The organism is Enterobacter sp. CRENT-193, assembly GCF_002787395.1.
Lineage (GTDB): Bacteria > Pseudomonadota > Gammaproteobacteria > Enterobacterales > Enterobacteriaceae > Enterobacter > Enterobacter hormaechei_C.
In genome coordinates this window covers 3,255,981-3,313,651 of the sequence record NZ_CP024812.1, presented here as the reverse complement: position 1 = coordinate 3,313,651, position 57,671 = coordinate 3,255,981, and the positions used below count along the sequence as shown (strand labels likewise).

The 57,671-nt window shown below is 50.5% G+C and carries 49 protein-coding genes and 2 pseudogenes (1 of these 51 only partly in view); 23 read left to right on the top strand and 28 right to left on the bottom strand.

Translation table 11 applies throughout. The features are described 5' to 3' along the window. Positions 1–80: 80 nt before the first annotated feature. The 3 genes from CU081_RS16515 (at position 81) to CU081_RS16505 (ending at position 3,292) form a co-directional block, all read left to right on the top strand. The gene (locus CU081_RS16515; protein ID WP_022651190.1) at positions 81–608 is read left to right on the top strand and encodes a GNAT family N-acetyltransferase; all 528 of its coding nucleotides are present in this window, start codon (positions 81–83) and stop codon (positions 606–608) included. 116 nt (positions 609–724) lie between these two features. Next, the gene (locus CU081_RS16510; RefSeq protein WP_022651191.1) at positions 725–2,176 is read left to right on the top strand and encodes a tagaturonate reductase; all 1,452 of its coding nucleotides are present in this window, start codon (positions 725–727) and stop codon (positions 2,174–2,176) included. A 201-nt stretch (positions 2,177–2,377) separates the two neighbouring features. After that, a complete protein-coding gene (locus CU081_RS16505; RefSeq protein WP_003857155.1) occupies positions 2,378–3,292 on the top strand; it encodes a bestrophin family protein in 915 nt (304 codons plus the stop codon). Here the strand turns inward: CU081_RS16505 and CU081_RS16500 are convergent. Continuing rightward, positions 3,280–3,828, bottom strand: coding sequence for a GNAT family N-acetyltransferase (locus CU081_RS16500; protein ID WP_022651192.1), 549 nt, complete (start codon positions 3,826–3,828; stop codon positions 3,280–3,282). The two genes, CU081_RS16505 and CU081_RS16500, sit on opposite strands and share 13 nt — an antisense overlap. Positions 3,829–4,131: 303 nt before the next feature. On the opposite strand from CU081_RS16500, the gene CU081_RS16490 reads away from it, so the two are divergent. From CU081_RS16490 to CU081_RS16470, 5 genes are all read left to right on the top strand, one after another. Continuing rightward, entirely contained in the window at positions 4,132–4,572 is a 441-nt protein-coding gene (locus CU081_RS16490) for a GNAT family N-acetyltransferase (RefSeq protein ID WP_003857152.1), read from the top strand. 145 nt (positions 4,573–4,717) lie between these two features. Then, positions 4,718–5,713, top strand: coding sequence for an alpha/beta fold hydrolase (locus tag CU081_RS16485; RefSeq protein WP_022651193.1), 996 nt, complete (start codon positions 4,718–4,720; stop codon positions 5,711–5,713). Positions 5,714–5,757: 44 nt separating this feature from the next. Beyond that, positions 5,758–6,498, top strand: coding sequence for a response regulator (locus CU081_RS16480; protein ID WP_022651194.1), 741 nt, complete (start codon positions 5,758–5,760; stop codon positions 6,496–6,498). Beyond that, positions 6,495–7,790: an ATP-binding protein gene (locus tag CU081_RS16475; protein WP_022651195.1), complete on the top strand. Its 1,296-nt coding sequence runs from the start codon at positions 6,495–6,497 to the stop codon at positions 7,788–7,790. Before CU081_RS16480 ends, CU081_RS16475 begins: the two co-directional genes overlap by 4 nt. A gap of 135 nt (positions 7,791–7,925) precedes the next feature. Next, positions 7,926–9,116, top strand: a complete 1,191-nt coding sequence (locus CU081_RS16470) for a cytochrome c biogenesis protein/redoxin (protein ID WP_022651196.1) — start codon at positions 7,926–7,928, stop codon at positions 9,114–9,116. Between the two features lie 6 nt (positions 9,117–9,122). Here the strand turns inward: CU081_RS16470 and tam are convergent, their stop codons facing one another. Both tam and CU081_RS16460 read right to left on the bottom strand, forming a co-directional pair. Beyond that, positions 9,123–9,881, bottom strand: coding sequence for a trans-aconitate 2-methyltransferase (tam, locus tag CU081_RS16465; protein WP_022651197.1), 759 nt, complete (start codon positions 9,879–9,881; stop codon positions 9,123–9,125). Between the two features lie 84 nt (positions 9,882–9,965). Beyond that, entirely contained in the window at positions 9,966–10,550 is a 585-nt protein-coding gene (locus CU081_RS16460) for an NUDIX hydrolase (protein WP_022651198.1), read from the bottom strand. A gap of 86 nt (positions 10,551–10,636) precedes the next feature. Here CU081_RS16460 and CU081_RS16455 point away from each other — a divergent pair, with 86 nt between their 5' ends. Then, positions 10,637–11,395: a DeoR/GlpR family DNA-binding transcription regulator gene (locus CU081_RS16455; RefSeq protein WP_003857136.1), complete on the top strand. Its 759-nt coding sequence runs from the start codon at positions 10,637–10,639 to the stop codon at positions 11,393–11,395. Positions 11,396–11,499: 104 nt separating this feature from the next. Next, the gene (locus CU081_RS16450; protein ID WP_022651199.1) at positions 11,500–12,792 is read left to right on the top strand and encodes a glycoside hydrolase family 28 protein; all 1,293 of its coding nucleotides are present in this window, start codon (positions 11,500–11,502) and stop codon (positions 12,790–12,792) included. A 299-nt stretch (positions 12,793–13,091) separates the two neighbouring features. Here the strand turns inward: CU081_RS16450 and CU081_RS16445 are convergent, their stop codons facing one another. The 5 genes from CU081_RS16445 to CU081_RS16425 form a co-directional block, all read right to left on the bottom strand. Next, positions 13,092–13,898, bottom strand: a complete 807-nt coding sequence (locus tag CU081_RS16445; RefSeq protein WP_016239971.1) for a hypothetical protein — start codon at positions 13,896–13,898, stop codon at positions 13,092–13,094. A gap of 17 nt (positions 13,899–13,915) precedes the next feature. Then, entirely contained in the window at positions 13,916–14,356 is a 441-nt protein-coding gene (locus tag CU081_RS16440; protein ID WP_016239970.1) for a hypothetical protein, read from the bottom strand. A 152-nt stretch (positions 14,357–14,508) separates the two neighbouring features. Next, positions 14,509–15,870 carry an FRG domain-containing protein gene (locus CU081_RS16435; RefSeq protein WP_000482601.1) on the bottom strand — a complete coding sequence of 454 codons (1,362 nt, stop codon included), beginning with the start codon at positions 15,868–15,870 and terminating at the stop codon, positions 14,509–14,511. A gap of 13 nt (positions 15,871–15,883) precedes the next feature. Beyond that, complete coding sequence (locus CU081_RS16430; RefSeq protein ID WP_000589340.1) at positions 15,884–16,687, bottom strand: hypothetical protein; 804 nt, start codon at positions 16,685–16,687, stop codon at positions 15,884–15,886. A gap of 58 nt (positions 16,688–16,745) precedes the next feature. Continuing rightward, complete coding sequence (locus CU081_RS16425) at positions 16,746–18,092, bottom strand: ISNCY-like element ISLad2 family transposase (protein WP_076611902.1); 1,347 nt, start codon at positions 18,090–18,092, stop codon at positions 16,746–16,748. Between the two features lie 272 nt (positions 18,093–18,364). On the opposite strand from CU081_RS16425, the gene CU081_RS16420 reads away from it, so the two are divergent. From CU081_RS16420 to CU081_RS16410, 4 genes are read left to right on the top strand one after another with little or no spacing between them, the layout of a single operon-like run. Beyond that, complete coding sequence (locus CU081_RS16420; RefSeq protein WP_080396122.1) at positions 18,365–19,801, top strand: site-specific integrase; 1,437 nt, start codon at positions 18,365–18,367, stop codon at positions 19,799–19,801. Beyond that, positions 19,798–20,781 carry a hypothetical protein gene (locus CU081_RS26620; RefSeq protein ID WP_225990546.1) on the top strand — a complete coding sequence of 328 codons (984 nt, stop codon included), beginning with the start codon at positions 19,798–19,800 and terminating at the stop codon, positions 20,779–20,781. The genes CU081_RS16420 and CU081_RS26620 overlap by 4 nt, the downstream gene beginning before the upstream one ends. Then, complete coding sequence (locus CU081_RS26615; RefSeq protein WP_225990547.1) at positions 20,762–22,333, top strand: hypothetical protein; 1,572 nt, start codon at positions 20,762–20,764, stop codon at positions 22,331–22,333. Before CU081_RS26620 ends, CU081_RS26615 begins: the two co-directional genes overlap by 20 nt. Next, on the top strand, positions 22,326–22,829 hold the full coding sequence (locus CU081_RS16410; RefSeq protein WP_001140767.1) for a hypothetical protein: 504 nt from the start codon (positions 22,326–22,328) through the stop codon (positions 22,827–22,829). Before CU081_RS26615 ends, CU081_RS16410 begins: the two co-directional genes overlap by 8 nt. Positions 22,830–23,002: 173 nt before the next feature. Here the strand turns inward: CU081_RS16410 and CU081_RS16405 are convergent, their stop codons facing one another. Then, positions 23,003–23,335 (bottom strand): helix-turn-helix domain-containing protein, encoded by a 333-nt coding sequence (locus CU081_RS16405; protein ID WP_071598204.1) that lies wholly within the window; start codon positions 23,333–23,335, stop codon positions 23,003–23,005. Positions 23,336–23,432: 97 nt separating this feature from the next. On the opposite strand from CU081_RS16405, the gene CU081_RS16400 reads away from it, so the two are divergent. Then, on the top strand, positions 23,433–23,993 hold the full coding sequence (locus tag CU081_RS16400) for a hypothetical protein (RefSeq protein ID WP_004016094.1): 561 nt from the start codon (positions 23,433–23,435) through the stop codon (positions 23,991–23,993). A gap of 306 nt (positions 23,994–24,299) precedes the next feature. Beyond that, positions 24,300–24,596, top strand: a complete 297-nt coding sequence (locus CU081_RS16390; protein WP_001542733.1) for a helix-turn-helix domain-containing protein — start codon at positions 24,300–24,302, stop codon at positions 24,594–24,596. Positions 24,597–24,857: 261 nt separating this feature from the next. Here the strand turns inward: CU081_RS16390 and CU081_RS16380 are convergent. The 12 genes and pseudogenes from CU081_RS16380 to CU081_RS16325 all read right to left on the bottom strand — a co-directional run. Further along, positions 24,858–25,046 (bottom strand): annotated as a pseudogene (locus CU081_RS16380) (IS3 family transposase); the annotation flags it as partial. 129 nt (positions 25,047–25,175) lie between these two features. Then, positions 25,176–28,709, bottom strand: a complete 3,534-nt coding sequence (locus CU081_RS16375) for a DEAD/DEAH box helicase (protein WP_032677266.1) — start codon at positions 28,707–28,709, stop codon at positions 25,176–25,178. Further along, the gene (locus CU081_RS16370) at positions 28,693–29,472 is read right to left on the bottom strand and encodes a Hachiman antiphage defense system protein HamA (RefSeq protein WP_000248889.1); all 780 of its coding nucleotides are present in this window, start codon (positions 29,470–29,472) and stop codon (positions 28,693–28,695) included. The genes CU081_RS16375 and CU081_RS16370 overlap by 17 nt, the downstream gene beginning before the upstream one ends. Before the next feature lie 655 nt (positions 29,473–30,127). Next, positions 30,128–30,964, bottom strand: coding sequence for an HAD family hydrolase (locus CU081_RS16365; protein WP_000770925.1), 837 nt, complete (start codon positions 30,962–30,964; stop codon positions 30,128–30,130). Continuing rightward, positions 30,961–32,611: pseudogene (locus tag CU081_RS16360) on the bottom strand (metallophosphoesterase family protein). The gene CU081_RS16365 and the pseudogene CU081_RS16360 overlap by 4 nt, the downstream one beginning before the upstream one ends. 177 nt (positions 32,612–32,788) lie before the next feature. After that, positions 32,789–35,911, bottom strand: coding sequence for a hypothetical protein (locus CU081_RS16355; RefSeq protein WP_023300121.1), 3,123 nt, complete (start codon positions 35,909–35,911; stop codon positions 32,789–32,791). 100 nt (positions 35,912–36,011) lie between these two features. Beyond that, positions 36,012–37,445 carry a restriction endonuclease gene (locus tag CU081_RS16350; protein WP_004016055.1) on the bottom strand — a complete coding sequence of 478 codons (1,434 nt, stop codon included), beginning with the start codon at positions 37,443–37,445 and terminating at the stop codon, positions 36,012–36,014. A 20-nt stretch (positions 37,446–37,465) separates the two neighbouring features. Continuing rightward, positions 37,466–38,269 (bottom strand): TIGR02391 family protein, encoded by an 804-nt coding sequence (locus tag CU081_RS16345; protein WP_039268887.1) that lies wholly within the window; start codon positions 38,267–38,269, stop codon positions 37,466–37,468. A gap of 21 nt (positions 38,270–38,290) precedes the next feature. Continuing rightward, positions 38,291–38,770: a hypothetical protein gene (locus CU081_RS16340; RefSeq protein ID WP_001542736.1), complete on the bottom strand. Its 480-nt coding sequence runs from the start codon at positions 38,768–38,770 to the stop codon at positions 38,291–38,293. 374 nt (positions 38,771–39,144) lie between these two features. Next, positions 39,145–39,630, bottom strand: coding sequence for a GNAT family N-acetyltransferase (locus tag CU081_RS16335; protein WP_003857133.1), 486 nt, complete (start codon positions 39,628–39,630; stop codon positions 39,145–39,147). Beyond that, positions 39,618–39,884 (bottom strand): type II toxin-antitoxin system TacA family antitoxin, encoded by a 267-nt coding sequence (locus CU081_RS16330; RefSeq protein ID WP_003857131.1) that lies wholly within the window; start codon positions 39,882–39,884, stop codon positions 39,618–39,620. The genes CU081_RS16335 and CU081_RS16330 overlap by 13 nt, the downstream gene beginning before the upstream one ends. Positions 39,885–39,947: 63 nt before the next feature. After that, positions 39,948–40,877 carry a LysR family transcriptional regulator gene (locus tag CU081_RS16325; protein ID WP_022651200.1) on the bottom strand — a complete coding sequence of 310 codons (930 nt, stop codon included), beginning with the start codon at positions 40,875–40,877 and terminating at the stop codon, positions 39,948–39,950. A 129-nt stretch (positions 40,878–41,006) separates the two neighbouring features. Between CU081_RS16325 and CU081_RS16320 the strand changes: the two genes are divergently transcribed. Further along, positions 41,007–42,395, top strand: a complete 1,389-nt coding sequence (locus tag CU081_RS16320) for an MFS transporter (RefSeq protein WP_032645625.1) — start codon at positions 41,007–41,009, stop codon at positions 42,393–42,395. Between the two features lie 21 nt (positions 42,396–42,416). Here the strand turns inward: CU081_RS16320 and CU081_RS16315 are convergent, their stop codons facing one another. The 3 genes from CU081_RS16315 to CU081_RS16305 are packed head-to-tail and all read right to left on the bottom strand — an operon-like array spanning position 42,417 to position 45,127. Next, entirely contained in the window at positions 42,417–43,412 is a 996-nt protein-coding gene (locus tag CU081_RS16315; RefSeq protein WP_003857125.1) for a DUF2891 domain-containing protein, read from the bottom strand. 9 nt (positions 43,413–43,421) lie between these two features. After that, positions 43,422–44,408 (bottom strand): DUF979 domain-containing protein, encoded by a 987-nt coding sequence (locus CU081_RS16310; protein WP_022651202.1) that lies wholly within the window; start codon positions 44,406–44,408, stop codon positions 43,422–43,424. Beyond that, positions 44,405–45,127 carry a DUF969 domain-containing protein gene (locus tag CU081_RS16305; RefSeq protein WP_003857121.1) on the bottom strand — a complete coding sequence of 241 codons (723 nt, stop codon included), beginning with the start codon at positions 45,125–45,127 and terminating at the stop codon, positions 44,405–44,407. Before CU081_RS16305 ends, CU081_RS16310 begins: the two co-directional genes overlap by 4 nt. 224 nt (positions 45,128–45,351) lie before the next feature. On the opposite strand from CU081_RS16305, the gene CU081_RS16300 reads away from it, so the two are divergent. Next, positions 45,352–45,900: a winged helix DNA-binding protein gene (locus CU081_RS16300; protein WP_022651203.1), complete on the top strand. Its 549-nt coding sequence runs from the start codon at positions 45,352–45,354 to the stop codon at positions 45,898–45,900. On the opposite strand, the gene glgX is transcribed toward CU081_RS16300, so the two are convergent. Genes glgX through treZ form a run of 3 tightly spaced genes read right to left on the bottom strand, consistent with a single transcriptional unit; the run spans position 45,897 to position 52,240 of the window. Further along, positions 45,897–47,972: a glycogen debranching protein GlgX gene (gene glgX, locus CU081_RS16295; protein ID WP_023324662.1), complete on the bottom strand. Its 2,076-nt coding sequence runs from the start codon at positions 47,970–47,972 to the stop codon at positions 45,897–45,899. The two genes, CU081_RS16300 and glgX, sit on opposite strands and share 4 nt — an antisense overlap. A 15-nt stretch (positions 47,973–47,987) precedes the next feature. Continuing rightward, positions 47,988–50,456, bottom strand: coding sequence for a malto-oligosyltrehalose synthase (gene treY, locus CU081_RS16290; protein WP_022651205.1), 2,469 nt, complete (start codon positions 50,454–50,456; stop codon positions 47,988–47,990). Next, positions 50,453–52,240: a malto-oligosyltrehalose trehalohydrolase gene (gene treZ / locus CU081_RS16285; protein ID WP_022651206.1), complete on the bottom strand. Its 1,788-nt coding sequence runs from the start codon at positions 52,238–52,240 to the stop codon at positions 50,453–50,455. The genes treY and treZ overlap by 4 nt, the downstream gene beginning before the upstream one ends. Positions 52,241–52,371: 131 nt before the next feature. On the opposite strand from treZ, the gene CU081_RS16280 reads away from it, so the two are divergent. The 4 genes from CU081_RS16280 (at position 52,372) to CU081_RS16265 (ending at position 55,890) form a co-directional block, all read left to right on the top strand. Beyond that, complete coding sequence (locus CU081_RS16280) at positions 52,372–52,899, top strand: GNAT family N-acetyltransferase (RefSeq protein ID WP_003857109.1); 528 nt, start codon at positions 52,372–52,374, stop codon at positions 52,897–52,899. 111 nt (positions 52,900–53,010) lie between these two features. After that, the gene (locus CU081_RS16275; protein ID WP_022651207.1) at positions 53,011–53,895 is read left to right on the top strand and encodes an SDR family oxidoreductase; all 885 of its coding nucleotides are present in this window, start codon (positions 53,011–53,013) and stop codon (positions 53,893–53,895) included. Between the two features lie 107 nt (positions 53,896–54,002). Continuing rightward, positions 54,003–54,980: an MBL fold metallo-hydrolase gene (locus CU081_RS16270; protein ID WP_022651208.1), complete on the top strand. Its 978-nt coding sequence runs from the start codon at positions 54,003–54,005 to the stop codon at positions 54,978–54,980. A 1-nt stretch (position 54,981) separates the two neighbouring features. Continuing rightward, the gene (locus tag CU081_RS16265) at positions 54,982–55,890 is read left to right on the top strand and encodes a LysR family transcriptional regulator (protein ID WP_022651209.1); all 909 of its coding nucleotides are present in this window, start codon (positions 54,982–54,984) and stop codon (positions 55,888–55,890) included. Here the strand turns inward: CU081_RS16265 and CU081_RS16260 are convergent. Then, positions 55,881–56,765, bottom strand: coding sequence for a LysR substrate-binding domain-containing protein (locus tag CU081_RS16260; RefSeq protein ID WP_003857101.1), 885 nt, complete (start codon positions 56,763–56,765; stop codon positions 55,881–55,883). The genes CU081_RS16265 and CU081_RS16260 overlap by 10 nt on opposite strands. A gap of 113 nt (positions 56,766–56,878) precedes the next feature. On the opposite strand from CU081_RS16260, the gene CU081_RS16255 reads away from it, so the two are divergent. Then, positions 56,879–57,671 carry the 5' portion of a UbiD family decarboxylase gene (locus CU081_RS16255; RefSeq protein ID WP_039268892.1) on the top strand. It continues 689 nt past the right edge of the window, so the window shows 793 of its 1,482 coding nt (coding positions 1–793); its start codon is at positions 56,879–56,881; the stop codon falls past the right edge of the window.

The following is a 57,671-nucleotide window of genomic DNA, read 5'->3' as shown; positions in this document are numbered from 1 at the left end:
TAACGAAATCCTATGTCATCGCTTATTGCGTTACAAAAATGTTAATAGCAAAGTGGAGAGATTCAACCTAAGGACGCGCAATGAACTCTCCCATGCTGATTAAACCTCTCTCCCGACAGGACATCCTCACCCACATTGATGCCCTGAACGATATTCTCGTCAACTGTGTCAACGGCGGCGCCTCCGTCAGCTTTATGCTGCCTTTTTCTGCCGCGAAAGCCCAAACCTTCTGGCTCGGCGTCGCAGACAGCGTCGGGCGCGACGAGCGTACCGTCCTGGGCTGTTTTGATGCGGAGCAGGGGCTGGCTGGCACGGTCCAGCTGATCACCGATCAGCCTGAAAACCAGCCGCACCGTGCTGATGTCGCGAAACTGCTGGTTCATGAGAAAGCGCGCCGTAAAGGGGCGGCAATGGCGCTGATGGAATCCCTGGAGGCGGTTGCGCGTGAAAAAGCGCTTACGGTGCTGGTGCTTGATACCTCGACCGGCAGCGGCGCGGAGACGTTTTATCAGAGAGCGGGCTGGCAAAAGGCGGGGGAGATCCCACGCTACGCCCTGATGCCGAACGGGGACATGACGGCGACCTCGATGTTCTATAAATTTCTTTGATATTTTTCACCATCGCGTCCTGAGTTGATCCAGACAGGGGTTCTGGTCCTGAAGTTTTGATAAGTTATCACACCAATCTTATCAGGCTGTATGACTAATCATAAAGGACCTCCATTGTGAACACTCTCAACCGTCGTGATTTTCCCGGTGCGTGCTACCCTGAACGTATCATCCAGTTTGGCGAAGGTAACTTCCTGCGCGCGTTCGTTGACTGGCAAATCGACCTCTTAAACGAGCATACCGATCTCAATGCCGGTGTGGTGATTGTGCGGCCGATCCAGAGCGATTTTCCGCCGTCGCTGAGCACCCAGGATGGTCTGTATACCACAATTATTCGTGGTCTGAATGAGCAGGGAGAAGCGGTAAGCGATGCGCGTCTTATTCGTTCCGTAAATCGTGAAATCAGCGTCTACAGCCAGTACGATGAATTTCTGGCGCTCGCCCATAACCCGGACATGCGGTTTGTCTTCTCCAATACCACGGAGGCGGGCATCAGCTATCATGCGGGGGATAAGTTTGACGATGCGCCTGCTGCCAGCTATCCGGCCAAACTGACGCGTCTGCTGTTCGAACGCTTTACCTACTTTAACGGGGCTGCGGATAAAGGCTGGATCATTATTCCTTGTGAGCTTATCGACTACAACGGCGATGCCCTGCGTGAACTGGTGCTACGTTATGCACAGGAGTGGGCACTGCCGGCGGCATTCATTGCGTGGCTGAATGATGCTAACACTTTCTGTTCGACGCTGGTTGACCGCATTGTTACCGGCTATCCGCGTGATGAGGTGGCAGAGCTGGAAGCTGGTCTGGGCTATCAAGACAGCTTCCTCGACACGGCAGAACATTTCTATCTGTTTGTTATTCAGGGGCCAAAATCACTTGCAGCAGAACTGCGCCTGGATAAATACTCGCTTAACGTCCTGATTGTTGACGATATTAAACCGTATAAAGAGCGTAAGGTGGCGATCCTCAACGGTGCGCACACGGCGCTGGTTCCGGTCGCTTTTCAGGCCGGCCTGGATACGGTAGGGGAAGCCATGAACGACGCGGAAATTTGCGCGTTCGTAGAGAAGGCTATTTATGAGGAAATTATTCCCGTCCTGGATCTGCCGCGCGACGAGCTGCACTCCTTCGCCAGTGCCGTAACGGGGCGTTTCCGTAATCCGTACATTAAGCATCAGCTGCTGTCGATTGCACTGAACGGGATGACCAAGTACCGCACCCGCATTCTGCCGCAACTGCTGGCAGGGCAGAAGGCGACCGGCAAACTGCCAGCACGTCTGACCTTTGCTCTGGCGGCGCTGATTGCATTTTACCGTGCCGAGCGCAACGGTGAGCGCTATCCGGTGCAGGACGATGCGCACTGGCTTGAACGTTACCAGCAGCTGTGGACGCAACATCACGACAAACAGGTCACTACCCGTGAACTGGTATCGTCGGTGTTAAGCGTGAGCGAGCACTGGGAACAGGATCTCACTCTGGTGAACGGACTGGTAGAACAGGTTGCGCTGGATCTGGATGCAATTTTAAGCAAAGGCATGCGCGATGCGGTAAAACCGCTCTGCTAATCATAATGCCCGGCGTTTGCCGGGTTTTTTAAAGACCCTATTTAGTTACAACATACTATCCGTTCTTTTTTTAGAAAGCACTTGCGGCACCGCGCGGTTCAGGCTTAACAGGTCAGAAAATGCAATGAGCTATTAACATGCTTGCAACCGTGAGGGGGATCACGTTTAATAGCCGCGCTCTTTACTTTTCTGAAGCTGATTATGATTGTTCGTCCTCAACAGCACTGGCTGCAACTGATTTTTGTCTGGCATGGTTCGGTACTTCCCAAAATTTATACCCGACTGCTGCTTAACTTCCTGCTTTCCATCGCCGTGATTGTCATGCTGCCGTGGTACACCTCGCTGGGTATCCGGTTTACCGTCGCGCCGTTCAGCATTCTGGGTGTGGCTATCGCCATCTTCCTGGGGTTTCGCAATAACGCCTGTTATTCGCGCTACGTTGAGGCGCGTCTGCTTTGGGGGCAGTTGATGATAGCGGCGCGCTCGCTGTTTCGCGAGGTAAAAAACACCTTGCCGGATGATAAACATCTTGGTGAGTTTGTCCGCCTGCAAATCGCGTTTGCTAACTGTCTGCGAATGACTCTACGCAGAGAAACCAATGCCGATCAGCTGTCCCGCTATCTGGCTCCAGACGATTTACGCAAAGTGATGGACGCCAACTCGCCGGCGAACCGTATCCTGCTGATCATGGGGGAGTGGCTGGCCGTGCGGCGGCGTAGCGGGCACCTTTCAGACATTCTGTTTCACAGCCTCAACAACCGCCTGAATGATATGTCCATCGTGCTGGCTGGCTGTGAGCGTATCGCCAATACGCCAGTCCCGTTTGCCTATACGCTGATCCTGCACCGGACGGTGTATCTGTTCTGCATCATGCTGCCGTTTGCGCTGGTCGTTGATCTGCATTACATGACGCCCTTTGTCTCTGCACTGATTTCCTACACCTTTATCTCGCTGGACACGCTGGCGGAAGAGCTGGAAGATCCGTTTGGAACGGAAGATAACGATCTGCCGCTGGACGCCATCTGCAACATGATGGAGCGCGATCTGTTGCAGATGAACGATGAAGAGAACATCCCTGAAAGACTGATGCCGGATAAGCATTATCAGCTGACCTGACGGGCATTCCACTCGTCGCGGGTGATTTCCCACAGCTCCGAATCCAGCAGACCGCTGACATAGGCTTTCTTCTCCGTCCTGATGAGCCGCATGCCGCTGCTGTCTGAAATACGTCGGGAGCGGCTGTTTGCAGCCGCTTTCGGCGCGCGCAACACCGGTTTGTTAAGCGTATTGAACCAGTAATCCGTGGCCGCAATGCTCGCCTCGCGCATATATCCCTGGCCCTGAAATTCCGGCGCGAGCCAGAAGCCCCGGTTGTTGTCCTCCACGTCATACAGGCAAATCAACCCCATCAGTTCGTCAGGCGCTTCGCGACGGCGAATCGTCCAGAACCACGCAATCCCTTTGGCCATATCGGGCAGTGCAACGTTGTTGACATAATTTTCTGCACCGTTTTCCGGGTAGGGCCAGGGGACTGAAGCCACCATATAGCGGACAATCTCCCAGCGCGGATAGCGTTGCTGGATCTGGACGGCATCTTCTGCAATCAGGGGGCGTAATATCAGGCGCTCGGTGGTAAGCGTGGGTATGGTCATCCGCTGATCTCCATAATTAAGCGTTATGCTTTTGTTTGGGTTCTGGTATTTTCATCAATATCACATTCTATTTGGTCGTGCTTTTGTTATTCAGGTTTATCCATAAAAGGGGTTATATGATGCTGAGAAAAGCCAGGCCCGAAGAAGCCGAAACACTCTGGCACGTCCGTAACGAAGCGATTCGCCATGGCTGCAAAATCTAGTGGGTTTTGCCATGCTGGGTGAAAATACGCATTACTCGCGTATGGCCGACGCGCATTTACGCTGTATTGAAATGGCAATTGATTTGTAAGGTCAGAACAGTTGACGCTAACCGTACGTCCTTTATGCACAGATGATTACCCACAATGGCGACCGCTGTGGGATGGCTATACCCATTTTTATGAGTGCTACCTTGACGAGTCCGTTACCGCGGCCACCTGGGACAGGGCGCTCGCAGATTCATCATCTCTGTTTTGCCGTGTCGTGGAGAAGGACGGCCGCGTCATCGGCTTCGCCATGTGCGTCCTGCATGAAGGGACCTGGTCAACCGCGCCCGTTTGCTATCTGGAAGATCTGTTTGTTGACGCTGCCGAACGTGGCGCAGGGGCGGGTAAAGCGCTTATCGACGCCCTGATCGATGAAGGCAAGCGGGAAGGGTGGTCAAAACTCTACTGGGTAACCCGCATGAACAATCCGGCGCGTAAGCTGTATGATCACTATGGTGAAGCCGACGATTACGTCCGGTACCGAATCTCGCTTTAGTCGTTTAATACCTGGGTTTGTATCACACTGTATCTGCCTCTGTGATACATACACAGGTATGCAATAAAACCGCATCCGCACACATCTCCTATACAAACGCATGGTGTTATATCTCCGTCAACTGAACTTACCCGGAGATAACATCATGTTTAATAAACTCGCATACTCAGCCGTCGCCCTGACCGTATCACTTGGCACCGTGATGTCCTGCCAGGCAGAAGCGACGGGGAAGGATTACGCGTCGGCCTTTAACCAGGTTAAACAGATTAACGCTGGCGATTTGAACGTCGGTTACATCGATATCGGGCCAAAAGAGGGGCAACCGGTGATCCTGCTACATGGCTGGCCGTACGACATTCACAGTTATGAAGAAGTGGCCCCCGCGCTGGCCGCGAAGGGGTATCGTGTCATTGTGCCGTCCCTGCGCGGGTACGGCACCACACGCTTTATTTCTGATAAAACGCCGCGAAACGGCCAGCCTTCGGCAATGGCAAAAGACATCGTCAACCTGATGGACGCCCTGAATATCAAACAGGCTGTGTTTGCCGGTTATGACTGGGGGGCGCGTACGGCAGATATCGTTGCAGCGCTCTGGCCGGAACGGGTGAAATCGCTGGTCTCGGTAAGTGGCTACCTGATCAGCAGCCAGGCGATTGGCAAACAGCCTTTACCGCCGAAGGCAGAGGTTCAGTGGTGGTATCAGTTCTATTTCGCCACGCCGCGCGGGGCGGAGGGCTATGCTAAAAATACGCACGATTTTGCCCGGTTGATTTGGTCCCAGGCTTCGCCTGTCTGGAAATTCAGCGATGCCACCTTCAATGCCAGCGCCAAATCCCTCGATAACCCGGACCACGTTGCCGTCACGCTCAGTAATTACCGCTGGCGTCTGGGGCTGGAGAAGGGTGAGCAGAAATATGACGCCTACGAACAAAAGCTGGCTACGCTGCCGAATATTACGGTGCCGACCATCACCATCGAGGGCGGTAACAACGGAGCACCACATCCTGTACCCGCAGCCTATGCAGGGAAATTCACCGGAAAATATGAGCACCGTACTTTCGGCGCAACGGTTGGCCACAACCCGCCGCAGGAAGATCCGCAGGACTTTGTTAAAGCCGTTGTCGACGCGGATAAGCTCTGATATGTGCTATTTTCAATCCGTTACCTCTTAATCAGGAGCCTGCGGTGGAGCATATTGATCACATCCTTGTCGTCGATGACGACAGGGATATTCGTGAACTGATTGTCGATTACCTCGTGAAATCCGGTTACCACGCCTCTGGCGCGGCGAACGGGAAAGAGATGCGCGTAGTGCTCGACAAACAGCATATCGACCTGGTGGTGCTGGACGTGATGATGCCCGGCGATGATGGCCTGACGCTGTGTCGACAGCTGCGCAGCAGCAGGCATAAGGATCTGCCGATCCTGATGCTCACCGCGCGCAACGAGGACACGGACCGGATCCTGGGACTGGAGATGGGCGCCGACGATTATGTGGTGAAACCGTTTGTGGCCCGCGAACTGCTGGCGCGTATCAAAGCTATCCTGCGTCGTTTTCGTACTATGCCGCCTAATCTTCAGGTGACCGAGGCAGGGCGCCTGGTGGTGTTCGGTGAATGGCAACTGGATACCGTGGCGCGTCATCTGATTGATAACGAGGGGATGGTTGTGGCGCTCAGCGGGGCGGAATATCGCCTTTTGCGCGTATTCCTCGATCATCCTCAACGGGTGCTGACCCGCGATCAGCTGCTGAACCTGACGCAGGGACGTGATGCCGAGCTGTTTGAGCGTTCGATTGATCTCCTGGTGAGCCGCGTGCGACAGCGCCTGAATGAAGATGCCCGCACGCCGGCCTACATTAAAACCGTTCGCAGCGAAGGCTACGTTTTTACCATGCCGGTGACCATCGTCGAGGCCAATGAATGACGCTGTGGCCCCGCACCTTACTGGCCCGGCTGCTGATCATTGTGCTGCTTGGACTTTTACTGGCTAACGCGCTCAGCCTGACGCTGGTCATGGTTGAGCGAATGCACAGCGCGCGCACGGTTATGCTGGGCAATCTTGAGAATGACGTGGCGACCAGCGTGGCCATTCTCGACCGGCTTCCGGGCAAAGAGCGGCCAGAGTGGCTGGAACGGCTCAGTCGCGGTAATTATCGTTATATCCTTGGCCCCGGCGAGGCAGGCGCCGCACCAACGGACAAGCGCTCGCGGGATGCAATTCGCACCCTGAAAGAGACGCTTTCAGCCCAATATCCGCTCCAGTTTACGGCGGTGCCAGGGCCGATCTCCCATATTCAGGCCCATCTGACGCTCCGCGACGGCGCACCGCTCACTATCGATCTGATCCCGCGCATGCCGCCTGTCGCCAGCTGGTTACCCGTGGTGCTAGTTCTTCAGCTGTTACTTGTCGCGCTCTGCTCCTGGATTGCCGTACGCCAGGTTGTCCGGCCTTTCCTGCAATTCACGCGTGCGGTTGATTCCCTCGATCCTGCGGCCCATTCACCGATGACTGAAAAAGGACCGGTTGAAGTGCGCCAGGCTGCACACGCTTTTAATGAGATGCAGTCGCGGATACAAACGTATCTGCGTGAACGCGCGCAGATTCTGGCGTCCATTTCTCACGATCTCCAGACGCCCATCACGCGCATGAAGCTGCGGATCGAAATGGCAGATCAGCCCGAACTCCGCGATAAGCTGCTGAGCGACCTGGATAATATGTCGCGCCTGGTACGGGAGGGGATTGCCTATGCCCGGTCATCAGAATCACTGGAAGAGACCACGCTGAAGCTGGAGCTGAACGCGTGGGTTAACAGCATCGCCAGTGATTATCAGGACATTGGTAAAAACGTGCAGTTTCATGCACGTAATGCGCGTCTGCCGATCGTTACTCGTCCACAGGCATTGCGCAGGGTAATGACCAATCTGCTGGATAATGCGCTCAAGTTTGGCGATAGCGCGGTTATAGAGATTGATGAAGATGAAAGGCAGGTAGCGATCCGTATTATGGATAACGGCCCCGGCATCCCGGAGGCAGAACTGGAGGCGGTGTTACAGCCGTTCTACCGGGTTGAAACGTCGCGCAACCGCGAAACGGGCGGCACCGGGTTAGGCCTCGCCATTGCCGCGCAGCTCACCGCCCAGCTTGACGGGAAATTGCATATTGCAAACCGGGCAGAGGGCGGGTTGGCCGTAAGCGTGACTCTTCCGCGCGGTTAATTGTACGCCTGTGTATCTGCACCCCGTGCCGATACGCAGGCAGACAAAATTCAGCTTTTCGCACACGGCCTGAACACATTCGTACGGTCAAATAACCTCACTGCACCTTCGCAGCAACCGTATCGTGAGGTCGTTATGTTTCTGATAATCGCTTTTTTGGGCGGCATGATTAGCCTGCTCAGTCCGTGCACGCTTCCCGTCATTCCTCTGCTGTTCGCTGGCTTTCAGGGGCAGCGCAAACACATTCTGGCGCTTCTGTCGGGAATGATTGTGATGTTCACGTTGGTGGCGATGGTAGTAACGGTTGCCAGCGAGTGGATCGCTGACGCCACCGTTATCGGTCGCTGGATTGCGCTGCTGATACTGAGCATTGCCGCCCTGGCTCTGATCTTCCCGCAGTTTGCTCAGCGCATTGCCCGTCCGGCGGTCAGTGCGGGAAACGTTCTCAACACCCACAGCGTTCAGCGACGCGGCCTGGTTTCGGCTTTTCTGGCAGGGCTGGCCGTTGGACTTCTGTGGTCCCCCTGTGCCGGACCGATTCTCGGGGCGATCTTCAGCATTAATATTGCGGGCCACTCGGCCATCGCAACCGGAGCGCTGTTAGCCGCTTACGGCAGTGGATGCGCGTTGATGCTGGGGCTGCTTGTCGCGGGGGGCCGTAAGCTGATAACCCCTCTGAGAGTCAAATCCGCATTGATGGCGCGTTTGCGTCAGGGAGCGGGAGTGATGATGTTAGCTGCCGTTGCGTTCAACGCCAGCGGGATGACCTCAGCCCTGAAAGGTGCCAACGGTATTGCCGACCAGCTGGAAAACGCTCTGTTGAGCCTTGCGCAACCATCCTCCACGCAGGTGAAACTGCAACCAGTCGCTGACGCAACAACGAGCAGCCAGCTACCATCATTAAGCGGCGGTACGGGCTGGGTAAACGGTGACCCTGTCACGTCTGAGGCCTTGCGGGGGAAAGTTGTGCTTATCGATTTCTGGACCTGGGACTGTATCAACTGCCAGCATACCCTTCCGCATGTTCGAGACTGGGCGAAGAAATATGAGTCACAAGGTCTGATGGTGATTGGCGTCCATACCCCGGAATACCCCTGGGAAAAACCGTTATCATCGGTGAAAAACGCGGTCAATAAATGGCAGCTGCCGTACCGCGTAGTGACGGATAATAACTACAAAATCTGGAGCGCGTTCGGAAATCAGTACTGGCCAGCGCATTACTATTTCGATGCGAAAGGGCAACTGCGTTACACCGCGTTTGGCGAAGGTAACTACGACAAGCAGGAGGCCGTGATTCAGCAGTTGCTCAAGGAAGCGCGTTCCTGATCCGGCTTACGGAACCCGCTGAGCCACCATAAACAGGCGCGGAAAAGCCAGCAGTATCTGCCCGTTCTCCTGGAGCGGATACTGCTCTTCCAGCAGCTCAAGGTAGCGTTTCAGATAGTTTTTCTGCTCGCTTTCGTTGAGTTCCTGTAACCACGGCCGTAACCCCGTCGCGCTGATCCAGTCAATAATCGCCTGATGAGAGCTCATCTGATGGAAGTAGGTGGTGCGCCAGATATCCACGTCACATCCCGCTTCCGTCAGAATATCGTAGTAGGCATGGATACCCGGCAATGGCTCGCGGCCACGATCGGGGTAGCCCTGTTCCCAGGCAACTTCACGCATCAGGGCGTGCGTCGGCTCAAGCCAGTTGTCAGGCATTTGCACCGCCAGCACGCCGTTTAACTGGAGCAGTGAAACCAGGTGTGGCAGAAGGTGGTAATGGTCCGGGATCCATTGCAATGAGGCGTTGGCGTAGATCAGGCTGAGCGGCTGGTCAGGTTTGTAGTGCCGGATATCTGCCTCAACAAAGTGGCAGTCTGGCAGGGCCTGTCGGGCTTCCTCCAGCATGGCCGGGGAGTTATCCACGCCGGCGATCTGCGCAGAAGGCCAGCGCTGTTTCAGCAGCGCGGTGCTGTTGCCTGGCCCGCAGCCCAAATCCACGGCTGAGGTTATGTCAGCAAGCGGCACCCGGGCCAGTAACTCAGCGGCGGGACGTGTGCGTTCTGCGCTGTACTGTAGATAAAGAGAGGGATCCCAGTCGGCCATTTTCGCATCTCCATGTTGAGGTGTTCAGCAAGAATAGCACAGGCAAATACCTGCGCCGGGGCAGGTATCTGGCTAATGGTGAGATTATAAAATGCCTTTGAGGGCCAGGTGATAGAGCAGCATGATGGTTTTTCCGTCGACGATCTGCCCATTTTCAATGCCCCGAAGCGCGTCGTCCAGCGTCATTTCCAGCACGTCGATATCTTCCCCCTCAGCTTTAACGCCGCCGCCCGCGCTGGTCCGATCCTGCGGATGATATTCCGCCAGATAGAAGTAGAGTTTCTCGGTAACCGAGCCCGGGCTCATATAGGCCTCAAAAATTTTCTCTACGCGCGTCACCTTAAACCCGGTTTCTTCTTCCGCTTCGGCCTTAATCCGGCTTTCCGGGTCAAGGTTATCAAGCAACCCGGCGGCCGCCTCAATGAGATCCTCTTCGTGACCATTGATAAACACCGGGAAACGGAACTGACGCGTCAGAATGATGGTTTTGCTGTCGCGATTATAGAGCAGGATCGTCGCGCCATTCCCCCGGTCATACACTTCACGCTCTTGCCGCTGCCACTCGCCATCGCTACGCTGGAAGTCAAAAGTGTATTTTTTCAGGTTATACCAGTTGTCGGACAACGTTTCGCTGTTGATGATGCGTATATCTGCACGTTTTGATTGCACGTTTGGCTCTCCTCTCGTAGAGTAAGCATCATAAACAGCACTATCGTGCAAATACAAGACATATCGTGCAACAGCAGGAATAAATCATGCTTACAAGCCAGCGTAAACAGCTGATTCTGGAAAAACTGGAGGCGGAAGGCCAGGTCCAGTCAACTGCGCTCAGCCTCTTTTTCTCGGTGTCTGAGGACACTATCCGCCGGGATTTACGTGAACTGGCGGCAGAAGGGCGTTTGCAGCGTGTTCACGGCGGTGCACTGCCAGCATCTTCAGCGATTGCGCCTTTTGCCGAGCGTCAGTCCGTCAAAATGGATGCAAAAAAACGCGTGGCACGGCGAGGCGCGCAGCTCATTTCACCGGGGCAGGTGGTGATCATTGATGGCGGGACGACCACCTCCGAACTTATTACATTCTTGCCACCCGATTTACCGATAACCGTGGTGACGCACAGCCCGGGTATCGCATTGGGTCTGGTCGGCCATCCGAGCATAGAGGTGATCCTGATCGGTGGTCGTTTGTATAAACACTCCATCGTCACGGTCGGCGCGGCCGCAATTGAAGGCATCAATAATATTCATGCGGATCTGTTTTTCATGGGTGTCACCGGCGTGCATCCTGAGGCCGGGCTGACCACCGGAGATTATGAAGAAGCGTGCATCAAACGTGCATTTTCCGGCAGAGCGGCGGAAACGGTGGTACTGGCCTCGCCGGAAAAGATCAACACGGCCTCGGCGTTCGTGATTGGCGACCTGTCGCTGGTGAATACGCTGGTTGTTGAAAACACAACGGATGAACGCTGGGTGAGCGCCATGAAAGAAAAGGGCGTTACGGTGATCGCAAGCCAGTAAATATCCGCTTTTTTGCCAGCCTGACCGCCAGGCTGTCAAAAAGACAAAGGTTATCCTTCACGCGGATTTCTAGACTAAGGCTTTCATCTGTTTAAGGACAAGCCATGAAAGCGATCTCCATTCTGGCGTGCGGCGCGGACCCAACCGCGCAACGCCTGTCAACGTCTGCCATTCAGCAGGCCATAAACAGTGCTCAACAGAACGATGTCATTGTTATTCCTCAAGGCCGTTTTCTGACCGGCGCACTGTTTCTGAAAAGCGGTGTTTCGCTTCGCCTGGATGCTGGCGCACAGCTCGTTGGAAGCCAGGATCTGGCTGATTATCCCCTGATAAACACCCGGGTGGCCGGCATTGATATGCGCTGGCCGGCAGGGATTATTAATATCATCGATTGTGAAAACGTCAGCATTACCGGTACAGGTACGATAGACGGGCAGGGTGTCATCTGGTGGCAACGCTTCTGGGGCGATGACGAACGCAGCGGCATGGTTGGCGATTACAGCGCCAGAGGATTACGCTGGGTGATTGATTACGACTGTCAGCGCCCGCGCAATATCCTGGTCTTTGAAAGCCAGAACATTCTGCTGCGTGATTTTACCAGTCGGGAGTCCGGATTCTGGAACATACACCTCTGTTATTCGCGCCGTATCGCGGTTGAGGGTGTGCAAATCAGCAATTCTGCGGGGCCGAGCACCGACGGGATTGACGTCGACTCCTGCGAACAGGTGCGGATTGAACGCTGCATTGTGTCCTGCAATGACGACAATATTTGCATCAAATCTGGACGAGGACGCGAAGCGGCGCAAAAAGCACGTACCGCGCGGGATATAGTGATTCGAGGATGTACGCTGAATAAGGGATCCGGGATCACGCTGGGGAGTGAAACTTCAGGTGGCATTGAACGCGTCCTGATAGAAGATAACGCGTTTAACGGAACGGGCGTCGGGTTTCGCATTAAGTCGGCCCGCAACCGTGGCGGGTTTATCCGTGATATCACCGTCCAAAATTTACGTCTTACGGACGTACGTTTTCCGGTGCTGATCCAGCTGAACTGGTTTCCGCAGTACAGCTATGGTGACCAGAGCAATTTATCTGATAAACCAGAACACTGGCGCAAGCTGGCTGAAGGTGTTGAGGGCGAAGCCGGTCTTACTGAGGTCAGCGGACTGACGATTAAAAATATGACGGCGCGTCGCTCAGACAACAAATATTTCTCGCGGGCATTTTTCATTGCGGGGTATCCGGAGCGTCCTGTGGCCGGGTTAACGCTGGAGGGGATTTTTATTGACGCGACAGAGTTTGGGAAAATTTCCGGTGTGGATGGGTTGCGCTTTCAGGATGTGCAGGTGACTGCCGTAGAGAACACGCAAGACTGTAACGACAGTTATGAACGTTGATGGCATAGAATCTATGGGCATAATTCGCTGAATGAGCAGAACAAGGCTGGGCCCGAAACGGCTGGATTTGTTCTTAATTAATCTTTGTCAAAGCAAGTTTAAAATGTCACCTCTTTGTGCAAGATAGAAAGGGCACTTTCAGCCTATGTAATCATATTAATGTGACTGCTGCGTTATCCCACTCAACCAATTAATAAAGCAAAAGTTAAATATGAAAGACTGGAATAAAAATATAACGAAAACATCTTAATATGGAAATATCTGTGTCAACGGGATCTTTAGTTATTGAATATCTGGTTCTAAATAGGTTCTACATTCAACGGGAAGGGAAACCAAATATCTATATGTTTTTTATAAATACCATTACGTGGCAAACAACAATCTGCATATTTTTTTAAAGAATCTCCACATGGACAAATATTTTCTGGCGATAATACTCCATCATGTTCTTTCGCCTTAAATCTCCAGGTCGTAATATTGAAAATTTGATGTGGGGATTGTATGTATTTGACAACACTAATTAAAGTTGAATAGTTATAATGATCACCATCATTGGAGAAAAAAACACTACATTTGTTAACGGGATTACTAACTATGTCATAAGTAATTAATTCAAAATCGATCACTTCATCAAAGCAAAGAACTCCATTATAAAGTTTATTTTTAACATGACCACAATCATTAATAAAACTACGGGTTGTATTACATACTGAACATTTCACTTCTTTTATTATTTCACGAGAACTACCGAAGATTTTATATGGGAATAACGCCTGCCAATTACATACCATTCTCGCTAAGAAGTTAACACCATAGAAATTAACCTCAGGCAGAAACTCATTATTTTCTTTAATATGTATTAAATCTATTTCTATCCTTTCAAGTTCTACCCATGCTTCATAAAAATCACCTCTTGTAAGTAAATTAATGACTTGAATATATTTTAAATGGGCTAGTAAAATTGTTTTGTATAAAAACAATCTGTTTGATTCATTATTCAAGCTCAAGGATTGAGCTTTTTTTAACTCAGCATTAAGATAATCAAGAATAGCACTATCTTCTTGAGTAATACACATCCAACGCTTTAACTTTTCGTGAATATTCATAATATCTATATAGATTTTTATTTGATTTTGTTAATTACTTTTAAAACATCGTCTACTTTTCCAGAAACAGTGTATTTCACATGTTTTCCTGATTTATTTTTTTTAATTATAGAGACTTTAACGTCTATATCTCTAGTTCCAAAGTTATCAATTTTTTTCTGAATATAATTTGAAACAAGATTTACTAAAAAAGGTATCATTACTGATGTGGCAAAGAAAGTGCCTAACGCTAACGTTATACTGTTTAATTGCAGGTACGAAACACCATTAGAATCTCCGTACACTTTAACATTAGAATGTGATTGCTTGGTGAACTGGAAAAAATCCAGTGCATTACCTCCAGTAATTTTTGAACTATCAAAAACGATCGCAATCTCATCATCTTGAGGTTCATATGAAGAAATGATTTTTACCTCTTCATCTTCATCACTCATTTCACTCAAAGTAATGGGGTTCATTCTCAACTCCTTGTTTTATATTTTTACATTCAAATTTTACTATACGACTGGTTAATTGCTCCTGTCCAACACACACCAGAGTTCATATGCTTAGCATACAAGGGACCAATGCCAGTAGCGACAGGCTAGTGTGTCAAAAAACCACATGAAGATCAATCTCCTGCGGAAAATTTGGCCGCAATTAGTTTCATTGTCCTTTCCATGCCTTGATAAACTGTCGCATCTGTAATGTTTAACCTTGCGAGTTCCTTAAGTATTCTAGCTTTGTTTCTGATCACTATTTTTTCTACTTTAAACTCTTGCATAGCATCATCAGGGTTTGAAACTAAATCGGGATAAACAGCATTATTCCCAAATAATAAGAATGCACCTGACTGTGATGACATCCTTTCATTATTATTTCTTCCTTTAACGAAAATTAACCTTTCCAAATCTGATGGTATAATTACATCTTTAAAATAAGGTTTTTCATCTTTAATGTAATGTATGAGTTTTTGACAAGCTTCAGTTTTATTGAAAGCCTCCTTGTCCATTTTACAATCCAGCTGATCTTTCAGTGTTTGACTTAGCATTGATATATTTGATATGCAACTTACTGTATCAGAGTCAAAGAATTTTATACGATCCCTTTTTGTTTTGAAAATAATAACATGTCCATCAACCTCATTTGTATTTTCATTATTACTAATGTCGCAACAAGCGAAATACAGAGCGATTAGTGGATTTGATGTTATATCCAACAAACGAGTTGGTAGTCCGTAGTGTTGCATCCTTACTAACTTGTCTAGCATTGTTTTATCATCAACAAACTCAGTTGGCCTTGCTGTTAGGGCTTCACGGACTAAATTTGATTCACTGTGCAAATGCTTGAAGTTACCTTTTTTGTTTTTCCTGAAAACTGATGGAGCCAACTCGTAAGATACATCAGAATGTCCACGATAAAATATTTCTGCATCTTCTTCATGATCTTGTTCTAAAACACGCGCCATGAAACTTTGAACATTATCTATTATTGGGTAGTTATCAACTTCATCAGGAAGTGCTTCAGTAGGAGGAAGTGGTGTACTTCTTGTCGTTATATTTAGAAGTGCTAATGTTTGATTTAAATCACGTGCTTTTATTCCCCAGTGAGTCCGTTTCAGCCCATATGCACCTAATTCTAAAGCTGTTTGATATAACTCTTTGTTTATCACTACGACATCATCTTGTGAGTGAGTGATTCTGAAATCAAACTCAACATTTTTGTTAACTGTTCGTAGATTTGAAATTACACCAAGTCGCAAAGTAATGTATTCAACATTGTCTCGGGAATAAAGTTCTGACATAAAAAGCGTAGGTAATTTCTCAATATAAGATAATGCTTTATCATTCAAAGGCGTTAACTTCAACCGGATGTCATCAGAGGTGCCTTCTAACATACGTGATATAGGAAAATCACAACTCCCACTAACCCGTTCATACATGGGCCAATGTTCAAAATAGTCAGGTTCTCCGCCCATAATTAGATTAAACATTAAAACTAAATCCTTATATTTTACTTAATGAATTATTTACAATCCAATCAATTGCGCCAGAGGTGCGAATCCAAGGCTTTATATTATGATTCACATAATAAATGGCTTCATCCATTCCACCTAACGTGATATATCCACTGTTAGACTTGATCTGTAATCTGCACTTCGATAACAAGCCGGGGATGTGTCTATTAGAATCAATCGCAGCTTTAGCGATATCATCGGCATCCGGGGATGACTGTCGGTAGGCGAGTAGGGCGCGTGTATACTGAAAAAACGAACGCATATCCCCAGGATAATCGTCCAGTAGCAAGGCCAGATCATCCACCATTTCAAGCTCAAGGTAATAGTTCGCTAATAAATGACGAATCCCCTGGTTATCGTTCGGGTTGAGCTTCAGCATTTCGCGGCTATGAGCCATAGCCGGATAAAAATTACCAGACTCCCATAAGGCCTCAGCCAAAGCTGCTTTTGCTCTCATATATGGACGTGTTTCGACAAATCCCCAGAAACGTCCTGCGAACTCCTGAAAATCCTCGCCAAGTGCAATGCTGGCTGCGTACAAAGCAGTCTCCAGCTTCCCGATTTTTGACTCAGGAGGTTCTTGAGATATCTCGCAGTAGAATGAGTATGCGTCAGCACAGAGCGGGGATTTCTTGATAGCTTTTCTGATGAGTTTCAGCACAACTTCCAGGTCATCATTTTCCCAGGCATCGAACATGAACTCCTGAGCCGCAACCAGATCTAGATGTAATTGCTCAGAGCTGACAGCAGTTTTATACAAATCAACGCGCTTTGTAGTCGGGAATTTAATCATCTCAAGTATCCTTTTGGGGACTCACTGTTCCGGTACTTTGCAGCACTGATGGTCGATTCTATCGCTTTGAACTTGCCACAAACAAGCTCGGGTCTGCCAGAACGGGATTGATAGCCCGGAGCTGTTCCTGGATGCGCACCTGAGCCTTACGGCTGGGCGATTTTTTGCTTCGTTCCCGTTTGCCTTCGCTTTCCCGCTCATCCTGTTTTACCTGAGCCAGTCGGAGTACAGTCCCGAGACGTTTGTTATCAACAATCTGCCCCTGGTCGACACAGGCCAGCTTATCAAATGCCTGGCACTTAAGGCTCCGGTGCCCATAGAGGAAGGCGAGGGTGCCATCGGGATAATCCAGTACTTTAATTTTTTCACCGGCAAGACGGCTATTTTCTTCTGTGGTGTCCATGAGATAAAGGATCTTATCGTACTGGAAGGTCAGTGATTTCGACACGGTACGAACATCATGCCAGGCAAAGATGTCTCTTAATTCATCGGGGCTTTCCTGCACCGGACGATGCAAATCTTTGGGGAACTTAGCCGGTCGTGAAAACCGGCTGTTAAAGTCAGCGATGAAAGTGGCAAGCCAGGCATTTGCGGCCTCAATGCCGGTTATACCTTCCAGACGCATTTCTTTGATCAGCCGATCCTGAAGTGTCTGATTCGCACGTTCCACGCGGCCTTTAGCTTCAGAGCTGTTGGCACAAATAAGCTCGATTGCCAGGTCATAAAGCACACGTCCGAACTGGGTAACGGTGGTATTGCGTTTCTCCGGACCACTGACGCGAAATATTGCGTGTTTGTCACTGTACAGCGATACCGGCTTCCCATGCTGCTCGATGTATTCCCGGGTTGCCAGCATGTAGTCAAAGGCTGTTTCTGACTCGCTGAACCGCAAATGCATCAGACGCCCGGTGGCATCATCGATAAAGACCAGCAGGCAGCATTTTGGCGCACGGCCTTCAAACCAGTCATGGTGGGAGCCGTCGATCTGGATAAGTTCACCCAGACAATCACGCCGATGTCGGGGTTGATAAACCCGTGACTTACGGCGAGCATGCGGGACCCAGAGTCCGTCAGACGTCATCCAGTTGCGGACGGTCTCGATTGAAAGCCGGATATTATGGCGCTCTCTGAGTTTTTCTGCGGCCAGTGTGGGCCCAAAGTCACTGTAGTTTTCACGTATCAGCGTGAGTACTCGTAGTTTGAGAGATTCGGTCAACCGGCGGTTGCTGGGCTGGCCGCGTTTGCGGCTGACAAGTCCTTCAGCACCAGAAACTCGGTAACGATTGATAAGTCGTTGCGCCTGACGTTCTGAAATGCCAAGCTGTGATGCTGCATCACGACGGCGTAGACGCTTTTCACAAACTGCCTGTATCACCGGTAGGCGGTGGATCTCTTTATCTGACATGGTCACCAACATGCGTTGAGCCCCTTAGAATTGCATTCAGTTTAGCTTACTCTAAGGTGACGTTTCTATCTGGATAAAAAGTGACATTACTAAATGGTTCTAACAATCTTAGTGCGCATAATGTATATTATGTTAAATATGGTGGGTTTGCTCTTAAGTTCATGAGTCCCTCTCTTTCAGGAACTTACCGATGAATCAGTCAGTTGCCAAAGTTTAGTTGTGGACTTACGATGACTTCATAACACAAAAATTACGGGGCATCCGCTAAGTTCATGGCATATACCATCTTACATTTATCGAGGAACAACCAGAGAACTCATCTCATAGTTGATGATGTGACTACCCTACCGGTCATGTTCGCCACAATTTATGGAATGAATGAACTGAGCAAGAAAAGCCTAGGGACTCAAGAAAACATTTTGTGTTCGCTGCGTTTCTTTTACGTCTATTACTATAAGAAGCATAAACAAACATTTGACTACGATTTCTATCGGTCTGGCTACAATATCTCCTGTTTTATCAGGGAGCTTGATGGCTTCTTTACTTATCTGCTCGGGAAGCAGCACCTGAGTGACGAGACCGACATAATCTCTAACGGGTTTTTACATTCGGCACTCTCCAGAACCAACAAGTCCACCTATGGTAACCACGTCAGAAACGTTGGCCGATTCCTTAAGTATCTCAACTATAGATATATGAATCTGGCATACCAAGATATGTCACCTACTGAAGCTCACCAGATTAACCAGGCGAACCATAGAGATCTCGCTGCCAGAATTAAGGTCTTCAATAGAGTTGAAGTATCCAGGAACGAACCAGCTCACCGATACAAAAGTATCACCAGCCAGCAAAGTATCGAACTAACGAACATGTTAATCCCCTCCACTCCTGAATTTTCAGATATCGAGACCGGCGAACTATTCACGGCCGTGGTTAATCCCCAAAACCCATTCGATTCAGGATTTCAACAATACCGTAACTACCTTATTCACCGGTTAATGTTTAACTATGGCTTACGTGTTGGTGAAGTTCAATTGTTGATGAAGGATTGCGTGGGGCCAACCCTTCCAGACTCACGAGGTAACATTCGTTTCATCCTGATTGTACAAAATCTACGAGATGATGTAGTTGACCCAAGGAAACAACAACCTTCACTCAAGACTGAGCATTCACAGCGACAAATCGAACTAACCGAAGATGACTTCATTATGTTTACCATTTATATGGAGCAATATCGGTCCCCATTATTTGAAGAGAAAAAAATTGTTGACCATGAGTTTGTTTTTATTAAAGGCTCAGGTAGGTTAACTCCATTAACTTACGATGCAATTCGAACATTTTATAAGGAAAAAATTGATCCGGCATTCATTGCCCTATTCCCTCATTATCGTACGAAAAGTAATAAAAATATTAATAATATGGTTAATATAACACCACACGTTGGGCGGCATACTTGGGCTAATATCACTCTTGAGTTTATTTACAATAGTCTCCTGAGTGAATCACTAATACTGGCGCAAGACTATGGTATTCGAGCAAGGATGAATGGAGTACTTGAACCAGCTATTGAACAACTTCGTGCTGTTGCCGATGATGCTGGCATTTTAAATCATCCACTTCTCAAGGAATTAGTGCGGCGGAAAGAGCATGTAAATCAGGTTATGGCTCGCATTGAAATGGCAAAGGCCGGAGGACTATTTAATCGATGACTACACAAATAACAATACGTAATAAACAGGCGGATAATCTTCTTATTTATATAGAGAAATATAAAGCAAAATTTGAAGAGCGTCTTGTTGCCTACAATGCTGTTGGACAACTGGAGTGGAATGCCGGTTCCTGGCGTTTTGGTGAGAAAGGTGTTGCATGGCTTAAAGAAACAAAAGATCGCGGCTTTAAGTGGGACGAAGTTTCTAGTCGTATTAAGGGGCTCTCACAAATGAATATTTCTTCGGAATTTCAGGATTTTATGCGAGCTTATCACATGCATCTGGTGTGTATCATTGGCGGATTACCATCAGGTTCTACACTAGACAAACCATTACAGGTCATGAAGCGCTGGTATTGGGAAATGGTAAATAAAACAGGTCAAACGCATCCAATGTATCTGACTTCCGATATTATTCATGCAGCGATGGAGCGGCATCATGAGAATTCTGACAGTCCTGATAATGTCAGTGACTATTGCGATATTGCAGTAAAGGCCATTGCTTTACTACGTCAATATGATCTTTTCTTAGTTAATATTGAAGTCAAAAATAAGTATCCTTATCGAAATGGTTCTAACAGCACTAAAGAAAGGAAGAAAGCGCAAGAAGCCACCCCTGATCAAACTGATGATGAAAGACTCATATCAATCCGTGCATTTATGTGTGTTATTGAGTTGATCGCTTTAGCTGAGAATAGTTATCAGCGTATCTTTTACAATATGTTGTTACTCACAATTATTTGCGGTTTCCGTTTCCAGGAAATAATGTTGCTGAAAATGACTTCTTTGGTTAAGCGAGAAATTACGGATAAAGATAAACGTCAGCACGCAATAGATCAAGACTGGCCTACTTACAGGTTGGGTATTGAGTATCTTGGTGCAAAAAAGGCTGGATGGCGGATCCATTGGCTGGCGCCAAGCACTTATTCTGTCGTTGAGATGATTTATAAATGTTCGAGAATTGACCTCTGGGTTCCGTAAAACGATTCAGGGCTTCAGAGATTCTAATTTCACTAATATGCTCCCAGGTAAGATCGCTGATTTTCCTGATGAATGGATTGAGCAAAATTATCTTGAAGACATCATGTTTAGTGGTTCTGGTGGCTCCAGGAATGATCTTGGAAAGAGTATTCGGAATTCCATTGCGAACTTTAGCGGACATAAACCTAAGGTAATACCCGTTCATAAACAGAAGAACAGCTGGTACTTCACTAAAGAACAGTTGAATGATTATGTCTATCAGCGTTACGCTCAAGCAAAAAACTTTGAGCCTGGGCACCAGTGCATAATTTCAGCCAAAAACAATGGTGACTGGGAACACTTCAATTATGAAGACCTGATGTTCATCATGCCGGAAGGTGCATTTGGAATTGGTAAAGATTTTGTTTCATTGCAACATATTTTTCCACTTGATGAAAACTCAATAGAAGCTTGGTTAGGCGGAACACAAAACCGAAAATCTATCTTTGATCACTTTAATCTTTTTGAAGATGATGGGTCCCGTGTCATTATCAAAAAGCATGTACCGAGACATAACATAAATACATTCTTGGCAATCGCTGGAGTGACGGATCATATTCAGGCCATCCTAATGGGGCGTGTTGATATCACCCAGAATAAACACTATCAGCATCAGGCCGAATCACAGTCCTATCAGACCGCTTCTCTAGCAATCAATATGCTGGAAAAGGCTTATGATGAGAACAATCAAGCTCTCACGAAGAGTTTCCAGCTATCACTCTTTACTACGCAGCAGAAGCCCTGCATTCCGGTCAACCTACCCTCCCCCAGAACTGAGGTTAGCCGCAGAATGGCAGCTCTATCACGGTCTTCCAAGACGGTAAAAAACACAGGTGTTGGAAACGTTAAATTAACAACCTCACTAATGATAAATCCTGAGCTCAATACCGAGCATAATCTGAAGCAGAACATGCAGACTTTTGGTGAAACAACTGCTGAGGTTGTGGACTATATAACTGGCACAATGTCCGATAAGTTTCTGCCTGAACTAAAACGTGCACATGACAAGTTAGTACAACAAAATTTGGCTGATAAGGCGAAATCACTGCTTCAACGCCATGCAAAACTGCATCCTCTTGGATTTGGAGCCTGTACGAGAGATGTAGCTCGCTGGGGTTGTCCTCATGCGCTTAAGTGTCAGTCTGGTCTACCTTGTGGCTACTTCACTCTTACAGGTCGTCTTGGCGAAGCGGAAGAAGCATCACGACGTTTATCAAACAAGCGAAAAGAAATCATTCAACTCCGTAAGTTGACTATAGTGAATCCAAGCTTCATGCTGGCTTTAAAAGAACAGGAAGAAGCTCTCATCGTGCTCGAGGCTCTTGAAGCTGATGCTATAAAGGTTCAAGGCGAGAAAAAACTGGTTTCCCTGTTTTCTGATGATCTGAACAACCCATTATATAAAGTTATTGAGCGAATTAATAAACAAATGCTAATTGGCAAAACCCCAAAAACCCTAGCTGATCTTTTCTTTATTGAACAGAAACGTATAGAGAGAAATAATAATGGCTAAGACCCCACGCAGTCGCAATGCAGACGATAAAGTCATTCAGGGTAAGGAACTTGATGCTTACATCAAAGCCGAGCTACAAGCCATGGTGCAAGAGGGACTGGAAAAATCCCCAATTCAGCCATCCACGTTACATGCCCGTCTTAAAGCCAAAGGAATAGTTAAAGGTGGCATTAGTACCCTCACCTCTCGAAAAATTATCATCAATAATTACAGGCTTCGCCAGCATAACAACTATGAAGATGGTAAACGAGAGTTGACAACAGATGAAAAGGCTAAATTGGCTATGGGGCGAACCGGCGCTGCTTATATAAGTAAGGCAAATCGTCTTGATGCTGAAATTATAGCATTGAAAGCTAAATATGAACGAAATGTACTGGCGCTCGCCGACATCATTGAGTATATCGACAACGCAACTCCTATCAAAGTTGAGGACATGCTTGCAGACGATCTCATTCGAGAACTTGCTGAGCGCAAAAGAAATTCAAGAATGAGCTAATGAGTAAACGCCCTACTCTATTCGTAAAATTAGCGCGCTAATTATCAATACTCCCTCTTCTATGTCCTTTATGTCGAAGGGAGTCTTCCATTCTAATGGCGATTTGGCTCTTTACACCAGTTTAATGCTGCACTTTATTACCTTCTAAAAGATCAATAGCCTTTTGTAGAACATCAGTTGTTACCACCATGTTTTACACCTGAAGACGTTTTGAGTGCTTCGATAAGATTACTTCGCTCTTCCTCTGTCATCCGGGATATGAGTAATGCAAGTTCTGCTGTGGTCTGATCATCACAAAAAAAGTAGTTTAACGGCACGTTTAACTCTGACGCCATCCGTCGAAGCGTATCAATATCGGGGACATGCCGCCCTTTCTCATAATGATTCATACGACTGCTAGCCGAAGCGGGATCAAACCCAACAAGGAGGCCCAGTGAGCGCTGTGATAAACCCGCCCTGCATCTCGCTTCCTTAAGTCGTTCTGGTATCGGATTTTTTTCAGACACTGATTCATCTTCATTGGCCTCGAATGCTTAGATTGTCTAAGTATCTGCCATTGTTGTATACTTAGCAATCCTAAGTTAACAGCCTTGTTTTAGCCCTATGAATAGTCGAGTAACCAACCCTGAGTCGTACATATTTTCTGCAATCATTTATATTGGGAAGGATAACTTCACCAGTAACGATGTAGCGAAAATTCTTATCGAGCGATTTTCATTTCAAAAAACTTTTTTTAAGGCAAAAGCTTTTACTTATAACCAGATTCAACGTCTGGTTAGAAATGGATTATTAAGTAAAGTACGAAAAGTAGGCGTATATCAATATTCATACTCAAGAACATCTGAATTTAATGTTGCAATAGAAAGTGTGGATTTAATTGAGGCAACATCAAGTTCTTCTTGTCAACTTGTTTCAAATGCAACCAGCAATGAAAACAGCAACGTAAACATTAAAATAGAGTCTCTTATTGAAAAATACAGCAGTGAGTTGGCAAAAGTAACAGGAGCAAAGGAGATTTATGAAGAATTAATCATTGCTGTGCCGAGTAGAGAGGATGAATTTAGGAAACTTTCCTTTGAACAAGAAAAAAAACACATTAAGATAAATGAAAAAATAAACACATTAATTAGTATCGTTAATGAATCTGTTTCGATAAAGCAATGAGTGTTTATAACTATTTGAAGCTAAATGGAACCATGAAGAAGAGAGGGCAAAGCCTTGCCCTCTCCATCTCATGCACTGATAAATCATCATAAAAATGATCATTAACAGCACGTACCACTATATGCTAGTCCGTAATAAATATAATCCCAGCCGACCCCATATGCAACCTTTCAATCTGCACTGCTACTCATTAAACAACGAGTTCATCATTACACCTTATAAGCTGTAAAGTAAAAAAACTCCCTACAGGCTGTTTTTTTACAATTATTGAACATATTTTAAACTAATCAACATGGTCACCTACTTATGGATACTGCATTTCCAGTTAAACTTCTCAGTCAGTTACGCCCGCTTTTAATTGGTTTTCGTAAATCGAAAGGATTAACTCAAAGAGAATTATCTGCCAGATTGGGTGTGACTCAGCAGACTTACGCTCGTCTTGAGGCAAATCCTTCAAAGGCAAGTTTTCAGCGACTCTACAAAGTGTTAAATATTTTAGGAGTGGAGATGTCCCTTAATTCTGCGCCTATTTTAACGGATGCAAGAACTTCAAAATTTGTAGAAAAAGAGTTTGATTTACCGGCAAGGAGTGAAGATTGGTGATAGTTGCGCGTATGCAAAACGATGGGTGAAGAAGCTTTAGGACCTCATCTAAATGTTTCTTCAATCAAACCTTGATACCTATTGCATCACATTTAAATCAGAAAGTGTGTGTCATAATTCCTGTAACTTCGATGTAAATGCAACTTTCGTGAATTTCGAAGGAACGCCACATGGCTGTTATCCGCCACGTCAGTATTCAGAATTCTCGGTCCATTGGGCTACCCCCACGCCCGTAGATAAATTGTGTCTTCACGACGAGGCCTATTCGAAGGCCTCAGGACTGACGCCGCCGAGATGACTGTGGCGTCGGGCCCAGTTGTAGAACATTTCAATGTAATCGAAGATATACTCCCGGGCCATATCACATGTTATATATATGTGTTTCCTGAACCGTTCTTTTTTCAGCGAACTGAAGAACGATTCGGCCACCGCATTATCCCAGCAGTTGCCGCAAAATGGCATGATAGCGCGGTTATGGGTGGCGTGGTTTAAAATTTAAATCCTAACGTGTTTGAACATATGGTGAAAACAGTGATCTACCACAGGGATCCCCAGCTAATTCCTTTATAGCAGTATATCTTAATGTGGCTTCGCAACTACCCACAAATCATCAGGGCCGAGATAGCTCAGATTGATCTGGCCGTTATTCATAGCGACCGTCGCTCGCACAAGTCCTCGCCGATTAAGGTTAAGAGGGTGTTGTAGCAGACCAATCGCGTGCCCATCTGGTGCAAGCACTAGCGGTTGTCCGTTCCAATGAAAGAGACCGACTGGAGTTCCGGAAGGCGCCGGAACATCGAACCAATTGACGTTTCCAAGATAATCTCGCCGCGCCCAAGAAAGGTTGTCTGACGGAGCAAATTCCTGGATGAATTCGAGCCATATAGTCCGAGCTTCGGCCGTTGGCCAGTTTGGTTGTGCCGAATAGACAGCGAGACCAGGTGAACGCAACCAATCGCGCAATTCCGCCCCGTTCGTGAAGTTAGCAGCCGTATCGGTGACGGCTTTGATGGCCGCCTGTCGTGAATTAAAACCCGCCTGGATCAGTATTGAGGCTGAGCGGTTCATCGTCCCCGTTTCGACAGCTGGAACAGCAAGGCCGAGTTCATAATCTTCCAACGCTAGTGCTGGCATGCCAACGGTATCACCGTTGGCGGCGGCACGTACCCGCAACGCCTCCATAGCCCAAGGAAGACGATAGCCCAGACCGCCCTCAATAAATTGCAATGCGTCTACCTCCTCTCCGGCGATCATCATTGCCAACGGATGCCCAAGCAGCCAACCTCTGAGGATTTCACGCCAATTCGCCGGGAGCGTGTCTGGTTCAAACGGATAAAAGGTGAACACGCGTTCGGCGATATCTGTGATCGCAGTGATTGCAGCCTCATGATCTGATACAACCAAGGCTGCATTAGCTTGCATGAGCAGATTGTTCGCCTCCGGTGCAATTGCATCCAGCGCACGTCCAGCTTCAAGGCCAAGCCCAGCCAGAAAATAACCACGCCGTGTGACGGCAGTCGAATTCGCCCAGATATAACGGCTCCGAGTAAACAGCGCGGTGCGATAGGCAGCCCGTGATTCGTCGTTAACACGCAGCAGGCGGCGTTGCCAGAGTGAAGATTGGAGAATACTGTCGAGAGCGGTCTCGATCTGGTCATCGGGTACATCGGCCTCACCAATGAGACTGAGAATGGCGGTATCTAGTGTCGCCATATGGCGATCCCACTCTTTCAGCGCCTGCTCTCGCTCATCAACCTTTTCACCGGCAACCTCTGGGAAGACCCACGCAGCAGCATTATTGACAACATAGTCGATCAAATGGTCGAGATCACCGCCAATGTGAGAGTGCATGCGGCTCAGCAGCGAGAAGATGAGCTGGATGAGCCCGCTTTCCATCTCACGAGCACCGTGGTCTTCTATCAGATTGACCCATTTGTTGTGCTTCCTGTTATTCACATCTTCAAAGATGGGATAGAGAACAAGGCCTTCTACATCAATATAAGCACGGCCTGCTCGGCCGATGACATTCTTGAATTCCGAAACCTTGATCATTTCACCGTGCCGGTAGAGCGAGTGCATGACGACCGCTGTCGCCGAGAGATTGAGTCCCTGCGCCAGAGTCGGCGATGAGATCGTGACCTTGAGTATACCTTCTCGCAGAAGGCGCTCGATTTCCTTGCGATAAGCTGTCGGCAAGGCACCATGGTGAAGAGCCACACCAAGCCGAAGGCATTTCAGAATATAGCTGTCTGTCCCAAGCCATTCCTCACCGAGTGCTATAGCGATCTGCAAAGTGGTCAATTCGACTGTTAGCAAAGACTCGAGTGCACCGCGCGAGTGCAAGTCAACGATGACCTTGGCAAATGGTTCGACGCTGCGACGCTCTGGGCAATAGATCAACACTGTCTGACCATCTCTGACTAGACGCCATGCGGTTGCAAGGCTCAACTCCTGCTGATTGTCCGGAAAGAGTCGGTTGCGACGCTTCTTCGGTGGTACGAACAGCGGCGGTGCCGCACCAGTCAGAAATCTGGGCACAAATGGCCTTTCCTCACCAACGCGAAGATTTAGGCGCGCTGTCGGCGAATTCCAAGTGACCTCGCCGAACCGCAAACGCGTCGGACGCCAATCGTTCTTAATGGGACCTCCCGGTTGATCGCGCCGTAGCCACGCCGAGAAGTCTTCCATTTGATCTCCGTCCGGAAGAATTGCCGATAGACAGACTATGCGGCGTTGATCTGCGTCCTTACGACGTAAGAGGCGCTGAATCTGAACCTCGTAACGAACTTCGCGCTCACCTGAACCAATCATATGGCCCTCATCGAAAACGAGCAAGCCCACATCGTCGAGCAGTGACGGATCGTTCCTCAAGGCGAAATCGAGCTTCTCTGGGGTTGCGACAACAATATCACGCCCGCGGATGGCATCTTCGTCGAAGCCGGACACTCCGATACTGCCATAAAGGGCAGAAATGGTCTTGCCGAGTGGCCCGAAGGTACGCTGAAGTGTGGCTTCGGTTTGCGCAGATAGAGCGCGAAGCGGGGTCACGACAATGGCACGCCTCCCACCGGCTAAACATCTCAGAATAGACAATTCAGCGATGCGGGTCTTACCTGCGCTGGTCGGCAACGAAACAACGAGGTTGTCGGTCTGGTTGACAGCTCGCGATGCCGCTTCAATCTGCGACGGCCACAAGTCGACCTCTGCCCTTGGGCGTCGAGCGAGCAAGCCAATAAAGAGTTCACGAAGGACAGGCCACGAAGGGGCAACGCCGCCAGCGGGAAGCAGCGGAACTTTTTCGTGGAAGGTGTTCGACCAGAAATCTTTAAGCAGATGGATAGCAATCCGGTGCACCCACCATTGCGGTATAAGGTTCAGCTCCCCGCAGATATCGAGGTTTTCACGAAGCTGGGCGATCGCTTTTTCGAGAAGAGTATATTCACCGCGATCTAGGGCGAGCAGGAACATCGAAAAGGCACCGAAGAAAACATCTGTCAGTGCGAGATTCAGGCCTTCGAAAAGAAAGTCCTTTCCATCTCGTTCCGCCGCATCGGCAACGATGGACTCGGTGAGATGCTGCTGTAAGAATGTCGTAATGGTCGCATCAGATCCACGACCATCGAGACGAAAGGTATATACGCGTGTACGCAGCGAATTGATATCTCGGCGTATCAACAGAGTTAGCGCATGCTCGATCGGCGAGAAATTTGCTTCATCGGCCACAATTGCGAGGAGGGAATAGGCCCGGGCAGAAAGGTGCGCGAGGTGATAACTGGCAGCTGCAAGGAGAAAATGGAAATCGCGATCAGCTTCTTCGCGATTGCCGTTGGCCATGACCGACTCAAGCGCTGTCGCCGCCTGTTCGAATGCGATCCGTGCTTGATTCGGGTCGCCATCTGACTCTAAAAGGCGCAGACCTAGTCCAAGCAAACCATACGCGTAACTGTGAAGATCGAAGCTGAGTTGAGCCGAGAAATCCGGCGCACCAGGAGGAAGAACACCGTCACGCCAGATCATTGCACGTGCCTGACCTCGTGCAATTAGCCTGCCGCGAAAGCCGACCGTCGCCGCGTCCGTTATAGCAGCAATGATAGCATCAGGGGTTGTTGGCATCGGCAATTACTCGATCGTAGACGGCTCCGACAAAAGCAGCATGGTTGTCGATATGCAAACCGACACCCCATTGTCCAATCGGGCCAGGATAGGCCTGTAGCGCCTGTGTTAGGAGCGTCTGTGGTGGGTTACCTGAAAACGTGAAGAGTAGATGTTTAACGCTCTCGGGCGGGATACCGTGCCGGTAGAGTGCCTCGTCGATTGCGTCTACGAGCGGTGCATCGGTGCCTATCTCCATAAGTCTGGCCGAGATAAAAGATAACGCATGCGACGAGGGAAGGCCGCTATCCTTATCTAAGCCGCTCCGAGCCTCCTCAAGCGTTTGAGCGCGCAGGTTAATACGGCTTTTAGCTTCTGTTTTCAGGAAGCTGAGTCGCTGTGTTTCAGCGTCGAGAAGCATACCGATGACATCATCGCCGCGCATTGCCATATTTCGATGATCCTTCCAGCGCAGTCTTTTGATAGGCGCTCGATAACCGCTGTACGCATCAATCCATTCTGTTGCATAGATCTCGCCAAGGTCACCCGACCTAATATGCGCAGTTTGCGGAAGGAGATCGTTGAGCATTTGAGCAGCTGCTGTCTTACCTAACTTCGCAAGCGCGGCGGCAATCCGCTCCTCTGTAGTGTAGTGGGCGGGGATAGCCCTAGCTGTCATCTGAATGCCAGTCGCAATATCTCCTGGCCGGCCCGTCATGACTCGAACATGGTGATTACCTAATGGCATGTCAGCCGAGTCGCACCAATCATAGAACGGGACCATACCCTACTCCTTAATTCGAAAAAGGTTAGACTTCATGCGATGACCCTTTTTTCACTAACAACCATTCGTAGAGCGATTGCACCTTGGAAGTTGGGTGTAACATTTCTGCAAATGTAGGTTTTAGTCGTATGCTGAGACCCGGGTATAACCGTCAGTTAATTCGTCCGCTGCCCCAGTCAATGAAAAATTGATGGGAATTTTAACAGTTTGTAAGCCTAATAGGCAGTGATCTCCCAATACTTTTACGATTGTCGAAAAAAATCATTGTCTTATGCGTTTTTTGCTCCTCCCTCTGTTTTGGGTACCCCCGTGTCCGTAGATGAAACTAGCTGAAACTTGTACAAGATACACTTTCATCGTAAGGAAATCCTATACATATAGAATCGGTGACGTGAATTAAACTGTGCCATACATTGGACTGGCTGTTGAGCTACACAAAATCAGGGATGAATATCTCTCAGGCCCCTATCAATCCTTGCTGCGATTTTACTGGTAGGAGATACTCCTGAAACTAAGAAGTGTCGATTCAGATTATGGTGCCTTTCGAAAATTGAGATATCTTATAAAATGGGGGCCAGGCCAATCACTTTTGTGATAATAAAGCCAGTATAAAGTGGTTCCAAAATCCTTTAAGATCTTGGAACCATAATGAAAATCACATCAGATCCAAAATTTCTGCAAAACTATTAATTGAATAATCCGGTTTAACTCTTGAAAATGATTCCTTCAGTTGCTCTTCTCTTTCAACATCTTTATCAGTCCAGTGTGTTATTTTCACTAAAATTTCCCATAGCTCGGGAGCAAACTGACGACCATAGCGAGCCCAAACAGCTTTCATTCCAATAGACTTTGCCATTGATATATCTTTAGTAATAGAGTCACCAACATATACCGCATCTTTAATATCTACATTTTCAGTGAGACAAATGTGCTCCAAGAGTTTTGGGTTAGGCTTAGATTCAGCACTAGATAACCTTATAATAAAATCATCTTTTACTGAAATAACTTTTGCGTTTTTAGGATTGGGGTGGAGATTGTGATTGTCTTCAATTGTGTAAAGGTGATCAAAAAAATCAATGACATCAAGCTTATAAAGGCGATACAAAGAATTATATTCTAAAGATTCAGTATGACCGACAATCTTAACACCACGCTCCCTTAAAATATTTAAAGTATCCCTGACAGTAGGGTATAATTTCAATGTATGATTGCGCTTTGAGCTAAAAGCAGAAAATACTCGCGTGAGTTTTTTTTGTAATAAAATCTTATCATTGGTCCCAAAATAAGAAATAACAGATGGCAACTCTAGAGTAGCAAACGGTTTTTCAGAATTACCAAACCTCTGATGAATGACCTTATACTCGGACAAAAGTATATCTAAAGGAACATTTATCTCCTTTGATAGTTCCTCAGCCATAGCACTAAATGATTGGGAATAAAAACTTACCCAATCGTACAGTGTATTATCCAAATCGGTGATAAGTAATTTCATGATAAACCTTCAATAGCATAGGTTGCCGTTTCATTTGCTCCGTTCTGTCTATCGAGCTTGAAAAATTTGAACGCTAGCTTTTCACCAGAAAAATCCATTATACATGCATAGTTAGCACAATCTTGATTTGGCAATTCTGAACTAGCAACCCCTGAACTTCCCAAAGAAATAATTTGAAAAGTATGTTCAGGATTTGAAGCCGAGACTGGTTCTAATGGAGATAGTATTTTTTTTATTGTAATACAACTACTTCTATGCATATGCCCATGAAGAATATAGTCAACTTTATGTTTCACCACCCAACGCAACAATCTCTCCGCATCTAGTGTAACACTATATTTTGAATCCAAATAGGCATCTTCGGCCTCATTAATTGAAGTTAGGTGATGATGGAGCATAGCAATTCTTGTGACCCCCCCTTTTTTTAGATATATACTCCCCACTTTTGTTCATCCATCCCATAGATTCCGCAACGTTACTGAGTTGTTTCTCACCGATAAACCCCATACCCAAAAATGAATCTTTAACTTGTTGTAAAACACATGAGTTCAAGGCCGCCACTTCAACTACTTTGTGCCCTCCCAATAAAAATTTTCTTCCTTGCGAGAGATCTTCTTCAGGTTTTCTTTGGAAAACATCTTTATAAAATTTTATATAGTTTTCTTTGCTTCCTTTATGATAGTTTTCTGCTAGAGTTGCCCATGGAGTATCAGTAGTAGGCTTTCCCATTATTTCAAAATATTGTTCTTTAGAAACCAAACCAACATCATGATTCCCTGGGCAAATAATTATATCATCCGGTGTAAGGCTAAGAGAAGAACTAACATCTTTGATGAATTTCGAAGCCAGCTCAAATCCCTCAACCTGTGATTGCCAAGTCAAATCACCTGAAATAGCCAATCCGGCACATTTATTTCCATTGCTATATTTGTCTGCCAACTCTACTACACGAGAAGATAAACATTTCTGTTGATCATTATCTTGCGCTGGAAACGCATGCTTGCCTTTTCCGTTATCGAAATGAATATCTGAAAGCCAAATTATAAACTCCCCTTTTTTTTGGCTATATTTTTGGTTAAAATTATAAGGAATATAATGGGATGCTAATAATTCATGCTGAAGATCAGAATCAATAGCAGGTCTCACCTTCCAAATTGTTCTATCTTGTTCTTTTAATTCAGTTACTGAAAAAACAACTTTATTGAAAAGCTGTTCATCTAAATCCTTTGAGGTGGTGAATAATGAATCTAATGGAATATAGGATAAGGTTTTGAGAACATCATCATTATCATGAATTTCACAAATTTCAGAAACTTTTAACCAACCTAACAACTCATCTTCATTATAATACCTTGGTGTTTTTCTACCATTATCAGGAGCCTTCTTCTTGCTATCCCCAGCAGCTGAGGAGCAGACTTCTTTTAATTCGGCCCTATAGAACTTTAGTCGCCCTGAATCAAAAAAATATATTTTGGTGAGATTTTCGGCAGCAATTCTTAGTTCTTGTGATGGAAACACCTCACCAGATTTTGCCCACCATCCCCACCAAACATCCCCTTCCTCACGAGCAATTTGGTTATGCTGTGCGATGGTAAATCCTTCACTTTTTCCTAGATCACGGAACCTAAAAATGTAAGTCTCTTTCATTTACTTCATCCTTAAATGCAATGGTTTTATAATATCTTCGTTTTATCAGTAAATCATAGTGAACTCAAATTCGAGTCTTATCTTTTTGAGAATAGCGTTAAGTAAGGTAATCACCTCGCTACCTTCTTCCAGTTTGCCTGATTACACCAATACGATCCGGCAGCTGCTAATGCATGTTCATTCAATCGGCTCGCTTAAATCAATGAACTCAATAGTCTTTGCTAAAGGTATAGATTGACGGGGAAAGTCACGTCGCAGTCGGCGGGCTAACTCTCCCAATGCATCACTACGATCCATCGCATGATGGACTAGCAAAGACGCTACCTGCCGAACCTGAGCCTTTGCGCCAGGCTCACGACTATTATCCTGCCCGCGAAGTGCATTACGCCACCCCAGTGTTGCCCTGTTTACATCAATTTGATCCAGCACTCGAATTAAGCCTGAAGGCTGGACTTGCACGAGGAGACAAAGAAACATCAGAGCCTCATTGTAAAAAGTGGGGCTGGGCTGAGATAACGCCTCTGCTAGCCCACTGTAGTGCGGTTCAAGAAATGTAGAAACCAGTGTTGGCTCCGACTGAGCAATCCTCGCCAAAACTAATGCTCCCAGTTGCCAATCGACATGACCCCAATGGCTGAGTGCAATGCGTCTGCCCGCGGCTATATGACGTAACGCGCTAGCCGGCGCGATGGCTGCGAGATGCGTCGACATGTTGACGATACGCGGCTCATTGCGCGCAATCATCTCCTGAATTGCGAGTCTCGCTGCTGGTACGATGTGCGCAACTCCGAGCAGCATTCTCGCATCGCCGATATTTTCCGCCCAATCCGAGCCTATCGCTTGGTCGATCTCGCTCCAATTGAGTGCTAATACCGTCTCCTCGAACTGCTTTGGCGAGGCCTTATGCATGAAGCTAAGAAGCCCTGCGGCAGCTTGGAAGTTTCGTTGCGTACTGCGCGACAAAGAGATCGCGAGATCCTTAGGCGACCAGCAACGGCAGATTTTTCGCCCCACCTGCCGCATTCTTCGGGACGGTGCCAACTTGCCAACATAGATGTTAAGCGGATCGTAGAGCCGCAACGCGTTCCACACGATATCGTTTAGTTCGTGGAAAGACTCTTGCGGAGCGGCACGCAGTCGATCGGCGATGGCCGGGATAAGTGCTTCGATCAAAGTGAACCCGAACTCTGATTCGACGTAGCAGAAATGTTCGCAAAAATCGGCAACGACCGATAGGTAGGCATCCTGCGGCCACTGTGACACAATGCGAAGGCACGCATCGTGATCAATGTGTTCGAGATAGCGTGCCTTCCACATATCATCTTTACAAGCACCTATCATCGAAAGCAGTTCGGCAATCTCACCCGCATGCAACGGGGCAGCAGCACTGATCGCCTTTGCTAATGCGCGTGGCTCAACTAGCATGACGATGTTTTCACCAAGTGCCCGATTAGTATTAAGTACATGATTAAGCACGCGGCCAATCGCATAGCATGCACCTTCCGGCGCCGCCTGTATCCACTCTGCAAGAGTCTCACTATGATCGGCAATTGTTTCCATCTCATCGGGCAGATAGCTATGCAAATTATTCAGTAACCAGCAAGCATGCCGAATATCAAGTGGTTCTGTCGCTACCCAGCAGCGTTCTAAAGCGGGAGTAAGCCATGCCGGCTGTACAAGCCTTCGCCACATCCCAAATTCGCCAGCTAACGAAAGTTCGCTAAGTAGAACACTTAGGCCACTGAGAGGCATCTGAATGTCGGTCAGAACTGTTCTGAGCATAACTGCAATTTTCTGACGCTCTTCGGCTGTCTGTCCGTCGAGAATACGTGCCAGGAGTACAATAGCAAGACGCTGGTGTGGACAGCGAAGGTCGTTGAAACTCAGTAAAAATCGTTGCGCTACAAGCCAATCAATCGCAGCATTTCCATCAGAATTCGACAACTCGTCCCCGACTAACCGCAACAACATTTCGCGTGAACAGTGCGCATCACGTGATGCCAGCTGTCGAATTGCAGCAGCTGCAAGAACCACGTCAGCGCCTGCTGCGCGCGCAGAACTTGCCATTGCATTCGCTCGCCGCCATCCTCCTCCAAGGATGAAACAGAATTGCCAGGGATAAAGCGCTTTCTCCGCTGCATGCTCAAGGCGTAGATCGAACTGCTCATCTCCAGGCCGATCGCCGATGCGATCATCGGCTTGACGAACAGCGGCAAGTGTTGCTTCGCGGGAAGCCAGAAAACCATTCGCAATAACCCGAACCGCTCGCTTAGCATCAAGATGGATGGCGCCTGGAAAGCCGCTCTTATCTTCGGAAATCGTGTACGCACTTAATACCCATCGCGATGCAGTGGCCTGTTCTTCCAACTCACGAAGAAATGCTGGGCGAGTCAGGTGAGCATCATCAACGATGTAGAGTGTCGGTTTCAGACTCTCATCAAAAGAAGGTATCTTTCCAATTGGGTCGGCTAATCTTAGGACACGCCAGCCGCGACAATACATTTGAAGCGCCACTTGAAGAATTGAGATTGATTTCCCAGCTCCCGGTACCCCCGCAAGTCGAGCTGTTCCTGCGCGCTCCAGGTCTGCAGTCAGTAGAGCTACCTCCGGAAGAATGGGACAAGCAGCGACATCTGCAGGCCCGAGTGGACGACCCATTAGAGCAGGTCCAAGATCACGAGGCTTTTCGAACTTAACCTCAGACCAAACTGATGCTTCAATATTGAGTACTGATGATCTTGGTGCGAACACAATGAGGCTCCGCCGGATCTGATCGAGCTCCTCGGAACTTGGTAACGCGCGCAGAGCTGCCATGATTTTATGCAGATCGCTTGCATGTTCGGGATAGATTTCTTCAATCACTTCCTGATGAGTGGATAGCAGCGCTTGAATCGTGTCCCATCCAATAGCAACTACGGGAAATTTTCCTTCCTTCACGCGTTGTTCTGACACTAGTCGGGCATGTTCTTGAAGTCGCGCATCATTAGGCGCTGTAGTAGCAAATGTCCAGTGTCCAAGCTGTGGTTTAAAATTTTCGGCCTTGATGAGTTCCGTATCGAACTCCACGATAGTCGCCTTGGCCCCATAACCTTCGTTCTTCCCTTTGCATTGCACACCAAAATTTATGCCGGGTGTTGCCTGTGGCGTTCCATAGACATCAACACCGTGCTGTTTTTGCCCAGACCGACCATTTTTTTGCGTAAGGGGAGACCTCCACACTGCGGCAAACAATGCACGAGTCAAATCTTCGAATTTCTCCCACGACTTTGGCGGGAGAATCTGTTTGTCAATAAAGTCCATTGCACAAGCCACTTTGTAAGTATTTTAAGGAACAGTCATCGCCTTCGCTTTAACCACATCCTCAAGAACGTGACTAGTCAAGCATCAGGAGTAGATTTTATTATTTCAGAGTTCCAAGTGGAATGAAAAGTAATCCATTTCGACTTGGGTAGCTGACAACAGCATTATCTCCCCACACCAAAACGGCTCTCGGGCCGTTAAGCGCTTCACCAACAAATAGAATTTTTTTTATTTGAAGTGAAGCACGATCTAACGCTACAAGCTCATGATTGTTTCGATTGACCGATAACAGTAAGTTTCCACTCACCGTTTGCGATAACGGGTCTGCCCATGCGAAAAAATTATTATTATCATTTGAGGCAAAGCGAATTTCTTGAATTAGCTCCCCTGATTCCGGCTCTATTACACAGATGCCACGCTTGGACTGGAACATGCCGACATAGATGCGATTGTAGAGATCGTCATATGTTAGACATGCAGGGGTTGAATCATCTGCACGACCATTGCTTATCTCGGCGAGCTGGACATCCGCCGTATATTTTTGACGACTCAAGTCGTAGATAGCTAAATAGCAGTTAGCATGTGGATAACTCAGCCCGTGGCTGCGTCCGCCGCGTTGAATGCCAATGTAAATTAATGGCAGTGTCGGATGTCGTAGCAGCGACATGCAGCCTCGGCCACCTTCGGGATATGCTACTGTCTTTACAACGTATGTGGCACTGTCAATGATGTAGAACTGGTTGACTCGATTGCTTGCGAAATAGATTTCTTTTTCGTTTTGTGACACTGCTAATTGTCCGTTACCGCCCCCAGGTAACACTATTCTTTTAACGATAGCATGCGTAGCCAAATCAATAACGAGCACAAAGTCCGAAAAAACCTGGCCGACAAACAAACGGCCATCTGCAATAACTAAGCTACCAGGAGGATGGCTCAAAATCTCTCTTTCACCGTTTTGCGGGGAGATCGACTCATATTTATCCAGGTCGATGGTACGTATGATTGATTTGGATGATGGATTAACGATTGAAATGCTGCATCCAGCCCAATTTGCAGTTATCAGGAAGTTGTTATGCAGGAGAATGTCATGTGGTTCAGAGCGGCTTGGAAATTTATAAATCGGGGCTCCATCATCACTACTGTCTAGAATAAGAGAGGCTTCTGATGTTGCTGCCTGTGCAGTCTTGGCAAAATCATCCAAGGATGTGACCAGAGTGATGTTCGACCCTCGTGCCGCATCCTGTGCTCCAGGTTGGAAACCAACCTCACTGACCATGATTCCTCGATCGGCACCAAGGTCATCAATGAGGCTCTTGAGAGCAAGCACCTTTTCCTTAGGAACGCGAGTTTTCCACAATTTGCATTCGATTACCCAAGTACAGAGGATACCCGATCGAAGGAAGGTCGCGTAGACGTCAATATCATGGGTCGCTCGAACACCTTTGGCTCGATAATCAACCAAAGCATTACATCCAAGACGTCGAAATACTTCAGCTGTGGCCTCCTGATAAACTCGCCAGTCCGCGTAGCTCATGCAACTCCCCAATAATATGGCTATATTTTATTCTGTGTGCCATCCAGCTTGCGATGAATAAGCGAAACCAACGTAAGGATGTCCAGCGCATCCAATTCAGACATGGGCCAATTCTTCTTAGGCGAATGGGCCAGTGGATTGCGCACAGCGCCGAATAGACCAATGAGTAGGTTCGCAAAACCTTTTTGTTCACTCTTTTCTGAGTCGGTAGTGAGCGGTCCCAAGGTCAGAACTGGTTGTTGTCCGGTAAATGCCTTGTTCACCAAGTCAGCACCATCGCCGCTCAACCCAGACAACTGACGAATACGTTCCGCAACCCCTTTCGTCGCCTCGAAGACGGCATGAAAATAGTTTTCGTCCAGAAGTTCTGCACGACAATAGTTCAAAACTTCTGCATGCACAGCACGGTTTTCGAGTGCAGCCTTAAGTCGCCCGGCGCGGGCTCTGGCTGAATCGAGTGTTGTTGCTTTAGTAGCGTTCGTGACCTTACCATCTTCGCGGACATAAAAGCCGGAAAAAGCTAGGACAACATTGAGTTCATCACGCCTCCAGGTAAATACTGCTGGATCACGAGCGTAATTTACCGGATTCATCGCACGGTTAATGAACATTATGAGATGGTTGCCGACCTGATATTGGTTCTGCGCACCTACGAGCGCATTATACAGCCGTTTCCATTTTGTCATGCTTGGCGATGTGTCGGCAACTTTGATTTCTTGTAGGAGTCGCTCGATCTGCGCCCCACTCAAGCCACGTTCGGTATCAGCAAGAACGCGACAAGCGGCCTCAAGGTGCTGAGAGTTGAATAATGGAATACGTATCATAAATTACCTTTTTATCACCTTTCAGACCCACTCGAGCGCCGTGATAATCGATTGTCCCTCAGTACCGACCTCCACAAACAAAGCGTGATCGTAGCCAAGCTGCTGCTTATAACCTTGAAGTTTCAGTAGATCGATTCGTCTATCGACGCGACTCGTTGATTTTTTAAATTCTAAGACCAGATGATTCTGTTGTGTACCTCGCCGATGCACGATCACATCAGGAAATACTGTCTTTGCTTCAACGTCTTCGCTGTCTGGATAAAGCTCCAAATGTCTGAGCCGTTTAGGTTCTACACCATCCCGGTTATATTCGCAATCTACATTCCAACCGGGGAAAGATAGCTGGAGGTACATCGCAAAGCGAAAGGTAATGGACCGTTCGTTAGCATCAATACTGAGTAGATCATGATCATTGAATAGTAGCTCGGACAATGCATGTGACACAGGTTCGCCTGGTTCACATTGATTGAGGTAGCGTATTTGAGCCGGGGTCAGTGCCATTATCACGCTCGCATATTTAAGGAATTTTATTGGATTTTTCAGTACGCATTCGGTTACCAACTAAAAGGTATAATAACTGAATACTAAAACCTGATGTTCATCACAAAATCAGAAAAACCAGTTCATGAACCAATGGTAGAAAATTCGTATGATTTGTGTTCAGCTACTTGCACAGTTATGAACCAAAACTTAGTTCATAAGTGCATGCTTTGATTGCTCGATGAGAAAAAATTATTTAATTACAGTGGGTTGCAAAGTTTTTTATTATAAATTAAATTATGTATTTCCCTCAAACCCAGAATAGTTAAATTGGATATTATGAAGCCTATCCCTCGTCAGATAAGCCCATCGCATCCTACCCCCTCCCTTTGCCTCTACTGAGGAAGCCTGAGAAACAGTGTCCGTTCCTGAGTCTGCGATGCTTTAAAACCATGGTGGATATAAAACGCTTTGGCTTCCTCAGTGAGTGCATGAACCATAATCGCCCGCACCCCGATATTCTCAGCTACCCGATAACAGCGTAAAACCGCATCGTGGAGTAAATCGGCTCCCAACCCGTTTCCGCGTAACGAGACATCAACTGCCAGACGGGCAAGAATAATCACGGGAATGGGATCCGGCATGTTACGCCGCAGATTCCCTGTCGCTTGCGTATGGTTAACGCTGCCGGTAGCCAGAGAGTAAAATCCCGCGACCTGCTTCGTGCCCGTTTTACAAACGACAAAGGTTCGGGCTGCGCCGAGCGCCTGGTTTTTCAGACCTCTTTGTTTTAGCCATTCGTCAAGCACGGCCTCTCCGCTGACGAACTCCGCCAGTTGATGGACGCTGGATAAGGGCTCTGGTGCTGTTACACGTCCCACTGTGGTTTCCTTGCCAGCAGTTTTTCTATGGCCGGATCGTCCGCGACCGGGGCATCGAGCATGTCAATGAACTCTGCGTACTGTTCATCGTTAAAATTGAATACACGTCGATCGAGGATCACATTCTCGGCTGCCTGACAGGCCATCTCCAGAATGAAGTCCGTGCGTGATTTATGGAGGATCTCTGCGGCGGCATCGATAAGCGCCCGCTGGGATTCTTTGGCTCTGAGATTGAGTTGAACATCTGATTTCATAGGTATACCTCTTGTATAGCAATTGCTTTACAAGCATAGCATAAGCGGTGTGTATAGCAATCGCTATACAGAGCCCGAAATTATGTCTGACCTCTCCACACCGCATATCGCAAGAATTTGCTCTCTCAGCCAGCGGTGACCAGGGTCGCGTTCCATTCTTGGGTGCCACATCTGTGAAACCATAATACGACGGCTTTTGAACGGCAGCTCGAACAGATGTACCTGGTCCGTTACCTGCTGATTGAGTAAATAGAGCGCGGGTATCATGGTGATAAGATCTGATTCCAGCGCCACGGACAGTGCCGTCGGAAATCCCGGTACGACGCTGGCGATTTTACGTTTTGTCCCCAGTTCGGCCAGCGCATCGTCAACGGAACCGTGCAACGCGCCCTCGGGTGACGCTACCACATGGCCCCAGGCGACATAATCCTTCACGCCTATTTCTGCCTGCTTAGCCAGCGGGTGTCCCTTACGCACGACGCCCACAAACCGATCCTCAAACAGTCGTTGCAGCCGTATTTCAGGCCCCATATTGCTCTGGACGCCAATCTCCAGATCAACCAGCCCTTCCCGAAGATAGCGCGACGTTTTTTCCGGCTTAGGCGCAAAGCGTATACAGACGTCCGGCGCGGCGTCGGCCACAGCCGCTATAAGCGCAGGCCCAAACGCCACCACAAAACCATCGTTTGCCCTGATGGTAAAAAGGCGCGCCAGACTTTGCGCACTGAACGTTTCAGTTGAGGGCTGCAATACCGCCCTCGCCTCGTGCACTGCACGTCTGGCGCGATCCCGGGTCGCTTCGGCCCACGGGGTCAGTACCATGTTACGTCCGGCGCGCACCAGGATCGGGTCGCCTGTAACGTCGCGTAACCTGCTTAATGTCCGGCTCATGGCCGAGGTGCTGAGGTTCAGACGACGTGCTGCACCTGCGACACTCGCTTCGCTCAGCAATATGTCGAGTGCAATCAGTAAATTAAAATCAGGATCGGTCATAGCGCTCATTCCTGTTCATTCAGATAAGGCGTTTCATGCAACGATAAAGTGCAAATGGTGCGCCTTCCGCCCTGTAAAAGCCATCTTTATAGTTTTGTCATCCATACACTCTTCTCAGAGGACAACATGATGATGCTCTTTTCCAGTCAACCCGGCGACGAAGGACTGCCTGGCCCGGCGCGCGCACGGGTGATGGCCGCAATTATGACCACCACCTTAATGGGCGTGTTTGATGGCACCATGATCAACATTGCCCTGCCCTCCATGGCTCAGGAGATGCAGGTACCTGCCAGTATTGCCGTCTGGTTCGCCAACGGGTATCTGCTGGCGGCCGCGATGTCGCTGGCGATATTCGCGGCGCTTGCGGCCCGCCTGGGTTATCGCCCCGTTTTTCTGGCAGGTCTGACAACCTTTACCCTGACATCGCTGGGTTGCGCGCTGGCGAAGACGCCCGAAGTGCTCATCGGTATGCGCGTGCTTCAGGGGATCGGCGGCGCGGCGGCGCTGAGTATTGCCCCCGCAATCCTGCGATCCGTATTTCCCGGGCGATTACTTGGCCGCATTCTGGGGTTGCACGCTCTGCTCATCGCCTCCAGCTCCGCTATCGGGCCGGTATTGGGTGGGACGATCCTTCACACCCTGAGCTGGCAATGGCTGTTTGCGATAAACGTGGTTCCCGGCACCCTCGCCTTACTGCTGGCGGTCAAAGCGCTGCCGCAGGATGCGGTTCGAAAGCAAGCGCCCTTCGACACCCCGGGCGCCATATTGTCGGCGCTGCTGCTGGGGTCGACGATCATGGCGGCGAACAGCCTCCAGGAGGCTACTTATCACCCCGGCAGTCTTTGCTGGACGGTGCTCGCTGCGCTGAGCGGCATGGCGTTTATCTGGCAGATCCGCCGCACGGATAACCCCTTGCTGCCGCCGACGATGTTTAAAAATGAACGTTTTACCCTCGCGGCCTTCACGTCAATGATTGCTTTTGTCAGCCAGGGGATCACTTTTATTGCACTGCCTTTCCTGTTTCAGAGCGAATACGGCTACAGTCCGGTGTTGTCTGCCCTGCTGTTTACGCCGTGGCCGCTAGGGATCGTACTGATTGCGCCGCATGCAGGCCGGTGGGCGGACACGATTTCAGCCCCGGCGATATCCACCCTGGGGCTGGTGATTTTTGTCGTGGGTTTGATCCTTCTTGCGACATTACCCGACCGCCCTACAATGTGGGATATCTGCCTGCGGAGTCTGGTATGCGGCATGGGGTTTGGCTGCTTTCAGAGTCCCAATAACCGGGAAATGCTCTCCAACGTTATTCGTGAGCATGCGAGCTATGCATCCGGTGTTTTATCCATTATGCGCACGTTCGGGCAGTGTCTGGGCGCCGCCGCCGTGGCCGTTCTGCTGGCCGCAGATGAAAGGTCAATTCATGTTGCGCTATGGGTCGCAGCCGCAGCTTCTGCGGTAGCGGTCGTCGTCAGCGCGAGTCGGTTGCGTAAAATCACTCATCCTGCGGAAACAGGATGAGCACGAAAATATAACTAAGCGCTACTCCAGCGCCAGCAGCGCAAAACTCGCCAGCCAGTGCCCGCCGCTGTAGTGACTGCCGACAACATGCTCCACGCTTGCCGAGAGATGGCGCGCAACGGCATCGTGTAATGGCTTCCGGGCGTGATGATTTTCCGGCAGAGCACGGGCAATGTGCTTCATACACCAGGCGCGGCTGAGGTTGAGACCGTCCAGATGCGCGATTTTCGGGTCGGTGCGGTCGCTCACCTCTGCCGGGTTCATCAGCGCAGAAACGGCGCCCACTTCAGGCAGAAACGCATCGAACCAGGCCGGGAAATCCTCCACCACCTTACTCATCAGCAGGGCCTCGGTCAGCGCTCCGGAGATATACTCGTCGCCACCCGGCTCATAATGCGCAGGATATTGCGTGTCCGCGAGGTAAAACCGCGTTGCCGCGTCCAGGATGGCGCGCTCAAGCGTGTCATCGTTCACCGCCCGGGCATAATCCAGCCCCAGCGCGAGCGCAAACGCCGTGTTGTAGTGCGTCCCGACGCGGATCGGATAGGTAAGCTTGCTGAGGTAATCCACCAGCCGCTGGCGAATATCCAGCGTTAACGGTTGCAGCGTCTGGTACCAGCGCTCCGCCTGCGGCAGTGACGATTGCTTCAGCTCCTGCGCCAGCGCCAGCAGCCAGCCGTAGCCATAAGGCCGCTCAAACGACGCGCGGAACGGCGCGGTAAAATAGGCCAACTCCTTCGCCACCTTCTCGTCGGTCAGGTGTTCTTCGAACAGAGTGATGATCTCTTCCCGGCACGGCAGTTCGGGCCAGAGACGCAGGCAGCGCAGCAGCAGCCAGTAGCCATGCACCGCAGAGTGCCAGTCAAAACAGCCGTAAAAGATCGGGTGCAGCTCGCGAGGCGGCAGAACGTCGCCGTCATCATTGAGCAGATGCATAATGTGGTTCGGGTATTCCTGACGTAAATAGGTCAACGGCATTCTGGCGAAGGCGTCAGCCTGATGTTGCGTTAATTCCATTGCAGCTCCTTAGCGAAACACGAGGAAATACATTAAGAACACGTTCACCACCAGCAGGGTTAACGCGGTCGGGATCTGGATCTTGATAACCTGATATTTGTCTTTTAGCTCCAGTAGCGCGGCGGGCACAATGTTGAAGTTGGCGGCCATCGGCGTCATCAGCGTGCCGCAATAGCCAGCGTACATACCGATAGCCAGCAGCGGCGCCGGGTTACCGTGATGGACGTTAATCAGGAATGGCAGAGCGATACCGGCGCTTAACACCGGGAAGGCTGCGAAGGCGTTACCCATGATCATGGTAAACAGCGCCATCCCCACGCAATAAATGACCACCAGCATGAAGCGGCTGTCCGGGTTCACAAACAGGCTGACCACCTTTTGTACCGATTCGCCGGTATTCGCCACCACAAACACCCCGCCGAGCATGGCGAGCATCTGCGGCAGGATCACCGCCCAGCCAATGGTATCGACCAGCCGACGCGACTGACGAACCGCATGCAGCGGCGTACCTTTTGTCAGCCACCAGCCGGTGAGGATAGCTGCCACACAGGCCACGCACAGCGCCGCCAGCGTAAGCTGTTTCTGGTCGAGCAGATAAACGCCGCCAATCGACACGCCTTTCAGAAATAGCGTCCCGATGACCGTTACCACGGGGATCATCAGTGCCGGTAAAAACAGCGAGTTTTTCAGCCGGTTCGACGAGGCAACACGCTCCTCCTCGGTGGACATTTTATAATGCCCCTTCCCGACCAGCCCGAAACCGGCCAGCAGCGCAATCACAATAACGGCGCCGCCAATAATGCGATACGCCAGGGACTTACCCAGCTCCTGCACCATCAGATCGCCAAACAGGAAGATCCCGCCAAACAGAAACCAGAACAGCGCCGTGGTATAGCGTTTCGGGTTAGCGCGATCGCGAAGGGTCATCACAACCAGCAGCATCACGACGAAGCCGATCAGGTAGTACACGCGGTTAATGGTGATGAGGGTCATCATGGTGCGATCTCCTGCGTACCCTGCTCTGCTTTCCAGGCCATCACGTCGCGACGAATGCTGGCATCGAGGCGTAGCAGACGCGTCATATGGATGATCAGTGCCGCAATGGCGGTCGGAATGGCCCACAGGCCGATATGCAGCGGTTCGATCCCCTCGATCCCGTTCTCTTTCAGGAACGCATCAATCAGCAGTACCGCGCCAAAGGCGATAAAAATATCTTCCCCAAAGAAAACCGCGATATTGTCACACGCGGCGGCATGGGCTTTGATTTTGTCGCGGATAGTCTGCGGCAGTTCCCCGTATTCATTCAGAGCTGCCCCTTCCGCCATCGGCGCCAGCAGCGGACGCACCGTTTGCGCGTGGCCGCCAAGCGACATCAGGCCCAGCGCAGCCGTTCCTTCGCGGGCAACAAAGTAGAGCATCAGGATACGCGCCGAGGTGGCGCTGGCGATCTTCGCGACCCAGGCCTGGGCGCGTTCTTTCAGCCCGTAATACTCCAATAGGCCAATCACCGGCAGGATCAGAATGAAGGTGGCAAGCGATCGGCTATTCACGAACTTTTCGCCAAAGGTTTCCAGCAGCATACCGAAATCCATGCCAACCAGCAGGCCCGTCGCAAGCCCCGCCACCACGACAACCAGCAGCGGGTTGAAACGCAGTGCAAAACCAATAACCACCACCGGAATCCCGATAAGTGGCAACAGTGTAGAACTGTCCATAAACGTTACCCTATCCAAAGTGAGCGTTGCGCGCCGACGGCTATTTTTTATACTTCGCAGCAGAGCGAAGCCGGTGCATTACGGCGCGCGATGTTGTGTTTTGCGTGAGGCTCCACAGAACCTGCACTAAAAAGCTATATCTGAACGTCAAAAACATGTAAACAATTTATCAATAAAATGTTCTTATTTTATCGACGGGTTTACATTTCGGGGGAAGGATCGTTATGACAGTAAAGAAAAAGGCGACAGCGTTAAACCACGACGATATTGCGGACGGGCGAATCGTCTCCTCCCGTCATCTCGTCTCAGAGCGGTGTGCTGAATTATCAGAGCTGGAATATGCGCTGATCATGACCAGCAATGCGTTTAACAAATGGATGGTGCGCTGCATGACCGCAGCGGGTGAACCGGATATGGGGGCCTTTGATGTTTCGCTTCTGCACCACGTGAATCACCGCAACCGTAAGAAAAAGCTGGCTGACATCTGCTTTGTGCTGAACGTGGAAGATACCCACGTGGTGACGTATGCGCTGAAAAAGCTGGTCAAGGCGGGCTACGTCACCAGCGAGAAAGCGGGAAAAGAGCTTTTTTTCTCCACTACGGAGGAGGGAAAAGCGCTGTGCATGAAGTACCGGGAGGTGCGGGAGGCCTGCCTGATCAACATTCATGCGGAAAGCGGTATTCCGGGCGCGTCGATTGGCGAGACCGCGCAGTTACTCCGCGCGATCTCCTCCCTGTATGATACCGCCGCACGCGCGGCGGCCTCGCTTTAAGGACGGCGGAACAGGGTGATACTCCGCCCGGCCAGCTCGTAATCGACAGATTCAGTGATGATTTCCCCCGTGGTGGCATCCTCCGACGTCGAGAGTTCGAGCACCCAACCCCCTTCGCCAAACTGCGGGATCTGGAATGGCACCGTACCTTCAAACGGGTTAAACAGCATCAGCACGTCTTGCCAGACGCCCTCTTCCTGCTCAAGATCAGGACGGCTGATGGCAAGACCAAGGGTGGAACCCTCGTCCCACTGTTCCGACTGCTGCGGTCCGCCACCGGCGTTAAACCAGCGGATCTCCAGCCCGTCGCGCCAGTTCTCACGTCGCAGCAGCGGCTGCGTCGCGCGCAGGGCAATCAACCGACGGGTAAAGTCGCGCAGCTTCTCGTCGTTTTCAGTGAGTCCTTCCCAGTTTACCCAGGAGATCTCGCTGTCCTGACAATAGCCGTTATTATTGCCCTTTTGCGTCCGGCCAAACTCATCGCCTGCCAGCAGCATCGGCGTGCCGTGCGAGAAGAAGAGCGTGGTGAGGAAGTTGCGCTTTTGCCGCTCGCGGGTGGCAATGATATCCGGGTTTTCCGTCGGCCCTTCCTCGCCGTAGTTATACGAACGGTTATCGTTATGTCCGTCGTTATTATCTTCCCCGTTATCGGCGTTATGTTTCTCATTGTACGATACCAGGTCGTTCAGCGTGAAGCCGTCATGCGCGGTGATAAAATTGACGCTGGCCCACGGACGACGCCCGCGCAGATCGTACAAATCACCGGACCCTAACAGACGGGCGGCAAAATCGTTAGAAACGTTATCCCCCTTCCAGTATTCACGTACCGTATCGCGGTATTTGTCGTTCCACTCACCCCAGCCAGGTGGGAAGCCCCCCACCTGATACCCGCCGGGGCCGATATCCCACGGCTCACCGATGAGCTTCAGCTTCGACAGCACCGGATCCTGGGTCACGGCATCAAAGAAGCCGCCGCGCGGATCGAACCCCTCCGGCTCACGTCCGAGAATGGTCCCGAGGTCAAAGCGGAAACCGTCAATCTGCATCGACTCCGCCCAGTAGCGCAGGGAGTCCATGACCATCTGCAACACGCGCGGGTGCGAAGTATTAACGGTGTTCCCGGTGCCGGTGTCGTTGATGTAATACCGGTGCTGATCCGGCATGGTGCGGTAATAACAGAAGTTATCAATCCCCTTAAACGACAGGGTTGGTCCCAGCTCGTTGCCCTCCGCCGTGTGGTTATAGACCACGTCGAGGATCACCTCGATGCCCGCGTCATGATAGGCACGCACCATGTCGCGGAAACCCTGGATGCCCGCCGGGCCGTAATAGCGGGACGCTGGCGCAAAGAAACCGAGCGAGTTATAGCCCCAGAAGTTTTTCAGGCCGCGATCGAGCAGGTGCTGATCGTCAGGGAACCAGTGAACCGGTAGCAGCTCGACCGAGGTAATGCCGAGGCTTTTGATGTATTCCACCGAGGCTTTATGCCCCATCCCCTCAAACGTACCGCGCAGTTCAGGCGGAATAGCCGGGTTAAGCTGGGTAAAGCCTTTTACGTGGCTTTCATAGACCACGGTATGCGGCCACGGGATATCGGGCCGGCGTGAGTCCTGCCAGTCAACGGCATTGGGGTCGATGACCTTACATTTGGGCGTAAATGGCGCGCTGTCTCGCGTATCAAAACTGAGATCCAGCTCATCGTGTCCCAGTTCATAGCCGAAGTGGGCATCGTTCCACTCAATGTCACCCACCAGTTCACGGGCATAGGGGTCAATAAGCAGCTTATTGGGGTTAAAACGGTGACCGTTCTCCGGATCGTAGGGGCCATACACACGGTAGCCATACAGCGCCCCCGGTTTCAGATCCGGCACATAGCCGTGCCAGACCTCATGGGTATATTCCGGCAGTTCCAGGCGGGCGATTTCTGTTTTTCCCGAAGGATCAAACAGACACAGCTCCACCCGCTCCGCGTGGGCGGAAAACAGGGCGAAGTTTACCCCTTTCCCGTCATAATTTGCGCCCAACTGCTGGCCATGACCGGCCCGAATTTCAAACGTTGTATCCTTTGGCATTTTTGTTCTCCTCGATTAGTCGCAGGTAAGCAGAACCAACAAACATCCCTTTTCAGACGTTAAATCCAGCGTCTCTGGCAGAAGGCGACGCTCACCGGTAAACAGATCCCGGTAGTGCTTCCCGGCCAGCTCCTGGGGTATGGCCACGATAGTGTTGGCCCACAGCATCGCATTGTCGGTGACGTCAAACACCAGACGCGGCACGGCGACGATCAGCGCCTCGTCATCTTTTATGCGGGCATAAACGATCAGATTCTCCTCCCGCTCACCGGTTACCTTCAGCGGCAGCCAGTCGCCGTAGCGGAAAAGTGCGGGGTAATGTGGCCGAAGCCGTAACAGCGTGGCGGTAACGTACTGCTTCACGCTGCCGTCTCGCCAGCGTTGCGCATCGTTAAAAACGGTGCCATCCGCTACGCTGAGGTTTTCCGCCAGTGCGGCGAAATCCGGTTCGCGGCGGTTATCCGGGTCGACGAGGCTGAAGTTAAGCCCCTCGCTGCCCTGGTAGATGTCTGGTACGCCAGGCGCAGTCAGCTTGATCACCGTCTGGCTCAGGCTGTTCATTAACCCAGCCCGAATAAACGGCTGGAGTGCGGCACTGAAATCACGCAGGAACAGGGTGTTATCCGGGGAAAGCAGATGGCGCACGTAGTCCAGGACCACGCTCTCGTAACCTTCGTTGCTGTCGATCCAGTCGGTACGCTGCTTGGCCTCGCGCAGGGCTTTCTCGATAAAGCCGAGGAAACGCTCTTCCAGTGACTTAAGGCCATCACGATCCTCAGGCGACAGGGTTGCTGGCCAGACGCCCGCCAGCGCCTGGAAGATCATCCAGGTGTCGGCGGCGTTCGGCGCGGTGCCATCGTTGAGGAATCGGACCTGCGTCTGGTTCATCTGCCGCCAGCGCGCCAGATTTTCTCCCCACAGATCTGGCGCTTCCGTCAGCGTATAGAGACGAGCTCGTGCATCCTCGCCGCGTTTGGTGTCGTGGGTGGAGGTTCCCAGCAGCGCATCGGGCTGGCGGGCAAGACGAATGCGCATTTCCTGATGAAAACGGGAAAGTGAAAACGCGCGCGGCGTCGGGTCGGCGCCGACTTCGTTCAGGGCCAGCTCCAGGTTATGGCGGAAGAACAGCGTATCCTCTACCGATTTTGCCATCAGCGGCCCGGTCAGTTGCTGAAAACGGGTGCGGAAAAGCGAGGCCAGCGCGTGGTCATGCTCCGGCAGATCGCCGGTAAGAATACGCACGATCAGGCTCAGAGCGGGTTCAGAGGCGTTGACGCTGGCGACCACACGGCTGAGCAGCGCCACATCCGGTGGCGTCAGTCCCTCAGCGGTGCCGTAGGTGCGATACACCGGAAACGCGATAAGCAGCTCACGCAGGGCATGGCGGATATCATCATGCTCCACTTCGGCGCCGTTATGCCCGGCCAGCTCGCTGGCTATTTTGAGCAACGTGGTAAATTCACCCTCAAAATTACGATCGGTCATCAGCCCTTTGGCGTTGCGAAGTTCCGCCTGCCTGTCCACGGTCGTACCCAGCGTCTCGTCGTAGAGCATCTCCAGCCGCGAGAGGTTGGTATCATCCACCAGCACTTCCGCCAGGGAGGCGATAAACTCATAACCCGTAGTACCTGAGATGGGCCACTCCGGAGGAAGCTGTTCCCCTTTGGCGAGGATTTTTTCCACCGTGATGTAGCAATCCGGTCCGGTAGCCGCACGCAGTCGCTGCAAATAGCCCAGCGGATCGGCAAGCCCGTCCACATGGTCAATGCGCAGGCCGTCGACAACCCCGGCGTGGACAAGCTCAAGGATCAGGTGGTGCGTATCTGCGAATACCGCCTCATCCTCTACCCGCACGCCGACCAGCCCGGTGATTTCAAAAAAGCGACGCCATGAAAGCTGTTTCGGCGCTTCACGCCAGGACATCAGCCGCCAGCTTTGCGCCTCGTGGATCTCAGCGATGCTCTTGCCTTCGGCATACGTGCCGGGATTAAGCGGATAGGCGGTATCATAGTAAACCAGCGCTGCGCTGTTGGTGACACTGTCACGTTTTAAGGTGATAGCCCCCCGCTCCAGCTCGGCTTCAAAGGTGTCGCCAAGAAACGGCAACGTCAGCGGTCGGGACCAGTCGATATCAAAATACGCCGCATAGCGGCTCTGCCTGCCATGTTCGATAACATCGCGCCACCAGCGGTTTTCCAGCGAGGTCGACATATGGTTAGGAACGATATCCAGAATCAGCCCCATCCCCGCCTGTTTCAGCGCCGCCGCCATGCGGTCAAACCCTTCCCGCCCGCCAATCGCCGGGTCAATTTCGTTGGGGTCGGTCACGTCATAGCCGTGGGTGGAATCCGTGGTTGCGGTGAAAACAGGCGACGCGTAAAGATGGCTGATACCGAGGTCTTTCATATACGGAATCAGGTCTGCCACGCGGTCAAAGGTCATGCCGTTGCGAAACTGAATTCGGTAAGTAGAGGAAGGGATCATAGCGCTGCTTCTCCATCAGCAAAGCGAACAACAATGCTGTTCGACGGCAGGTTTTCGACTGCCTCCGGCCAGCTAAAGATCGTTTTTCCGGGCAGGTCCGGTAAGGCGAGCGGCTTTTTGCCGATATTCAGCGCCAGCGACAACGTGCCGGACGGAAAACGCCAGCTCACGGCAACCATGCCGAGCGCCGTTTGCAGGACGTTACCCTCCACGGTGCCCCGCTGTTTCAGTAACGGGACGATAAAGCGCTGACGCAGCACAATCAGCTCGCGCGTGACGTGCAGCCACGCCCTGCCTTCCTCCGTGTCTGCCTTGTTCCAGTCAAGCTTCGACCGCATAAAGGTATTTACGTCATTGGGGTCCGGTACGGTTTCATCGTGCCCGGCATGGCCGGTAAACTCTTTCGCGCGCCCTTCCCGCACCGCTTTCGCCAGGTCGCCGTGGAAGTCGGTGAAAAAGAGGAACGGATGCGTTTCGCCATACTCCTCGCCCATAAACAGCAGCGGAATATGGGGCGACAGGAGCAGCGCCGCGAACAGCACGCGCGTTTTATCCGCCCCAGCCAGAGAGATAAGCCTCTCCCCCTGGGCACGGTTGCCGACCTGGTCGTGATTTTGAATAAAATCGACAAAAAACTGTGGGGGTTGCTCGCGACACTCTACCCCGCGCGATTTTCCGGTCTGAAGCGAGATTTCCCCCTGGTAGACAAAGCCTTCTGCCAGCGCCCGCGCCAGTTTTTTCTCGGGCTCAAAGGCAAAATCCTGATAGTAGGCGTGTGATTCTCCCGTCGCGAAGACATGCGCGGCGTTGTGAAAATCATCATTCCATTCGGCGGTGAAAAGCGGCGTCTGACCATGCTCATCACGCGGATGCAGGAAAATCACGTTGCGACTGTCTTCGGTGGTCAGATGGATATGCCGATCCGGAAAGGCGTCGCGGATCCGTTGCGCTATCTCGGGAAGAATATGGGTCTCAGCGTCGTCATGGATCTGGTCGATGGCGTCGAAGCGCAGACCGTCAAGATGATACTCCGAGAGCCAGAATAACGGCGCCTCAGCGATGTATTGCCGGACAGCTTCAACCTCATAGGCAATACCGTTGCCCCACGGGGTCATACGATCCTGATGGAAAAACGCCGGCGAGAGCAACGGCAGGTAGTTCCCTTCCGGGCCAAAGTGGTTGAGTACGATATCCAGCACCACGGAAAGCCCGAGCGCGTGGGCGGCATCAATGAAGGCATGAAAATCATCCGGTGTACCATAAGCCGAGTGCGGGGCATACAGCAGTACACCGTCATACCCCCATCCGCGCGCGCCCCCGAACTGGGACACGGGCATCACTTCCAGTTGCGTAATACCCAGTTCGGCCAGATAAGGCAGTTTGTCTATGGCCGCCCTGAAGGTTCCTTCCCCGGTGAAGGTGCCGATATGCAGCTCGTAGATCACCGTCTCTTCCCACGGTCGTCCTTGCCATTCGCGCTGAGCGGGCAGGCTGCGACGCGGGTCGATCACCACCGACGGGCCATTGACGTCAGCCTGCTGCGCGCGCGAGGCCGGGTCCGGCACCGCCATTCCATCCTGTAAAACAAACTGATACGTCGTACCGTGCCTGACGCCGGGCACGTCAATCTGAAACCAGCCGTCGCCCACCGCCGCCATGGGAATGTCGGTATCGGTTAAACGCAACGTGAGATCTTTTTGCCCTTCTGCCCAGACGCGAAAACGTACAACGTCATCGGAAATAAACTCAGCACCCCAGTGCCTGCGACATGTTCTGAATTCCATTCATTGTCCTCGAATGACCACATTTTACGCGGAACGAAATACAAGCTTAGACCAGGATCTACAGAGTGTTATGCCAGCAGGGTATGCCGCTTCGTCTATTATCTATATCTAACTCCCACTTAAGGAATACTATGCATATTCGAAAAGGATTAAGCACCGACCTTGCCCGTCTTGAATGCTGTGATTTTTCTTTTACGGTCGATGAGATTGCCAGAGAGCCTTTTCTCAATGGTGATTTGCATATCGAGGCGCTGACCGAACCTTATCTTAAAACCTATGAACTGGATCTCCAGACGCTGGAAAATCATTGCGTTAATCCGGATTCAATATTTCTTATCGCCGAAACGGATGACGGTGAAATCGCCGGTTTTATTACCGCGTCCTGCAACTGGAATAAATTTATATCGGTGGATTACATTGCCGTGGAGCGTTCAAAGCGTCGTACGGGCGCGGCGCACAAGCTGATGTCCGCCACCCACGTCTGGGCGCGAAGCCTCAATGCGCCCGGGTTACGGCTGGAGACGCAGAACGTTAATGTTTCTGCCTGTCTTTTTTATCGTCACTATGGGTTTATTCTCGGCGGTTACGATCGCTACCTTTACAACGCCCTGCCGGAAAAAGATGAGGTCGCCCTTTTCTGGTATTACATGCTGGCTTGAGAAAATATTTTATATCCGCTACCGGAAGATAGATTTGTCTGAATTTGTCAATTTTGCCCGCTTACGTTTAATTAACGACTAATCTTGGAATTCACTATTAAGGAGGCCGGTATGTCTACAGGAAATAATCACACGCTGCATTACCCTCGTCCACCGTTTGCTGAACAACCGCAAAGGGCCCCCGGGCTGGCATCGGAAATGAAGCCAATACCGGATCATGGTGAAACAAGTTATATCGGGTCAGGAAAACTGGCAGGAAAAAAAGCGCTGATTACCGGCGGTGATTCCGGAATTGGTCGCGCGGTAGCGATCGCCTATGCCCGTGAAGGCGCAGATGTCGCTATTGGCTATCTGCCGGAAGAGGAGTCCGATGCGGCATCGGTCATTGCGCTGATTCAGGCTGAAGGCCGTAAAGCGGTCGCCATTCCGGGCGACATTCGCGTGGAGTCGTTCTGCGACACGCTGGTGGAAAAAGCCGTTGCCGAACTGGGCGGCCTGGATATTCTGGTGAATAACGCCGGACGCCAGCAGTACTGTGAATCTATCGACGATCTCACCACGGCAGATTTTGACGCGACGTTTAAGACCAACGTCTATGCCCCCTTCTGGATCACCAAAGCTGCGCTACGCCATTTGCAGGAAGGCGCCGTGATCATTAACACCACTTCCGTTCAGGCGTTTAAACCGAGCGCGATCCTGGTGGACTATGCGCAGACCAAAGCCTGTAACGTAGCCTTTACCAAGTCTCTGGCCCAGCAGCTGGGACCGCGTGGAATTCGGGTGAATGCCGTCGCGCCAGGTCCATACTGGACGCCTCTTCAGTCCAGCGGCGGCCAGCCGCAGTCCAAAGTTCAGAAGTTCGGGGAAGATACGCCCCTGGGCAGACCGGGCCAGCCGGTTGAAATCGCACCGCTGTATGTATTGTTTGCCTCCGATACCTGCTCATACGCCTCCGGGCAAGTGTGGTGCTCTGACGGCGGTACCGGCGTGCTGTAAAGCATCCGCTCAGACCTATCCATTCCATGGATAGGTCACATTCACTTCCCGGCGGTTCTCAAAAATCGCAGTTGAACTATGATGAACTTACTATTGAGGAGCCCATCATGTTTACTGTGAAAAAACTTGCGATATCAACCCTGTTGACCGGTTCGGTTTTATTCTTTCCCGCTATCCACGCGGTGGCCAGCGTTCCGCAGCATGTGGTGAAACAGCAGGCTGGCGGCTACAGCGTTCAGGTTGGCGATACGATTGTCACCGCCTTTACGGACGGGAGCGTGCCGCAGGATCTGCACGCCTTACTGCGCCGGACGACGGCGGAAAATACCGATGCGTTACTGGCTAAAAACTTCCAGGCCAATCCGGTGGAAGCGTCGATTAACGCGTTCTATATCGCCATCCCCGGCCACAAAATTCTGGTGGATACCGGTTCTGGTCAGCTGTTTGGCCCCGGCAAAGGCGGGCGGCTGATTGAGAGCCTGGCGACCCAGGGCATCAAACCCGAAGATATTACCGATATTCTGATCACCCATGCTCACTCCGATCACGCTGGCGGTCTGGTTAAAGACGGTCAGCGCGTGTTTACCCGCGCGCAGGTGTATGTCGGCAAACCGGATATCGATTTCTTCTTTAACGACGAGAACCAGAAAAAGTCTGGCTATGACCAGAACTACTTCGACGTCGCGCACAAGACCTTAAAGCCCTATCTGGATGCCGGAAAAGTGACGACCTTCTCCGGCACGGAACAGCTTCTGCCGGGCATCAGCGGTACGGTTCACCCGGGTCACACTCCAGGCTCCGCGTTCTACACGCTGGAGAGCAAAGGTGAAAAAATGACTTTTGTCGGCGACATCATTCACGTTGCCGCGGTTCAGTTCCCACAGCCCAACGTGACGATTGCTTACGATGAGGATCAGGACGGCGCCGCCCGGGTGCGCAACGCTGCTTTCGCTGAGTTTGTGAAAAATAAAGCGCTGATTGCGGCGCCACATCTGCCTTTCCCCGGGATCGGCTATGTGACGAAAGGTGAGCGGGACGGCTACGCGTGGGTTCCGGTGACCTATACCAACCGTGACGCAAAATAAGATGTCCCTCTCCGATATGGATATGGACCTGATCATGACGCTGGATGCGTTACTCAGGGACCAGAATATCACCCATGCCGCCGCGCGGCTGGGCATCAGCCAGCCGGCGATGTCTGCCCGCCTTGCGCGCCTGCGCGTGTTGTTTGGTGAGCCGCTGTTTGTCCCTTCCCCACACGGACGTGGGGTGTTACCGACGCCGCGCGCCGAGGCGTTAAGGCCTCAGGTCGCGACGGTTTTGCAGGGTATATCGGCGATGCTTGAACCCACCACGTTTAACGCGCAGAACAGCAACCGCACCTTCGTGATTGCCCTGCACGAGAACCCGGCGCTGATGCTGGGGGCAGAGTTGCAGAATCAGATTAGCAGTGCGGCGCCAGGTATCCGCCTGCGTTTTGCGCTCCCGGAAACCCAACTGCTGCCAGCGCAGATGGAAAATGGCGATGTGGATATTTATGTCGGCGTTAACGCGGTGGCGCACGATGCATGGGTCAGACGCAAGCTGTTTGACGATGAATATGCCACAGCCCAGCGAAAAGGCCATCCGCGCGGTACGGGTCCGATGGATCTGGATAGCTATTGTAGCCTTTCCCACCTGGTGGTTTCATCCGAGGGCGACCCGTTCGCGGGCTTTGTCGATCAGCACCTGGCGGGGCTTGGCCACCAGCGTAACGTAGTGATGTCGACGCAAAGCTATGCGATGGCGCCTGCGATTGTTGCCGGTACCGATTTGCTCTGCACCTTACCCAGACGCATGTTGCTACGGTTTACGCAAACGCTTGATATTTTTCCGCCGCCGCTGGATCTCCCGCCGATCGTCATTGGTATGTACTGGCACCCGAAAAACAGCCAGGATCCGGCTAACCGCTGGCTGCGAGAACAGCTTCTTCAGGCCGCCGGACGTCAGGTATGATCGAGGATACTCATCAATTTTTTCAGCACCTCAGAGCGAATAATCCGGTGGCAAACCAGCGTCAGCTCGCTCTCCCGGAGTCGGTCAAGAATATCCACAAAGACGACGTTTTGTACGCATATCGCCTTCGCTGAAGCCGGCAGCATGGCGATGCCAAACCCTGCCGAGACGAGACTTATCACCGTGGGGACATCGGTGGCATTTTGCACAACGTCAGGCTGTATGCCCGCGCTGTGGCAGGCATCATAGAAATATTGCTCCAGCCCCATCCCCTCCGGGTCGCGCAGGGCGATCCACTTCTCCTCTTTCACCGACGCAAGCGTCAGCGCGGCGGAGCCCGCCAGGCTGTGTTGACGAGGTAAGGCCAGCACGGCTTTTTCCGTTGTGAAAGGACGGCTTTGCAGATCGTCAGGCAGCAGCGGTAACGGGGCACGAATAATGGCCACATCCAGCTGGTTGCTTTGCACGCCGGTATAAAGGGTTTGCACATTTCCCGTCATCATGGAAAGGCTGATGGCGGGCCATTTCTCATGTAAAAGCCGCAGCGCGGCGGGCAGCTTACTGTCGAATATCGCACTTGAAACACATCCGAGATTCAGCACGCCCTGTTCCCCTCTGGCCGTCTGTCTGGCATCCAGAATCGCCTGATCGGTCATTAAAATCGCGACTCTGGCTTTACTGAGAAACGCCTCACCGGCTGGCGTCAGCGTCAGGCGACGATTCGCCCGGCTAAAGAGCATTACCCCCAGACGATCTTCAAGCGTTTTTATCTGCTGACTCAGCGCGGGCTGCGCCATGTTAAGGCGCTCCGCCGCTCGATGCATGTGAAGCTCTTCCGCCACCACGATAAAATTGCGCATCAGTCGAAACTGCATACCATGCCTTTATTATTGATAATAAAATTCATATTAAAATAGCATAAATGATGCAATTGATAGCCCTCTTCGTCCGGTTAAGAATGGATGCATTCATCCGAGGAGGGAAAAATATGGAAAACCACATCAACGATCTCAGAAGTGCTATCGAACTGCTAAAACGCCATGAAGGTCAATACCTTGAAACCAGCCATCCGGTCGATCCTGACGCGGAGCTGGCGGGTGTGTACCGGCATATTGGTGCTGGCGGCACGGTAAAACGTCCGACGCGCATTGGCCCGGCGATGATGTTTAACGCTATTAAGGGATACCCCGACTCCCGTATTCTGGTCGGAATGCACGCCAGCCGCGAGCGGGCGGCGCTCCTGTTGGGCTGCGATCCCTCTGAACTGGCAAAACATGTCGGCCAGGCCGTGAAAAACCCGATTGCTCCCGTTGTGGTTCCGGCGGCACAGGCGCCGTGTCAGGAACAGGTGTTTTATGCCGACAATCCGGACTTCGATCTGCGTAAATTGCTTCCGGCACCGACCAACACGCCGATAGATGCCGGTCCGTTCTTCTGTCTGGGGCTGGTGCTGGCAAGCGATCCGGAAGATGCCTCACTGACCGATGTCACTATTCACCGTCTCTGCGTGCAGGAGCGCGATGAGCTCTCCATGTTTCTTGCCGCGGGCCGCCATATTGAAGTGTTCCGTAAGAAAGCCGAGGAGGCGGGCAAACCGTTGCCGGTCACGATCAATATGGGTCTCGATCCCGCTATCTATATTGGCGCCTGTTTCGAAGCCCCTACCACGCCCTTCGGCTACAACGAACTGGGTGTCGCCGGTGCGTTACGTCAGACCCCCGTCGAGCTGGTGCAGGGTGTGGCCGTAAATGAAAAAGTGATTGCGCGTGCGGAAATTATCA

Coding starts and splice junctions, on each gene's coding strand:
- CU081_RS16430 (WP_000589340.1), bottom strand. CDS start 16,687: ATGATTAAATTCCCGACTACAAAGCGCGTTGATTTGTATAAAACTGCT.
- CU081_RS16340 (WP_001542736.1), bottom strand. CDS start 38,770: ATGGCACTGACCCCGGCTCAAATACGCTACCTCAATCAATGTGAACCA.
- CU081_RS16420 (WP_080396122.1), top strand. CDS start 18,365: ATGGCATATACCATCTTACATTTATCGAGGAACAACCAGAGAACTCAT.
- CU081_RS16515 (WP_022651190.1), top strand. CDS start 81: ATGAACTCTCCCATGCTGATTAAACCTCTCTCCCGACAGGACATCCTC.
- CU081_RS16470 (WP_022651196.1), top strand. CDS start 7,926: ATGTTTCTGATAATCGCTTTTTTGGGCGGCATGATTAGCCTGCTCAGT.
- CU081_RS16390 (WP_001542733.1), top strand. CDS start 24,300: ATGGATACTGCATTTCCAGTTAAACTTCTCAGTCAGTTACGCCCGCTT.
- CU081_RS16375 (WP_032677266.1), bottom strand. CDS start 28,709: ATGCCAACAACCCCTGATGCTATCATTGCTGCTATAACGGACGCGGCG.
- CU081_RS16270 (WP_022651208.1), top strand. CDS start 54,003: ATGTTTACTGTGAAAAAACTTGCGATATCAACCCTGTTGACCGGTTCG.
- CU081_RS16425 (WP_076611902.1), bottom strand. CDS start 18,092: ATGTCAGATAAAGAGATCCACCGCCTACCGGTGATACAGGCAGTTTGT.
- treZ (WP_022651206.1), bottom strand. CDS start 52,240: ATGGAATTCAGAACATGTCGCAGGCACTGGGGTGCTGAGTTTATTTCC.
- CU081_RS16330 (WP_003857131.1), bottom strand. CDS start 39,884: ATGAAATCAGATGTTCAACTCAATCTCAGAGCCAAAGAATCCCAGCGG.
- CU081_RS16500 (WP_022651192.1), bottom strand. CDS start 3,828: ATGACCATACCCACGCTTACCACCGAGCGCCTGATATTACGCCCCCTG.
- CU081_RS26620 (WP_225990546.1), top strand. CDS start 19,798: ATGACTACACAAATAACAATACGTAATAAACAGGCGGATAATCTTCTT.
- CU081_RS16280 (WP_003857109.1), top strand. CDS start 52,372: ATGCATATTCGAAAAGGATTAAGCACCGACCTTGCCCGTCTTGAATGC.
- CU081_RS16410 (WP_001140767.1), top strand. CDS start 22,326: ATGGCTAAGACCCCACGCAGTCGCAATGCAGACGATAAAGTCATTCAG.
- CU081_RS16345 (WP_039268887.1), bottom strand. CDS start 38,269: ATGATACGTATTCCATTATTCAACTCTCAGCACCTTGAGGCCGCTTGT.
- CU081_RS16450 (WP_022651199.1), top strand. CDS start 11,500: ATGAAAGCGATCTCCATTCTGGCGTGCGGCGCGGACCCAACCGCGCAA.
- CU081_RS16300 (WP_022651203.1), top strand. CDS start 45,352: ATGACAGTAAAGAAAAAGGCGACAGCGTTAAACCACGACGATATTGCG.
- CU081_RS16355 (WP_023300121.1), bottom strand. CDS start 35,911: ATGGACTTTATTGACAAACAGATTCTCCCGCCAAAGTCGTGGGAGAAA.
- CU081_RS16435 (WP_000482601.1), bottom strand. CDS start 15,870: ATGTTTAATCTAATTATGGGCGGAGAACCTGACTATTTTGAACATTGG.
- CU081_RS16440 (WP_016239970.1), bottom strand. CDS start 14,356: ATGAACCCCATTACTTTGAGTGAAATGAGTGATGAAGATGAAGAGGTA.
- CU081_RS16325 (WP_022651200.1), bottom strand. CDS start 40,877: ATGACCGATCCTGATTTTAATTTACTGATTGCACTCGACATATTGCTG.
- CU081_RS16365 (WP_000770925.1), bottom strand. CDS start 30,964: ATGAAATTACTTATCACCGATTTGGATAATACACTGTACGATTGGGTA.
- CU081_RS16400 (WP_004016094.1), top strand. CDS start 23,433: ATGAATAGTCGAGTAACCAACCCTGAGTCGTACATATTTTCTGCAATC.
- CU081_RS16260 (WP_003857101.1), bottom strand. CDS start 56,765: ATGCAGTTTCGACTGATGCGCAATTTTATCGTGGTGGCGGAAGAGCTT.
- CU081_RS16350 (WP_004016055.1), bottom strand. CDS start 37,445: ATGAGCTACGCGGACTGGCGAGTTTATCAGGAGGCCACAGCTGAAGTA.
- CU081_RS16485 (WP_022651193.1), top strand. CDS start 4,718: ATGTTTAATAAACTCGCATACTCAGCCGTCGCCCTGACCGTATCACTT.
- CU081_RS16265 (WP_022651209.1), top strand. CDS start 54,982: ATGTCCCTCTCCGATATGGATATGGACCTGATCATGACGCTGGATGCG.
- CU081_RS16370 (WP_000248889.1), bottom strand. CDS start 29,472: ATGGTCCCGTTCTATGATTGGTGCGACTCGGCTGACATGCCATTAGGT.
- CU081_RS16310 (WP_022651202.1), bottom strand. CDS start 44,408: ATGATGACCCTCATCACCATTAACCGCGTGTACTACCTGATCGGCTTC.
- CU081_RS16320 (WP_032645625.1), top strand. CDS start 41,007: ATGATGCTCTTTTCCAGTCAACCCGGCGACGAAGGACTGCCTGGCCCG.
- CU081_RS16275 (WP_022651207.1), top strand. CDS start 53,011: ATGTCTACAGGAAATAATCACACGCTGCATTACCCTCGTCCACCGTTT.
- glgX (WP_023324662.1), bottom strand. CDS start 47,972: ATGCCAAAGGATACAACGTTTGAAATTCGGGCCGGTCATGGCCAGCAG.
- CU081_RS16475 (WP_022651195.1), top strand. CDS start 6,495: ATGACGCTGTGGCCCCGCACCTTACTGGCCCGGCTGCTGATCATTGTG.
- CU081_RS16315 (WP_003857125.1), bottom strand. CDS start 43,412: ATGGAATTAACGCAACATCAGGCTGACGCCTTCGCCAGAATGCCGTTG.
- CU081_RS16505 (WP_003857155.1), top strand. CDS start 2,378: ATGATTGTTCGTCCTCAACAGCACTGGCTGCAACTGATTTTTGTCTGG.
- tam (WP_022651197.1), bottom strand. CDS start 9,881: ATGGCCGACTGGGATCCCTCTCTTTATCTACAGTACAGCGCAGAACGC.
- treY (WP_022651205.1), bottom strand. CDS start 50,456: ATGATCCCTTCCTCTACTTACCGAATTCAGTTTCGCAACGGCATGACC.
- CU081_RS16445 (WP_016239971.1), bottom strand. CDS start 13,898: ATGAATATTCACGAAAAGTTAAAGCGTTGGATGTGTATTACTCAAGAA.
- CU081_RS16305 (WP_003857121.1), bottom strand. CDS start 45,127: ATGGACAGTTCTACACTGTTGCCACTTATCGGGATTCCGGTGGTGGTT.
- CU081_RS16455 (WP_003857136.1), top strand. CDS start 10,637: ATGCTTACAAGCCAGCGTAAACAGCTGATTCTGGAAAAACTGGAGGCG.